We start from the raw sequence: 56,511 nt of genomic DNA, 5'->3' as shown, positions 1-56,511 counted from the left end.
AGTGCGGCGGTCGCGCTCGTTCTCCCGGTCGGACTGGCGCTCGGGGTGTCCCAGCAGCCGCTCGTCTACGCGACCAACTTCGCGCTGGCGGTCATTGCCGCCCAGTTCACGCCGGCCAGTGCCGCACTGATCCGCGAGCGAGTCGCCACCGCGCAGCTGCGTCGCTTCAACGCGCGCTACGAGATCGCCCTCCAGTGCGGCATGCTCCTGTCCGCGGCCGTCGGTGGAATCGCGCTCCAGTACTTCGGTCCGAAGCCGCTCTTCACCTTCAACGCGCTGACGTTCGCGTTGTCCGCCGTACTGGTGTTCGCGGTCGGAACGAGCCGCCGGCCAACCGAGTTGCTTGGGGAAACAACCCAGGCTGCACGCCCCACTGCCGCAAGGGTCCTCCCGCTCGGGCCGCTGGCCTTGCTCTTCGGTCAAGGTCTCGTGGTCGTGACGGTCTTCAACGCCTTGCTTCCGGTGCTGCTGATCGGAGAATGGCATCGCGGTCCAGCTGTCCTCGGTGTGGTCGACGCGCTGGGCGGAGCCGGGTTCCTGCTCGCCGCGGCCGTCTACCGTCGATCCGCGGCCCGCCTCGGTGACCTGAAGCTCGCAGTCGGCGGATTCTTGATCTGTACGACGTTGTTCGCGCTGCAACCGCTGTTCGGCGTACCCGTGCTGATGGTGCTGGTGCTGCTGGGCGCCTTCCTGTTCGGGCAGGCGCGGATCGCGACGCGGTCGTTGCTGATGACGTCGGTGGACGCGTCGCGGGTCGGGCACGCGTTCGGCCTGGCCAACGGGTACGGACTCGCCGCGACCATCGTCGTCATGCTGATCGCTTCGGTCGTCACCGGTCACTCCGACACGCGCTACGGCTTCGCGACCGTCGCCGTGATCAGCCTCCTCGCCGCCGGTCTCGCCGCTGCGTGGATCTCAACCATTTCGCGTCGGGCCGCGCATCAACCAGATGTAACAGTGCTTATATAAGTGCTGTTATGATCGCCGCATGGAGGATCCCACTGAGCAGAGTTTGTGGCGGCCGTTGCACGAGTTGCTGGCGCGGCTCGATGCCGAGATCGGGCAGATCTACCTCGATCGGGACATCAAGGGGCTGAAGCCGACGTACGTGCGGGAACTGCTCCAGCTACATCTCAAAGGGCCGATGACGATCACCGAGCTGGCCGACGCGATCGGGCGGACGCACTCGGCGCTCAGCCAGAAGGTGGCCGCGATGCGCGCCGCCGGCCTGGTCCGGACCGTGCCGGGCGCGGATGCGCGGAGCAAGCAGGTCACGCTCACCGCGAAGTCCAAGAAGCTCGTTGAGTTGCTCGCTGCCGAGTGGCGGGCGACCGAGGCCGCGATCGCCGAGCTCGAGGCCGAGCTGCCGTACCCGATGACCCAGGTCGTCCGCGACGTCGAGGAAGCACTGGCCCGGAAGAGCTTCCACGACCGGATCGCGGAGAAGCTGCAGTGAAGCACGCGTTCATCGACCTCGGGCCGCTGAAGGTCCTGACGTACCGGCGGTTGTGGATCGGGCAGGTGCTGTCGGGGTTCGGCGGACAGCTGACCTTCGTCGCGGTGATGTTCCAGGTCTGGGACCAGACCGCGAGTCCGGCCTGGACCGGCGCGGTCGGACTGGCGCAGGCGTTGCCGCTGATCGTGCTCGGCCTGTTCGCGGGCACCCTCGTCGACCGGCTCGAACGGCGCAAGATCTACCTGGTCACCACGATCGGGCAGTTGCTGACCGCAACCGTCATGGCCAGCCAGTTGGTGATCGGCCGGTTCCCGGTGGGGGTGCTGCTGGCGCTGGTCGCCGTACAGTCGGCGTTCGGCGCGACCGCCGGACCGGTCGCGCGGACCGTGCTACCGCAGCTGCTGTCGCGTGATCAGTTGGCTGCCGGGATCGCGCTCAATCGGATCGGGTTCCAAGGTGCGATGCTGCTCGGGCCGGCGCTCGGTGGCGTGATCGTCGGCACCTGGGGCGTCGGCGTCTGCTACCTCGTCGACGCGGTGAGTTTCCTCGCCGCGCTGTACGGCGTACTCGGGCTGCCGCGGATGAAGATCGAGGCCGTCGCGAAGCCGGGGCTGCGCGGGGTCTGGGACGGGTTGACGTTCGTGGTGGCGACGCCTGTGATCCGGGGTGCGTTGATCACCGACCTGGCCGCGACCGTGCTGTCGATGCCGATCAGCTTGTTCCCGGTGATCAATGCGGAGCGGTTCGGCAACAACCCGCGAACGCTCGGGTTGTTCCTGACCGCGATCGCTGTCGGCGGGGTCGCCGCGTCGTTGTTCTCCGGGTCGTTCACCAGGTTGCCGCGGCACGGGCTGGTGATGTTGTGCGGCTCCGCCGGGTGGGGGATCGCCCTGCTGCTGTTCGCGTTCTCGCCGGCCGCGTGGCTGGCGTTGGTGTGCCTCGCGTTCGCCGGTGCGGCGGATACCGTCGCGGTCGTCTCCCGCAGCACGATCGTCCAGTTGCACACGCCGCCCGAGCTGCTCGGTCGGGTCAGTGCTGCCGAGCAGATCGTTGGTCAGGCCGGTCCCGATCTCGGCAACCTCCGCGGCGGCGTGGTCGCGCAGCTCACCTCACCGGTGACCTCGCTCGCCTCCGGGGCGTTGCTGTGTGTCGCAGCCGTCGCCGCGGTCGCAGCCAGTACGCCGGGGTTGCGGCAGCCTGCGGTCACTCAGGACGCGTGAGACCGACCGTACGGAAGCCGGCGTTGCCCATCGAGGACTCAGGCGTGTTCGACGAGCGGGCGGCGTTGCGGTAGCGGTTGCAGTACGAGTCATGGCACAGGTACGAGCCGCCGCGCATCACCCGGGCTGCGCCGAGCGACGGTCCGGGCGGGTTCTCGGCGGGGGAGAACTTGTAGTAGCGCGGGCCGAACCAGTCCGCACACCACTCCCACACATTGCCGACCATCTGCCACAGCCCGTAGCCGTTCGGCTGGAAGGTGCGGACCGGCGCAGTGGTCAGGTAGCCGTCCTCCTCGGTGTTCGTCCGCGGGAACTCGCCCTGCCAGATGTTGCACCGCCACTCGCCGTCGGTCTCGTTGTCGATCAATTCGTCGCCCCACGGGTAGCGCGCGCCCTCGAGACCTCCGCGGGCGGCGTACTCCCACTCGGCCTCGGTCGGCAGCCGTCGCCCCGCCCACTTGCTGTAGGCGGCCGCGTCGTTCCAGCTGACGTGGACGACGGGATGATCGTCGAGCCCACCGAGATCGGACCGCGAGCCGCCCGGATGCCGCCAGTCGGCGCCCCGGACGCCGACCCACCACGGGGTCCCGGACGCCGGACCCATCACCTCGTCCGGTTCGGCGGCCACGACGAGATGGAATACCGCGGAGTACCCGAAGGTCTCGGCCTCGGTCCGGTAGCCGGTCGCATCGGCGAAGCGGGCGAAGTCGGCGTTCGTCACGCTGGTCGCGTCGATGCTGAACGGCGCCAGCTCGACCTGATGCACCGGCGTCTCGCCGTCGGCGGCGTTCTCGTCCCCGTTGCTGTTACCCATCGCGAACGAGCCACCACTGAGCACAACCTGCTCGACCCCATGCTCCCCGCGTACGTCCGGGACCGGCGGAGGTGCCGCCACCGCAGCACGCGCCGGCGCACAACAGGACGGACGGTCATCGCTCATGCGTGCAAGCTTAGGTCGGCTGCACTCGCGGGGTCAGCCGAGGCTCGGTGGGCCTTGTTCGATGCGGCGCAGGATCGGGTCCAGGCGGTAGAAGTCGGTGCCGGTGATGAGATGGCGTTCGTCCCACCAGGTGGCACCCGCTTCCGCGAGCGGTTCGACGAGGGCGCGGGAACGGGCGGGGTCGGCCGGGCTGATGCCGCCGACAATCACGTCGTACGGCGTGATTCCGTCTTTGCGCTCGCCGTCGATGAACGCGACCAGGTCGCGGAGCTCGTCGACCGGTGGGGCTTCGCCATGGTTGGCGCTCTCGAACAGCGGTACGGCGCCGTCCCAGCGCGCGGCTCGGCGCATCGGGGCCTTCCGCGGCCAGTAGCCGGCGATCCAGACCGGCGGCCGCGGTCGCTGCACCGTTGCCGGCAGCAACTCGACGTCATCGGCACGATAGTGCTCGCCGGCGTGGTTCACCCGCTCGCCGGACCAGTACGCCGCCAGTAGGTCCAGGCCCTCGTCCAGCCGCGACGCCAGCACCTTCGGGTCGGTCTCGTCACCGAAGCTGCCGAACTCGTCGTCGATCGGTCCACCGAGCCCGGCGCCGAAGATCACCCGGCCACCGCTCAGGCCGTCGAGGGTGGCGACCTGTCGCGCGAGTTGCTCGGGCCGCCGCCGGGCGATCGGCGTGACCAGCGGACCGAGCTTGATGCGGGACGTCGCCAGCGCGGCCGCCGTCATCAGCATCCATGGGTCGCCGAACGGCTGCCCGCGCCGCCGCTCCTTGCTGTGCACCACGTGGTCCCAGAAGAACAGCCCGTCCCAGCCGGCGTCCTCGGCAGCCTTCGCCACCCGCGTGACCGTGTGGGCGTCGGCGAAGTCTCCGAAGTTCGGAATGTTGATCGAGAAACGCATAGTCACTCACCCAGCCGTAGTTCGATGAACGGAATCGTGTCGCCCGGCAGCAGATAGGTCTCCACCTCGACGAACCCGTGCGCCTTCGCGAACCGTACGCCGTCCTCGTTGCTGCTGAGGATGTGCGTCTCGACGCCCTCGCCCAGCTCCCGCCCGCGCCGCAAGCAGTGCTCGTAGATCGCGGTACCGAAACCGCGACGCCGGTACGCCGGGAGCACGCGAGCGATCACCACCACGGCAGAGGTCTCCTCGGACGGCGGCCGGACGGTGGAGCATCCGATGAGCACCTCGCCGTCGTACGCCACCTCGAGGATGTGCCGCGCCATCCGCTCGCGGATCTCGTCGAGCGACAGCGGCGCCGTCGGGATGATCTCGTTGTGCACCCGCTGCCAGTCCAGCACCGTCTGGTCGTCCGTCACCGGCACGATCCGAAGCTCGCTCATCCAGCAACCCAACAGCCGGGTGCGGCCGGCGGTCAAACGGATTCGGCCCCGGGGGAGTAGTAGTAGCGTCCGTGTCGTGCGGATTCTCTTCGTTGGTAACAGCTTCACCTCGCGGAACAACCTGCCTGGGCTGCTCAAAGGGCTGGCCGGGGCGCGCGGCATTGAGATCGAGCACAAGCTGATCTCGGCCGGCGGCGCGTCACTGCGGCAGCATCTCAACGCGGGCAAGGCGCTCGACGAGATCGCGGGAGGCGGTTTCGACACCGTCGTACTGCAGGAGCAGAGCACGCTGCCGATCAAGAGCCCGGACCGCTTCCGGGAGAGCGCCCGGGACTTCGACGAGGCGATCACCGCGGCCGGTGCGCGGACCGCGTTCTACCTGACCTGGGCACGCCGGAACGCACCAGAGACCCAGCAGGCGCTGACCAAGGCGTACGGCGGCGCCGCGGTGGAACTCGGTGCGACGCTCGTACCAGTCGGGATGGTCTGGGAGCGCTTCCTCAGCCAGTACGACGAACCCGCGCTGCACGACGCGGACAACAGCCACCCGGCGCTCGCGGGCAGCTACCTAGCGGCATGCGTGTTCCTCATCGCCTTACTGAACGAGGACCCGGTCAGTACCGACGTACCGGTGAAGGGCCTCACCGCGGACATCGCCGCCCAGCTCCGGCAGGCGGCCTGGGACATTTGCTCCGACCTGGCCGCAGCCGAGTAACCCGCCACGATCACCGTGGTGGATCGGGGTCGGGTGGATCAGAGCCGCCGCGATCAGGCGCAGGCGTGCGGTAGCGCCGACCCGTAGGGCTGACCCAAATCGTCGTGCCATCGGGATCGGACGTGACGACCCATCCGCCTTCGTGCTTGAGGCGGTGATGGTGCCGGCACAGGCAATGGAGATTGTCCGTGGTGGTTCGGCCGCCTTCTGCGAAGGCGACGCGGTGGTCGACATCGGCGAACTCGGCGGGCTGGTTGCACCCGGGGAACTGGCAGGTTCGATCGCGCAGGCGAACGAAGCGATCGGTCGCAGCATCCGGTGTGTACCTGTCCGGTTTCCCAGCCGGTGGCTCGTCGCTGAGCCGAAGGCCGATCCGGGACCGGCCGGCTCCCCCGAGGAGACTTCGAGCCAGAGCGCGAGTGAGGTGCTTACGCAGGGATTCCTGGGGAATCGGTCCGTAGTGTTCGGCCGTCCCGCCGGTGCTGTTCTCGCCGTCGATCAGCGCGCGGACCTCGGCGCCGGTCGCATGGATGACTACGGTGGCGTCCGCACCAGCGGTCGAGTCGTCGGGTACCTCAACGACAGCGTCTTCGCCCGGTTCTCTGCCCCTGCGAGTGTCGGTCCGGGGTAGGAGCCGCTGCAGAGCGATGTCGGCGCGCAGCTGGTCCATGGAGCGGGAGTCGCCCTGACGACGCTGGTACGCCGCCGCACGGGTCAGGCTGTTCATCACCGCGCCCGCGTCCAAAGCGTCGTGGGTGTGAACCAGTTCAGCCGTGCCGTCGCTGTTCGGGAAGATCCGCACCGACCGCTCATCCATCGCCCGCGCATGCGCCTTGCTACGCGCATCCGGCGAACGCCGCGCGGCCTCCCGCTGCGCCTCCTGCTTCAGCTTCTGCAACGGATGCTTCCCGGCCCACCCCAGCAGTGCGGTCTCGGCCGCACGCAGGGCGTCCGGATCGTCCAGGACCGACAACTCCCGCACGATCGTGAACGCGGCCCGCTCGGTCAACTGACCTTCCTCCAGCGCCCGCAATGTCGCCGGAAAGTTGTGCACCAATTCGCACGACGTATGAATCCGAGCCATCGCAGCGCCCTTGTGCATCTGCCACACCAACGCGAGCTCGTCAGCAGTCGACCGGAGATCACCCGCCACCCATCGACGCTCGCCCGGTTCCGCGACCCGATCTCCAGGCGCGGGGTGGCGGTGTCCGAGATCGGCCGATACACCGTGCAACGAGGTCTCGTACCCGGCGGTCGCCTCGGCCTTCATGGCGGCCAGCCGTGCCTCCAACCGGCAGATCGCCTCGTGCCGATCCAGCCAGCCTGAGTCGCTCAACTCTGACGTGTCCTGGAACGCCACCGCCTCGAACAACCCGGCACCACGGTCGTCCGGGTCGTCATACCGGCCGAGGAGTCCGTGCCGAGCCGCGAGCCGCGCATCGGCGCGCACCCGGTCGACCAACGCCAAGAACGGAGCATCCCAGCCCCGACCCGCCTCGTCCGCAATCGCCGCTCCAGGCGCACTGGGCACGGCGGACAGCGCTCGTCCGACCGGCGCCCCCGACGGGCCGCTGGCCTCGTCGGCTGGCTGTTCGACCGGACACTCACTCATGTATTCGATCATATGTTCGAATACAGCTCAACACCAAATCGGTCCGTCACTTTGCGTCGTGGAAGACCAGTCCGAGCGTATGGCGCTGTCCTGAGCGGATCGCCGAAACGCCGTGTCGCACCGGTGCCGCCGACCAGCCGCGTGCCGATTTCACCGGGCGATCGCGCGTCGTGAACACCAACCCGTGCCCCTGCGGGATCAGCGTCGACGTACCCCGCGACTGTGCCCGCGGCCGCTGCTCGACCAGCAGGAACTCACCGCCGGTGTGATCGACACCAGGGTCGTTCAAGTTGATCACGACCTGAAGCGGGAACACCTTGTCGCCATAGAGATCACGGTGCAAGGCGTTCCAGTCGCCCGCGCCGTACCGCAGGAGGATCGGTGTCGGCCGCTCCTGCCCCGCCCGATGACACACGTCCAGCCATTCGTCGAGCGTGTCCGGCCACTCGGCTTCCCGCCCGAGCTTCGAGTACCACTCCCGCGCAATCGGCAGCAGCCGCGAATACAGCGCCTGCCGTAACGCCTCCACAGCCTCCGGGAACGGCCGATCGAAGTACCGGTACTGCCCCTCGCCGAACCGATGCCGCGCCATGTCGATCGTCGCCCGGAACCGCTGTACGTCGTCGTACATCCCAGCGATCCGTGCAGCCTCGGCCGGCGTCAGCAACTGCGGCAGTAGCGCACATCCGAGATCATCGACCGAAGCGGCCACAGCGTCCCAGTCGGCACCGGCCACGCGTCGTTCGTACTTGTTCATACCCATGGAACGGCACAGCCCACAGTTATGTGAGGACCTGTTCCAGCACCGTGATCGGCGCAAGCATCGTCGCGTCGTCAAGCGGTCGCTCACCAGTCTCGAGCATTTCAAGGAAGACCTTCAGCCCAGGTACGACGTACTCCGAATCAAGCCGTACGTCGCGACTCACCAGCCCCGTCCGCCCGACGATCTCGGCATGGAACGGCACCCGCCCGTCATCCGTTGGCTTCACCAACTGCAACGTCACCAGCACCCCATCGCACACATAGCGCACGACGACAGTGGACCCGACGCGCTCGACCGTCACCGGACCAGGCTCGCCAGGAGCCAACCGTTGCGCCAGATCGGCCGCATGGATGCCGTAGAAGAAGATCCCGCTGTACTCACTGTCCGGATCAGCCGGCCCGGTCACCGTAACCGCCTGCAGCTCACCGACCGTCGCCGCGGCGAGCGCATCCGCGTCCGCGACCCAGCGCACAGCTGAGTACGACGTCACCGGCGCACCACCGCGCCGCGACGCGTCCAGGATCGCCCGCGCATCCGCCGTACTCGCGGCCAACGGCTTGTCCACCCACACCGGGACGCCTGCCTCCAGAAACGGTACGGCGTGCTCGCGATGCAACGCGCCGTCGCGGTTGGTGGCGATCAGCGCGTCCACGCTGCCGAGCAACTCGGCCGAGGTCGGCACGAGTTCGGTGATGCCACCGGTCTTGGCGAGCTTCCGGTTGCGTTCGTCGTCCGCGCCCACGAGCGCGACGATCCGGGCGGTGTCGGCGACGGGATCGACGTTCAGGTGCTGGATGATGTGCTCGGCGTGGCTGTTCTCGGTGCCGACCAGGGCGACGCGCAAGGGCATGGGTCAGTCCTCTTTCAGTTTGACCGGTTGCCCTGAACGGGCGGACTCGTAGACAGCCAGCACAGTCGCCAACGACCGCCGCCCGGCCTCCAGGGTCACCGCCGGCGGGCGGCCTTCGCGGACCGCGCCGATGAAGTCGCGGTACTGCGCGAGATGCGCGAGCTCGACCGGCCCCCACCCGTCCGGCCCTTCCAGCACCGGCGCCTCGGGCGCGTCGGCGTTCGCCGCGGCGAAGTACGCGAGCTCATCGTCGTCGAGGACTGCTGTCCCTTGATCGCCGTGGATCGTCAGCCGCACCGGACGGCCCGGGTAGGCCGCCGTACTGGCCAGCATCAGCCCGATCGCCCCACTCTCGAAGACGATCGATGCACCGGCGAGGTCCTCGACCTCGATCCCCGAGTGGGCGAGCCGCCCGGTCTGCGCGCTCACCTGGACCGGCCGGCCGAGCATCCAGACCAGCAGGTCGAGTGCGTGGATGCCTTGGTTCATCAGGGCGCCGCCGCCGTCGATCGCGAGCGTGCCGCGCCAGTCGTCGCCGTCGTAGTAGGACTGCGGCCGGAAGAACGCCGACTCGGCGATCCCGGACGTCACACGACCGAGAGTGCCGCTGTCGATCGCGGCCCGGATCTGCGCGACCGGTGGCTGAAACCGCCGCTGGCTGATCACCGAGACGGTCAGCCCGGTGTCCCGCTGCGCCTCGATCAACCGGTCGGCGGCGGCCAGCGTGATGTCGACGGGCTTCTCGACGATCACGTGTTTGCCGGCTCGCAGCGCCTCGACGCCGACATCGGCGTGCAGTGCGCTCGGCAGGCAGATCCCGACGGCGTCGACCTCCTCCCCGGCGTACGCCTCGGCCGGTGTCGCATAGGCCCGGCCGCCGTACTGCGAGACGAGTTTGCCGGCCCGTTCGAGGTTCTGGTCGACGACGGCAGCGAGCACAGCCTCGTCACCGAGGGCTTTGATGAGGCGAGCGTGCACGGCGCCGATCATGCCGGCGCCGATGAGGGCGAAACGCATAGGACCTCTCTTCAGTCGGTCGTCCAGGAGATGGGTACGCCGCCGTTCTCGGCGGACCGTTGCGCGAGGAGTGCGAGCCGCGTCGCCAGCAGGCCGCGCTCGGTGGTGATGTCCGGTTCGTTGCCCTCAGCAAGCGCCTGCAGGACGAGCTCGGCCGGGCGATGACCAGCAGGCAGCGGTACGTCGTGCGGCGCCAGGTCGGTCGTGGTGAGGACGAGGCGGTTGCGCGCCCAGAGCAGTTCGGCGGTGCCTCCGGTGCCGACGAGTTTCATCCGGTAGTCGCCGTGCACGGGCGTGCCTGCCGGGTTCATCCAGTCCACGCCCGCGGTGATGACCGCACCGGGTCCGCTCAGCGTCGCGACGCCGTACGAGCTGTTCACGATCGAGCCACTCACGGTCCCGCTGGTCAGGCCGGTGAAGAGCAGGGCGGCGTCGATGTCGTGGACGGCGAGGTCGTTGAGGAGTCCGCCGTACCGCGGGCGTTCGAAGAACCACGCCGGACGCGTCGGGCGGTTCAGTTTGTGCGGGCCGGACGACGTCACGCCGTGGATCGTGCCGAGCTGGTCCGCGATTCCCAGTGCGGCGAGGGTGACGGGGTAGTACCGCTTCTCCAGCAGAAGGGTCACGTGGCGGCCGGTCCGCTCCGCGGCCTCGGCGATCGCGTCGAGGTCCTCGAGCGTCGTACACAGCGGCTTGTCGGCGATCACGTGGCAGCCGGCGTTCAGAGCGTCGACCACAACCTGACCGCGGTCGCCGTAGATCCCGGCGACCATGACGACATCGGGCTCGACCTTGCGCAGCATCTGCTGGTGGTCGGTGAACACCTTGGCGTCGTACGGCGTGGCCCACCGCTCGGCGGTCTCGCGGGACGGATCAGCCACCGCGACCAGCTCGTACGCCGCGACCTGATCGACCTCCGCGGTGGCATAGGCCACGTGCGGATGGGCGGCGCCGGCGATGGCGATACGCGTCATGTTCGTGATTCCAGCATGCAACCGGTTGCAGGTCAACGCATCAGGGCGTCGGCTTCGGTGCCACCGCGGTCGTCGCGCGCGTCACCAGATGGGTCGCGATCGTGATGCACTCGGCGCTCGGCTCGACGGCCTCCAGCAGGTTCACGAGCAGTTTCGCGGCCGCCGTACCCGCGGTTGCGGCACCCGCCGAGACACTGGTCAGGGCCGGCGTCGTGAGTGCCGCGAGCGTGTCGTCGCAGCCGACCAGGCTGAAGTCCTTCGGCACCGAGATGCCGCGCACCTCGAGCCCGGCCAGCACGCCCTGCGACACCACGTCGTCGAACGCGATGGCCGCGGTCGCTCCCGATCCGACGACCGCCGACACCGAGTCCCGCCCGGCTGCGTAGGTCGGCCGCCCGACCTCGACGATCTCCACCGTCAGCCCCGCCTTGGCGGACGTCTGCGTCAGCGCCTCCCGCCGCTGCTGGTCCGACCACGAGTCGCGCGGCCCGGCCAGGTACGCGAGCCGCTGGTGGCCGAGCTTCTTCAACAGCAGTACGGCCTCGGTCATCCCGCCCGACGAGTCGATCAGCACCCGCGGGATCCCGTCCAGATCGCGGTTGACCAGGACGGTGGGACGGGTCGCCGCCAGCTCGCGGATCAACTTCTCGGACAGCCTCGGCGACGCGAGCACGAACCCCTCGACCTGCGGCGCGAGCCGGGCGATCAGCTTGGCCTCCCGCTCCGCGGACTCGTCGGAGTCACCGAGGAACACCGCGAGGTCGGCGGTCTCCGCGGCCAGTTGCAGGCTTCGCACCAGCGGTGGGAAGAACGGGTTCGCGATATCCGGCACGACGACCGCGATGTTCCCGAACCGTCCCGTCGACAGCGCCCGCGCCGCCTGGTTGCCGACGTACCCGAGCCGCATCGCGACCGCGCGGACGTGCGTCACGGTCTCCTGGCTTAGCAGCTGCGGCCGGGTGAAGGCACGCGACACCGTCGACCGCGAAACCTGGGCGGCGGCCGCGACGTCCCCGATGGTGACCCCCGGCGCCCGGCCGGCACGTGATGCCATGCCCACACCACAAAGGTCCGTGCAACCGGTTGCACTATTTCAGGACCTCGAACCGATAGTTCAGGTTCTCGGCGGTCAGGAGCTTCAGTTTCGTGGGGTGTACGCCGGGGCTGTCGTAGAAGCGGACACCCTCGCCGAGAAGGACGGGGATGATGTGGAGGACGACCTCGTCCACGAGACCGGCTTCGACCGCTAGGCGGGGGACCGTGCCGCCCGTGACCACCAGGTTCTTGCCGGCGGCTGCCTCGAGGCCTTGGGCCACGACGTCCCGGATGTCGCCGGAGACGTAGGTGAATTCCGGGATCGGGTTCGTGGCCGGGTCCTTGCGGGTGTAGATGAGGATCGGGCCTTGCCAAGCCCCGCCGTACGGCCGGTTCTCGCCGACCGCCTCGACGCGTTTGCCGCCGCACAGGAATGCGCCGCACGTCGCGATCACCTCGGCGCCGAGCCGAGACGGGCCGCCGTCGGCAGCGGACATCCAGTCGACGCTGTCGTCGCGGTCCCCGATGAAGCCGTCGAGGGACATCGTCATGTGCCAGATCACTGTGCCGGTCATGGCGTCCAGCCTGCTCCGGACTGATACATGCGTCCAATGCCAATGTGGCGACCGAAGCATAGATAGGATCGATACATGCTCGATCTCGTCCGGCTGCGCGTGCTGGCCGCGGTCGCCGCGCACGGTTCGGTCACCGCGGCGGCCGCGGCGCTGCACTACACGCAGCCCACCGTCAGCCACCATCTCGCCCGGCTCGAGGCCGCGACCGGCGCGAAGCTCGTCCAGAAGGCCGGCCGCGGCATCCGGCTCACCCCGGAGGGCGAGGTGCTCGCGCGCCGCGCCGCGGAGATCGTCGGCCGCGTCGACGCCGCCGACGCCGAACTCGCCGCCCTCGTCGGCCTGCGCTCCGGCCTGGTCCGGGTCGGCGCCTTCAGCTCGGCGCTCAGCGAACTCGTCCCACCCGCGGCGGCCGAGCTCCGCCGCGAGCACCCGAACCTCCAGTTCGAACTCACCGACGTCCACCCGCGGGTTGCCGTCCAGCAGTTGCGGGCAGGTGCGATCGATCTCGCGATCGTCTTCCGGTACGACGACGAGCAGCCGGACGACGGCATCCGGTACACGTACCTGCGTGACGACCCGATCCATCTGCTCAGCCGCCGGACCGGAGAAACCCTCGCCGACCATCGGGACTCGGACTGGATCGCAGGCTGCGTGAACTGCCGCCACGAGCTGCTGCAGCAGTGCGCGGACGCCGGCTTCACGCCGCGGATCGCCTTCACCAGCGACGATGTGATCGTCAAGCAGGCCCTCGTCCGCGCCGGTCTCGGTGTCACCACCACGCCCGGTCTGGCGTTGCGGGCGCACCTCGCCGACGGGGTGCGATCGACCGAGTTGCCGGTCGTTCGCCGCATCTTGCTCGCCACGTACGGCGAACCGCCCGACCCGCCGGCCACGGCGGCCTTCATTACTGCCCTGAAACGAGTAACACTGGTCTAGGGGGAGCCACTCGACTCCGGTTGGAGGACCGGGCGATGGGCACTGGGTGAGCATGGTGGACGTCGAGCTGCGGTATCAGCGGATCTGGCGGGCAGCCGTGGGACTGCTGGCCATTCTCGGTGTGGTCAGCGCGCTGGTGTTCGTGTCACCGGGGACGAACCTGGTGGTCTTCATGATCGCCGCCTTCACCGCCGGCGCGATCTGTCTCAGCATCGGTCTCGGCCGCGATCTGCCGACCTCTGACCTACTCAACATGGTTCCCCGCGGTGCGGTGCTCGGCGGGCTGTGCGTACTCGCCATCTGCGGGTACGCCGCCGCGATCGGAGTCCGCACCGTGACGCTGCTCCTGCTGATGGTCGGCGTGTCTCCGCCGGTCATCGGCTGGTTGCGCTCGGGCCGGGCCGACCGGCCGGCGCGGGAACGGCCGCGCCGGACGATCAGGTTGCCCAAGGCATCGAACCGCCAATTGAACGCGGTCCGCGCCGAGGACGACCCGGCCGCGGGCTTACCGATGCCGAAGTACCTCGTCGCCGTGGTGCGGAGCGTCGGCGAGCTGAGCGACGAGGAGCTGTGCCTCGCCTGGCGGCGAAGCTTCACCCAGCTCCAGCGTGCGATGGGACCCGACCGAAGACAGGCGATGGTCGACGTACGCCGTGCCTACCTCGACGAACTCGAACGCCGCCACCCCGACTCGTTCGCCGTCTGGCTGGCGTCGAACCCGCGCGCCGCCGGCAACCCGGCCCGCTTCTTCACCCACCGCGCCGACCACTAGGAAAACCAGGGAAACTAGGAAACTAGGAAAACGCAGCACGAAGGTCCGCGGCGATGAGTTCGACCGCGTGGCGGCCGGCGGACAGTGCGCCCGGAAAGTTCAGGAACGCGTGCATCGTGTCCGCGTACTCGACCAGCCGCGTCGGTACGCCGTTCTGCTCCAGGCGACCCGCATACGCCAGCGCGTCGTCGCGCAACGAGTCCCGCCCGGCCGCCAGCATCAGCGTCGGCGGAAGCCCCGCGAGCGAGTCGGCCCGCAGCGGCACGGCGGTTGCCGGTACGTCGTCCGTGGGGAAGTACCACTCGTGCCACTCGGCGTCCGGGCGCAAATCCAGCGTCGGGTAGCACAGGATCTGACGATCGGGAACAGGACCACCTTGGTCCCGAGCGAGCAGACACGCCCCCGCGGCCAAGCCCGCGCCCGCACTCTGACCGCCCACCGCGACCCGCCCGTCGCCGTCGAGGTTCTCGCGGATCCACTGAAGCGTGTGGTGAACGTCGAGAAGCCCTGCTGGATAAGGATTCTCCGGCGCGAGTCGATAGTTGAGGGAGACGACAGTAACGTTGCCGTCGGCAGCTATCCCCGACGTCGCGTACTCGATGTCCCGCAGATGCCCGCCGATGAAAGAACCACCGTGCAACCAGAGCAGAACCGGTCGAGGCTCCGGCGACATGCCGTAGATCCGCGCCTCGAGGGACCGCCCCGGCAGCTCGATCACGACGTCCTCGATCCCCGGCCGCGGATCACGCTCACCCGCCAGCGCCGGATCCGGCAGCTCCTCCCGATCCAGCAGTAACGCCTGGTACGGATCGAGCTCGGGGTAGCCGGGCTGATCGGCGAGCACCTTCCGCAGCGCGTCCGTCTCCGGCCCGTACTCCGGGCTGTCGACGAGCTCGGGCGTCATGCGCTCACCGGCTGCAGGTGACGCGCCGCGTGCGCGAACAGGATCCCGTCGGGCGTCGTCGAGACGTACTCCGCCAGCGCCCCGATCCCGCCGTCGAACCCGGCACCTGTCGACGGGTCCGCCCAGGTCTCCTCGTCGTACCGCGAGATCTCGTCGACGAGCGCCTCGCCGACACTGTGGAACCGGTGCAGCACGAGTTCGGACGGGATCAGCCGGCCCGCCTCGACGCCGCCGAGGTTGAGCGCGCGCCCGATCTCGGCGGTCTCCCAGCGCGGATCGAGACTCCAGTGCAGGCGTCCCGCCCGGGCGTCCCGCAGTACGGCGAGCGTGACCTCGTCCCACATCAGCACGTGCGCGACCAGGTCGTGCAACGAGTCACAGAAGTCCCCGAGCGGTCCGGCGGCCACGTCGTACGGCGCCCGCAGCTCGTCCTCGCTCAATCCCTCGATCCGGCTCAGCAACAGGTCCTGGTCCCGCCGGATCATCCCGGCCGCCTGCGCCGGTGTTGTAGTCGGTGTACGCATGCCCACAATCAACCATCCCGACCGCGACCCCTCTGGCCGATTGCGCGAAACTCGCAATCAATCCACAGCGCGGTACGTCGCCATCTTGGCGCGCGCTCCACACGTGTTCATCGAGCACCATCGCCGCCGCCCGCCACGACTCGCGTCGACGAACAGCAGCGAACACTCGTCCGCCGCACACGTTCGGATCCGATCGCCAAGCGGACCGGTCAGCAAGTCAACCGCGTCCCGAGCCAACCCACTGAGCAGACCCGGCACATCGACCGCCGCACTCTCCGCACGAAGGTCCGACGTCAGCCGAGGCCCCGCCAACGGACGGCTGCTCCAACGATTGACCACCTCGAGATCAGCGTCGTACGTCGTCCCGGTGAAGAGCCGGTACAACGCCTCCCGCAACTCGACAGCCTGGCGATACGCACGCCCCGAAACAGCCGGCTCGTCCTGAGCGAGCCCGGCTTCGCGGAACCAGCGGCCGAGATCGGCCGGCTCCGGGATGCGCTCGAACGGCGCCTGCTGCCGCTTGCCGAGGGTCGCGGTGAAGTCGACCGACGGCCGCCCGCCGACCCAGGTGAAGCGCGTGTCCATGGCGCGTAGTCTATCATCGCTGTTACCAGTTGAACCGGTAACCGAGGGAGTGGGTTGTGAGGATCGGGATCGTCGGCGCGGGCGGTGTGGGCGGGTACTTCGGCGCGCGGCTGGCCGCTGCCGGGCAGGACGTGGCGTTCGTGGCCCGTGGCAAGCACCTGGAGGCGCTGAAGGCCGACGGCCTGGTGGTGCGGAGCCCAGCGGGTGACCTGCAGCTACCTGTGCAGGCGACCAGTGAGCCGACCGAGATCGGTCCGGTGAACTACGTGCTGATCTGCGTGAAGACGTGGCAGCTGCCCGACGCGATCGACGCGATCCGCCCGCTCGTGGGACCGGACACCGCGATCGTCACGGTGCAGAACGGAGTCGAGGCGCCCGATCAGGTCGCCGAGGTCTACGGGCGCGACGCCGTACTGCCCGGAGCCGCCGAAGTGATCGCGTACGTCGAGGGTCCCGGCGTGATCCGGCATCTCGGCAACGGGAAGCTCAACTTCGGCGAATGGGACAACACGGCCACGCCGCGAACCGGTCTGCTCCGCGACGCCTTCGTCGCGGCGGGACTCCAGGCGACCGTTCCGGACGACATCTGGGCGGCGTTGTGGACGAAGTTCCTCTCGGTCGTCCCGGGCGGCGGCCTCGGTACGGCGACCGGCGCAGGGTACGGCGTACTCCGCACCCACCCCGCCACCCGCCGGCTGCTCACCGAGGCCATCACCGAGATCCGCGACATCGCACTGGCGCGAGGCATTCGGCTCGCCGAGGACGTCGTACCGCGAACGCTCGCCTGGGTCGATCAGCTCCCCGCCGACGGAACGACATCGCTCCAGCGCGACCTGATCGCCGGCCGCCCGTCGGAGCTCGACGCCTGGACCGGCGCCGTCGTACGCCTCGGCGCCGAATCGGCCGTCCCGACCCCGGTCAACACGTTCCTCTACGAACTGGCCGGCGCCCGAGCGCTCGCTGCTGGCAATTGACGCCGACTACTCCAGGCCGAGGTCGGTGAGGACGTCGATCACCGGGCGGTTCGGTGGTGCCGCGGCGACCAGGCCGCGGATGCAGCCGGTCATCACCATGCGGAAGTACGGCTCGGAGGTGATCGTCGGGAGTTCCTGATGTGCCGCGCTCAGCACCTCGTCCGCGGCGAGGAGCGCATAGACCTTCTCGAGTTCGCGCTGGTGCGGACCTTCGAAGTACGGGCGATGCCGCTCCTCGGCCGCGGTCAGGTTGATCGCCAGCGACGCGACGGTGCCTGACATCAGCACCGCGCCGGCCGGGCTGTAGCCGCGCCGACCGAGCGCCTCGACCGCCTCCCGCTGCAGCCGTACGCCGGCTTCACCGCGCGGGAACAGCCCTTGCAGGTACGCCGCGAGCCCGGGGTGCTCGAGGACGAACGTGTGCAGCTGCCGCGCGAACGACAACAAGTGCGCCTCGACGTCGTCGTCCGGGTCGTCGACGATGTGCAGCTCCCGCAGTACCGCCTCACCGACCAGCGCCTCGAGCCCGAGCTTGCCGTCGACGTGCCGGTACAGCGCGGTCGGGGTGACGCCCAGCGCGGTCGCGACCCCGTTCACGGTCAGGTTGGTCAGGCCGATCCGCAGGCCCTCCCGCTCGATGTCCGCGATGGTGATCTGCGCCTGGCGGCCGCCGGTCTTCCGACGGGGCGGATTCGCTGTCACAACACTCCTCTGCGGGGCCTGACCCCAAAGTTATGCTACTAACTTAGATCAACACCGTCACCGACGGTGATTGTTCTGTCCCCTCATAGCTCAGGAGATCATGGTGAGCGCACCTCGCCCCACCCGGCGCACGATGCTGAAGGCCGCCGGCGGGTTGACCGTCGCCGCCGGCCTCGGCGCCGGCACCATTCTGGCCACCTCCGTCGCCGCGAGTGCGGCCGACGACGGATTCGGTCTGCACATCATCGAGCGGAACGAAGACGATCCGCGGATGTGGTACTACCGCTTCCAGACCGACGCGATCGGCTGGGCCCCGGCCGTCAACGTCCTGCTGCCGAGCGATTATCACACCAGCGGGCGCACCTACCCGGTGCTGTACCTGCTGCACGGCGGCAACCAGGACTTCATCGCGTTCGACCGCCTCGGCATCCGCGACTGGACCGCGGGCAAGCCGCTGATCGTGGTGATGCCGGACGGCGGCAAGGCCGGCTGGTACTCCAACCCGGTCAGCTCCAACACCGGCCCGCGCAACTGGGAGAGCTTCCACCTCAACCAGTTGGTGCCGTGGATCGACGCCAACTTCCGCACGTACGCCGAGTTCGCCGGCCGTGCCGTCGCCGGCTTCTCGATGGGCGGCTTCGGCGCGCTCAAGTACACGGCGAAGTACTACGGCCACTTCGCCTCCGTCAGCTCGCACTCCGGTCCGGCGAGCGTCCGCCGCGACTCGGGCCTGGTCGTGCACTGGGCGAACGTGTCCTCCGCGGCCGTCGACCTGGCCGGCGGGACGATCTACGGCGCCCCGGCCTGGGACGAGGCACGCGTCACCGCCGACAACCCGATGGAGAACCTCGAGCGCTACCGCGGCAAGCGCATCTTCCTGGTCGCCGGCACCAGCCCGAGCCCCGACCCGTTCGACTATGCCAACGAGACCCAGGTCCTGGCCGGCCAACGCGAGTTCCGCGCCGCCCTCGACAAGGCCAACATCCCCTTCACCGCCTACGAAGATCCCGGCGGCCACATGGTCCGCCCCGACCGCATGATCGAAGACCTCGACGGCATCATCGCCCACCTGAAGAAGGCCTGACCCGCCCCACCCGGATCCCCGCCGTTGGTGGGTCGACCCATCAGATACAGGGTTTGCGTCCGAGATCCCGGACGCAAACCCTGCATCTCGGACGTCAACCCACGGGAGGCGGGGCTGGGTGGGACGTCGGGGTGCGTAGAGGGTGCAACGTGTGGCGTGCGGGTTATTCCTCGGCGAGGCGCTGGAGGAGATCAGCGAGGGTTTGCTGCTCGTCCGCCGTCAGGCGGGCGAGTTGGCCGGCCATCACGTCGCGGCGTTTCTTGCGGAGGGTGGCCAGAACTTTCAGGCCGTCAGGGGTGAGATAGACGAGGGTGGCGCGGCGGTCGTGTGGGTCCGGCTGCCGTGCGACCAGCCCGGCCGCCTCCAGATCGTCCACGACCGACGTCGCCGATCGCGGCACGATGCCCAGTTGCGCTGCCAGTTCGCTCAGCCGCAGCAGCCGGTCCGCGCGATCGAGCGTCCGCAGTACCCGGAACTGCCCGTGCGTGACACTCTCGCCGAACCCCTCCCGCGAGGCCCGCCGCTGGCGGCGAACGATCCCGTCCAGCAGGCCGGCAATCTGCTCCGCAGCATCATCGGGATCACGCATGCCCAGAGCCTAATGGGAGCCCTCGCGCCCGCGGGGAACAAAACACCATCTTGTGAGGTTAGCTCATAGTGAGTTAGCCTCACTATGTTGTTGTCCCTGACTGGAAGGAACTGCATGTCGCAGATTTCCGGACTTCCGGGTGGGGGAGGGGGCGGTGGGCGCGCGATGCGCTCGCTGTTGAAGGACTCCTCCGTCCGGCACCACAAGTTGTCGGCGGGCACGCTCCGCCGGATCCTCGGGTTCGCCCGTCCGTACCGCGGGCATCTGGCCGCCTTTCTCGTCCTCGTCGCTCTCGACGCCGGCACCGGCGCGGCCACCCCGCTGCTGTTCAAGGCGATCATCGACCGCGGCATCGTGCCGGGCCACGCCCAAGTGGTCGTCTGGCTCGCGCTCGTCGTAGCACTGCTAGCGGTCGCGAACAGCGCGATCACGCTTGCCGAGCGCTGGTTCTCGTCGCGGATCGGCGAGGGTCTCGTCTACGACCTCCGCACCGCCGTGTTCGACCACGTGCAGCAGCTCCCCGTCGCGTTCTTCAGCCGGACGCAGACCGGCGCGCTCATCCAGCGCCTCAACGGCGACGTGCTCGGCGCCCAGCAGGCGTTCACCTCCACGCTCTCGAACGTGGTCAGCAACCTGCTCAGCGTCACGCTCGTACTCGCCGCGATGTTCGTGATGTCGTGGCAGATCACCCTGCTCGCGCTCGTCGTACTCCCGCTCTTCGTCATCCCCGCCCGCCTCCTCGCCGGAAAGTTGCGCACGGCAACAGCGGAGACGTACAAGCTGAACGCCACCATGGCGCAGACCATGACCGAGCGCTTCAACGTCGCCGGCGCGGTGCTCGCCAAGGTGTTCGGCCGCACCGAGGATGCCTCGCGGGACTTCGCCGGCAAGGCCGCCCGGGTCCGCGACATCGGCGTCACCACCTCGATGTACGCCGGCGTCTTCCGCGTCTCGCTCACCCTGGTAGCCGCGCTTGCGGTCGCTCTCGTGTACGGCGTCGGTGGGGTCTTCGCCGTCGAAGGAGCGCTCGGGATCGGTACGGTCGTCGCGCTGACGGCGTACCTGAACCGGCTCTACGGGCCGCTCACCGCGCTCTCGAACATGCAGGTCGACATCATGACCACGCTGGTCAGCTTCGAGCGGGTCCTCGAGGTGCTCGACCTGCCGCCGATGGTTGCCGACCGCAAGGACGCGAAGACGCTCCCGTCGGATGCGGAGCCGTCGATCGAGTTCGATCACGTGTCGTTCCACTACCCGTCCGCCAAGGAAGTGTCGCTCGCCTCGCTCGAGTCGGTCGCGACGCTGTCGGCCGAGACCGGGGAAGAGGTCCTCAAGGACGTCACGTTCATGGTCGAGCCCGGGCAGATGGTCGCCGTCGTCGGCCCGTCCGGCGCCGGGAAATCCACGCTCTCCTCGCTCGTCTCCCGGATGTACGACGCCACAGGAGGCGCGGTCCTGGTCGGCGGTCACGACGTACGCGAAGTCACCCAGGCCTCGCTCCGTGCGGCGATCGGTGTGGTCACGCAGGACTCGCACATGTACCACGACACGATCCGCGCGAATCTGCAGCTGGCCCGCCCGGACGCGACCGACGACGAACTGCACAAGGCGCTCGAAGCGGCGCAGATCGCGACCCTCGTCGACAGCCTGCCGGACGGGCTCGACACCGTGGTCGGTGATCGCGGATACCGGTTGTCCGGTGGCGAACGTCAGCGGCTCGCGATCGCGCGGCTGCTGCTCAAGTCACCGTCGATCGTGATCCTCGACGAGGCCACCGCGCACCTCGACTCCGAATCCGAGGCCGCCGTCCAGACCGCGCTTGCGAACGCATTGGTCGGCCGTACGTCGATCGTCATCGCGCACCGCCTCTCCACGATCCGCAACGCCGACGTCATCCTCGTCCTCGACGAGGGCCGCATCCAGCAACGCGGCACCCACGACGAACTGCTCGCCCAGGGCGGCCTGTACGCCGACCTCTACGCAACCCAGTTCGCCCAAGCCGCCTGAGCGCTGCGCGGACGTCCGTCACTCACCAACTCGTCCCGACGCCCTCGCTCACTGCTGCTACACGCCTGCCCCGGGGCGGCCCGCCGCGGTTGGTGAGTGGCCCAGGTCCGGCATACCTGACCAGTAGTCGGACCCCCGGTCGCGCAGCGGTGTGCGCGCGGGGGAGGATCGCGGCATGAGAGATCGGATGACTGCGGCCGCCACCGAGTTGACGTACGACGCTCCCGCGGCGGACTGGCTGGCGGCGCTCCCGCTGGGCAACGGCCGGATCGGCGCGATGTGGTTCGGCGGCACCACGCAGGACCGGATCGCCCTGAACGACGAAACCTGCTGGTCCGGCAGCCCCACGACAACCCGCCGCCTCGAGACTCCGGTCGGCGAGGTCGGGGCAGGTGCGGTTGAGCGGGTGCGAGCGGCGCTGGCGGCGGGCGACGTGCGCGCGGCCGAGGAGCTCGCGCACGTGTTTCACAGCGGTCACTCGCAGGCCTATCTCCCGCTGGGCGACCTGCTGCTGGACTTCGAGTCCGCCGGTGCGGTCTCGAACTACCGGCGCCGGCTCGACCTGGACACCGCGGTCGCCCGCGCCGAGTACGAGGTCGGCGGCGTCGCGGTCTGGCAGGAGGTCTTCGTCAGCGCGCCGGCGCAGGCATTGGTCCTACGTCTGGGCGCCTCGCAGCCGCTGACGGTGACGCTCAGCCTCACCTCGCAGCTCCGCGCGACCACGCAGACCCTCGGCGACAACGGGCTAGCACTGCTAGCCATTTGTCCGTCGTCGGTCGCCCCGCCCCACGGGAACGCCGCCGAGCCGATCCAGTACTCCGACGGGGACGACCGCGGGATGAACGCGGCCGCCGTACTGCGTGCGCACACCAACGGCACGCTCACGCCCACGAACGACCAACTGACCGTCAGCAACACCACGGAACTCCTGGTCGTCCTCTCCACAGCCACCGGCTACGAAGACCCACACACCGCCCCGACCCGCACCGCGGAGGAGTGCCAAGAGGCGGCCGACACCGCGGCCCGCACCGCACTCACCAAGGGGACCGGCGCGGACGACGCCGGCGTGTCCGCGGGTACCGTTCGCGCCCGACGAGGCGGTGGGTCACCATCCGCTTCGTCGACACCTACGGACGAGGCCGAGGTGGGGGACGGTGGGCGGCTTGGCGTGGGGTTGCGGGAGGAGCATGTTCGCGATTATCAGGAGCTCTTTCGCCGGTCGGTGCTCACTCTTCGTTCGGCAAAGGAGCTGACGACCGACCGGCGGCTCGTGGAGGCAGGGGACGACCCCGGGTTGGCCGCGCTGATCTACAACTTCGGGCGATATCTGATGATCTCCAGCTCCCGTCCAGGAGGTTTGCCGACCAACCTGCAAGGGATCTGGAACGAGCATCTGCAGCCGCCGTGGAGCAGTAACTACACGGTCAACATCAACACCGAGATGAACTACTGGCCCGCCGAGACCACGTCCCTCTCGGAGTGCCACCAACCGCTCCTCGACTACGTCAAACATCTCGCCGTAGCAGGCCGCCGTACCGCCGAACACCTGTACGGCGCCAAAGGCTGGACCGCCCACCACAACGCCGATGCCTGGTGCTGGACCGCGCCCGTCGACGGCAACCCGAAATGGTCGAACTGGCCGATGGCCGGCGTCTGGCTGTGCCGGCACCTCTGGGACCACTATGCGTTCACCGGCGACCGCGAGTACCTGAGCGACGTCTGGCCGACGCTGCGAGGCGCCGCCGAATTCGCGCGGGACTGGCTGATCGAACTCCCGGACGGCACCCTCGGCACCGCCCCCTCCACCTCACCCGAGAACGAGTACGTGGCCGAAGACGGCAAACCCGCCTCGGTCACGACCTCGTCGACGATGGACCTGTCGCTGATCGCCGACCTGTTCGATCGGTGCGCGCAGACCGCCGCCGAGCTCGGCCTCGCGGACCCACTGATCGACGACCTGACGGCAGCCCGCAAGCGGATCCCCGACCCGAAGATCGGTAGCCGAGGGCAGCTCCAGGAATGGCTGGCCGACCTGCCCGAGGCCGAGCTGCAGCACCGCCACACGTCGCACCTGATCGGCCTGCATCCCGGCGACCAGATCACCCCGGACGGTACGCCGGAACTCGCCGCGGCCGCTGCCCGCACCCTGGAGTTGCGTGGCGACAAGAGCACCGGCTGGTCGCTGGCCTGGCGAATCTCGTTGTGGGCAAGGCTCCGCGACGGCGCCGCCGCCCACCGCTTGGTCCGCGAACTGCTCACCCCCGCCGCGGACTCCGGCACCGACTACGTGGGCGACGGATCCGGCCTGTACCCGAACCTGTTCTGCGCGCACCCGCCGTTCCAGATCGACGGCAACTTCGGTGCGACCGCCGGGATCGCGGAAATGTTGCTGCAGAGCCACACCGGCGAGCTCGAGATCTTCCCCGCGCTCCCGGAAGCGTGGCCGGAGGGCTCGATCACCGGTCTCCGGGCCCGCGGCGGTGTCCGGGTCGACCTCACCTGGTCCGCGGATGCGGCCAACGCCGTACTCACGGCCGACCGGGACACCACCGTCGTACTCCGGCACCGGGAGCAGCGCGAGGAGGTGTCTCTCGCCGCCGGCGTCTCCCACACCTGGAGAGTCGCCGGAGGCCGCTAGGTCACGTCGCGGACGTGCAGCACGGTTCCGCTGGGGAGATCGCGGTCGAGCAGTGACCAGATCGTGCGTGCCACGGTCTCCGGTTTCGCGAGGTGGCCGAGGGCCTGCATTTCGCGGAAGCGGTCCGACACCGGCACCTCGTCGGGGCTGGCCGCTCGCAGTTCGGCCTGCATGTCGGTGTCGATCGAGCCGGGTGACACGGAGATCACCCGGCAGCCGGGACTTCGGTGCTGCTGCTCGAGCCCGACGGTGCGCACCCACTGGTCGATCGCGGCTTTGCCCGCGCAGTAGCTGGATTCGCCTTCATGCGGCCGGTTCGCTGCGCCGGACGACACCATGATCAGGTGCTGCTCGCAGTCCCGTCCGGACACCGCGCGGAGGAACGACTGCCCCAGCACCTGAGCGGCCGCGGAGTTCAGCAGCACGTTGCGCGTGTACTCCTCGGTGTCGACGTGATCCGCCGAGCCGAGCGGCGTCAGCGTCCCCGCGTTGTGGATGAACACCACCAGTTCCGGGTTGCCGGCCTCGATCCGTTGCCGGAAGTCCTTTTCCACCACCGCCCACGATTTCGGGTCGGCGAGATCCACCGCGACGTGTTGCACACCCGGCGCACCACCGCGCCGCGAGATGTCGATCAGTTCCGCGCCCTCGAACGGAATCGTCGCGGCCAGCGCAGCCCCCAGCCCCGCCGACGCACCAGAGATCCAGACCAGAATCCGCCGCAGCGGCGTCATCTGCTGCCCGTCCCTGAGCGCAGGCAAAAACCCAGCATCATGCAGTTCCCCCCTGCAGCCCCAACCCACCCCTTGGAGCCGATGCTACGTCGTGCAGCGCGTGAGACGTACCCCTGTGGCCGTTTCTGACCACCAGCGACCACTTGGTAGCCGCCAGCATTCATCCGAAATCTCAGCCGGCCCTCAGGAAATTCGTTGCCCGCAGCATCGACCACCTTGTTCAAGCGTTCGCGGGCGCCGGGCAGACAGGCCGCTGGGCGGCCGCGGTGCGAACCACGGCCGCCTCAGGACTGGCTCAGGACTGGTCGTCCGGGATGTCGTCGTTCTGGCCGTCGAGGTTGTCCAGCTGGTCCTTGGCCATGTCGGTGCCCTGGTCGATCTTGTCGCCGTACTTGCCGCCGGTCTTCTCGTCGGCGAAGTCACCGGCCTTGTCCATGCCCTCGTTGACCTTGTCGCCGTGCTCGTCGACCAGGTCGCCGGCCTTGTCCTTCATGTTGTCGAACATGCCCATCGTGGTTTCCCCGTTCTCTCGATGGTTGCCTTCTACTACCGAACCGTCAGTACCCGATCGATCCGATCCCACACCACGGTGCGCCGCAACCTGGTGGTGATCCCCGCGAAACGTGCGGAGTAGTTGAAGATGACATAAAAGGCTGACAGGTTGCCGCCACGACCGGGAGGGACTCGTGAGTCTCAGTCAGCCCACCGACGCCGAGCTGAACGTGATGATCAGGGCGCGTCTGGCTTCCATCGGAATCGATCTCGAACAGTTGCCGGCCGGGAGCGCGCCGGATCCGGACACCGGGAGCCCGGGCCGCGATTCCGTGCTCGCCAGTCTGCGCGGATTCATGCGTACGACGGTGCTGCCGTTGAGCTCGTACACGTTCGCCGCGGACGCCCGGCTCGCTCAGCAGGCCGCGCCGCCGAAGCTGTACCCGTCCATCGACGTCGTCCGGGAGGCCCAATGAGCGCGCCGCAGGACAGCCAGGTCGACCGGCGATCGTTCCTCCACCGCGCGAGCGCACTGGTCGCCGCCACCGCAGTCGGCTCGGTAGCGCTGCCGGCCGTCGCGCACGCAGCTCCCGAGTCAAGCGGTACGGCGTCATTGGTCGACGTACCGGCGAGATCGGTGGACGTCAGCGAGCTCACGATCGCCGAAGCCGCCACGTTGATCCGCAAGGGCAAGTTGAAGCCCGAACAGTTGGTGGAAGCCCATCTGGACAGGATCAAGGCGTTCGACTCGGCGTACCAGGCGTTCAACCTGGTGCTCGCCGATGAGGCGCTGGCCCGGGCGCGGGCGCTCGGCCGGACCCGCGGCGGCGCACTGCACGGGATCCCGCTGGCGATCAAGGACAACTACTACACGCGGGGTGTCACCACGACGGCGAACTCGTACCTGTTCGCCGACTTCGTGCCGCCCTTCGACGCGACTGCCGTACGTCGGCTGACCGCGGCCGGCGGGATCGTCCTCGGCAAGACCCAGATGGGGCCGCTGGCCACCACTCGTGCGACCACGCCCGATGGCCGCATCACCACCGTGAACGCGTGGACGCCGAACGATCCCACCACTGACCCAGGTGGTTCGTCGTCCGGATCGGCGACCGCGGTCGCAGCCCGGCTCGCGACGTCGGCGGTCGGGACGCAGACCGGCGGCTCGATCACCGCACCGTCGAACGCCCAGAACCTGACCGGCTTGAAGCCGACGATGGGCCGGGTGTCGCTGCACGGCATCGTTCCGCTGAGCTACACCCGCGACCACCCGGGCCCGCTGGCGCGCGACGCGATGGACGCCGCGATCATGCTCACCGCAATGGCCGGCGAGGACCCGGAAGACCCAAGAACACAAGGACTTCCGCCCATACCAGACCTCGTTACGGCAGCGACACCGGTGCGACCGGGACGGGCCCGTTGGCGGACCCGGATCGGCGTGATCCCCGGGTTCGCCAGCGGTACGTCGGAGACCGCCGCCGCTCGTACGACGGCACTCGACGTCCTCGCCGGGATCGAGGGACTGTCGGTTGTCGACGTGACCATGCCCGACGAGTGGGACCTGCTCACGAACGCGGCCTTCAACAACGTGCGGCTGCCGGAGCGGAGCGAGCCGTTCCTCCCGATGCTGCAGTCGAACCTCCGCGGCTTCGGCGTGTCCGTGACGGGCTGGCTGCAGGGCGCGCTGCTGGGAGCCAACGAGTTCCTGATCGGCCAGCGCGCCAAGGTGGTGCTGCTGGAGCGGGTCCTCGAGGACCTGTTCGAGCAGTGCGACGTCGTGGTGCAGACGTCACCGACACCGTTCGACGCGCTCGGACTTCCCGAGTTGGCCCTGCCGATCGGGTTCAGCGCGAACGGCGTACCGATCGGCACGATCCTCGGTGGCAAGCCGTTCGGCGAGGACCGCCTCCTCTCTGTCGCAGCCGCCTACCAGTCCGTCACCGACTGGCACCATCGCCGCCCCGCGGATCCGACCGCAGCCCGCGCCGCTCTACGGTCCGCCGAAAAGCAGGACCGCGGCCGAATCCACGCCGAGGAGGTTCCCGACCTCATGCAGTGAGTCAGAGCGCGAACGGATTGTGGTCCACGGCGATCGCGGGCAGGAGCGTGTCGGCGAACTTCGCGTACAGGTGCCGCTGGAACATCGGGCCGAAGGTGACCCGGGCGACACCGCGCGCCGCGTAGTCCGCGACCGAGTTCGCGCCCTGCCCGTAGCCGACGTTCACCGGACCGTCGAGCTGCGTGGTGAGCGTGGAGATCAGGTCCAGGTCGCCGACGCCGATCGGGTACACGCAGTCGGCGCCGGCGGCCAGATAGCGGTTCCCGCGGTCGAGGGCGGTCGCCAGTTGTTCGTCCGCCGTACCGTCCTTGCGGATGAACACGTCGATCCGGGCGTTGATCACCAGCGCGTCACCGGCCGCGGCACGGACCGCGGCCAGGAAGTCCGCCTGCTCACCGGCGTCGATCATCGACCCGGTCGCCGGGTCGGAGTCTTCCAGGTTGAGCCCGACGGCGCCGGTCGCGAGGAAGCGTTCCACGAGCTCGCCCGGAGCGAGCCGGTACCCGCGTTCGAAGTCGACCGTGACCGGGACGGACACGGACTGGGCGATCCGCGCCGCACCCGCCAGTACGTCGTCGACGGGCGCGTGCTCGCCGTCGTCGTACCCGAGGACAGCGGCCGTCGCGTTGCTGCTGGTCGCGACCGCGGCGAAGCCGGCTTTCTCGACCATCCGGGCCGAGGCGGCGTCCCACGCGTTCGGTACGACGAGGGGCGTGCCGGGAACGTGCAGTTCCCGCAGAGTGGTTGCCAAGGACATCAAGATCTCCCATGGATCAGGGGCAGCCCGAAGGCTGGGAACAAAGCAGGTTGGTGGAACGCGAGCACGGCCGAGATCGCGTCCTTCGTGTACGTCAGCACCTTGATCGAATGCGCGTGGAACAGATCGTCCGTGCCGCGGATGTAGAGCGCGAAGGCCGGCTGGCCGTTCGCCGACGTCTCGACCAGCACCCGTCGGCCCGGACCCGGGCGCAGCTTCGAGTCGAGCAACCGCAGTACGTCGGAACGCCCGCTGAACCAGGTCGGGATCGGCGGCATCTCCCACCGCGCATCCTCGCTGAACAGCCCTTCCAGTACGACGAGATCCTTGCTCTCCATCGCCGCCTGGAACTGGTCGAGCAACGCTCGCCGCAACGGTTCGTGCGGCTCGCTCAATTCGTCCTCACGCGGCCGCAACCGCGCGAGCTCGGCCCGTGCGCGCTGCAGCGAACTGTTCACCGCGGCGGTCGTGGTGTCGAGCAACGAGGCGACGTCCGCGGCCGGCCACGTGAGCACCTCGCGCAGGATCAGTACGGCGCGTTGCCGCGGCGGAAGGTGCTGCATCGCCGCGACCATCGCCAGCCGCAGGCTCGCGCGATCGCCGACCACCGTGGCCGGGTCGGCCCCGAGCAACTGATCCGGGAACGGCTCCAGCCACGGCACCTCCAGGGCCTGGGCGTGCAGCTCGTCGGGATCGTTGCCCGGGGCACCCAGCGTCGACGGGACGACCCGCCGGCTGCTGTGCTGCAGGAGGTTCAGGCACACGTTCGTGGCGATCCGGTACAACCACGTCCGGACCGACGAACGGTGCTCGAAGTCCGCGTGACCACGCCAGGCGCGCAGGTACGTCTCCTGGACCGCGTCCTCGGCGTCGTGCAGCGAGCCGAGCATCCGGTAGCAGTGCGCGACCAGCTCGCCCCGATGCTGCGCGAACTCCTCCTCGAGATTCATCCGACTCCTTCTGCCACCTTCGCCACCACGGGCTCGCCGGTACGACGGCGGGCCGCGATCGCCAGCCCCGAGAGGGCCGCGATCAACGACAGTACGCCGCAACCCGCGAGGGCCCGGCCGAAGCCGTGGCCGGTGTAGCCGCCGGCCGCCGTGAAGACCGAGCCGAGGACGGCGACCCCGGCCGCGCCGCCGATCTGCCGGTTCATGCTGTAGATCCCGGACGCGATCCCGACCGCCTCCCGGGGCAGCGCCGCCATCGCCGCACTCTGCGCCGCGGGCATCGCGAGCGAGATCCCGCACCCGGTGACGACCAGCGGCACGACCAGTTCCCAGTAGTGGTCCGCGCCGCGGCTGACCCAGAACATGCCGGCGGTCTGCAGCGCCATACCGATGACGACCAGCGGTCGCTCACCGACGCGGTCGACCAGCCGGCCGGCGATCGGGCCGACGATGAACAGCGTCGCGGTCCACGGCAGCAGTTGCAGACCCGCCTTGAACGGCGCCGATCCGAGCACGACCTGCATGTACTGCGACAGGAAGAAGACCGCGCTGAACAACGCCGCGCTGAGGAAGAACCCGGCCGAGTTCGCCGCGGTGAACGTCCGGTTCCGGAAGAACTCCAGCGGCACCATTGCATGGTCCGTCCGCCGCTCCCACCACGCGAACGCCGCCAGCATCACGACCCCGATCGCGAAAGCACCCAGTACTTCGGCACTCGCCCAGCCGGCCGACTCACCGCGCACCGTGCCCCAGACCAGGCCCAGTACGGCGAGACTGATCAACACCGCGCCGACCAGGTCCAGGCGTCGCGCCGGGCCGGTGCTCTCTTGGATCTTCGTCAGCACCAACGCGATCGCGACCGCGCCGATCGGCACGTTGATCCAGAAAATCCACTGCCACGACAGTCCCTCGGTGACTGCGCCGCCGATCAGCGGCCCACCGAGTACGGCGATCCCGGTCACGCCGCTGAACACGCCGATCGCCTGGCCGCGCCGCTCCGGCGGGAACGCCGCCCCGAGCAGGCTCATCGCCAACGGCATCACCATCGCCGCGCCGACGCCCTGCACGGCCCGGGCCGCGATCAGGAACGGCAGCGTCGTGGCCAACGCGCACCCCACCGACGCGGCGGTGAAGAGCGCCAAACCGGCGGCAAAGGTACGGCGCCGGCCCAGACGGTCGCCGATCGCGGCGGCCGTCATCAGAAGCATCGCAAAACTCAGTCCATAGGCGTTGACCGTCCATTCCAGCTGCTCGGCCGTTGCGCCGAGGTCACCGCGGATCGTCGTCAGCGCCGCCGCCACCACGAGAGCGTCCAGCGCCACCATGACCGACCCGAGGGAGGCCAAGCCCAAAACCCATCGTTGTTCTCTAGTCACACCTGTACAGACCAGCGAGACCACCCGAACTCATCGGTCCGATGAGTACGAGTTTTCAGCGCCCGGGGCGGGACTCGATCTGGATGAGCGTTTGCCGGCCGGCCACTAGGTCAGCGGTATCAGTGCCGCTGCCGGGAGCGTCGGCTTGGGGGAGCCGCCGTCGGGCTCGACAGTCAGACCGAACGCCTTCATCCCGGCGGTCGAACCGTTGATCACCTCGGTGAGATCCCCGGCCGCAAGGCCGACCGAGTGGGCGGTCTGCCCGGGGTCGATCATCCACAGCTGGTAGGTCCGGTCCGCGGGAAGCTTGGGCAGATCCCGCAGTACGACGACCGACTTGTCGGCCTTCGCCGACACGACGACCGTGGCCTGCCCGCCGCCCTGGACCGCCCCGTGAACGGTCCGCGCGTCGGGCTGCGAGAGAACGGCGGCCATCTGCCGGTTGGCCTGCTCCGCTGCGGTTCGATCCTGGTACTGGTCGATCGCGATCCCGCCACTGACGGCGACCACAGCCGCCGCGGCCGCCAGCGCCAGAACCGATCGACGGCCGAACCGCCGGCGTACGGCGGTCTGCTCGTGAACGACCGGGGGGAGTTGGCGGACGTTCTCGATCGCGGACATCACGTTCGCCTTGAGCGCGGGAGGCGGCGGAGTGGCGACCTGGGTCGCCAGCTTCACCGCGGCAGCACGCAACTCGTCGACCTCGGTAGTGCAGAAGGTGCATTCCGCGAGGTGGGCCTCGAATCGGACCCGCTCGTCGTCCGGCAGCGCGTCCAGCACGTAGGGGCCGGTGAGGGTGTGTACGTCGGGTTCCGTCATCGCGCCTGCCCCTTCGTGGATCCGAGGCAGTCGCGGAGGCGGATCAGGCCGTCGCGCATTCTCGCTTTGATGGTCGGAAGCTTGGCCCCGAGTTGCTGGGCGACCTCGGGGTAGGTGTAGCCGTTGTAGTACGCGAGCTCGATGGATTCACGTTGCAGCTCGGTCAGCGAGCCGAGGCATCGCCGTACCTGCTCTGCTTCGAGCCGGGTGGTGACGGTGTCGGCCACCTGGTCGAAAGCGACGTCCGCGGACCGTGCGCCGACCTGCTCGGTTCGGTCGGCGGCGGCCTGCTCGGAGCGCACCCGGTCGACCGCGCGGCGGTGCGCGATCGTGAGGATCCAGGAGTGCGCGGAGCCGCGGTCGGCGTCGTACCGGGTCGCGGTGCGCCAGACGTCGAGCATGACCTCCTGGGTCACCTCTTCGGACTGAGCCGGGTTGCGGAGGATCCGGCGTACCAGCCCGAACACCCACGGCGCGACCCGGTCGTAGAGGGCGCTGAACGCGGCCGTGTCACCGGTCGCGGTCAGCATCAACAGGTCGCCGTCCGCGACCGCACCGGATCGCGAGTGCGATCCGGCGGGCCAAGGCAACGCGGTTGGTTCGTTCACGGTCAGCTTGCCGGGGGCATCAGAACGGAGTCGATGAGGTACACCGTAGCGTTCGCGGTCTTCACGCCGCCGCAGATCACGTTGGCGCCGTTCACCTTCAGGCTGTCGGCCGAGCCGCTCACGGTGACGTCCTGCTTCTCGACGGTCGGGTGCTTGCCGACGACCGCCATCGGGTCGAGCTGCCCGGGTACGACGTGGTAGGTGAGGATCTTGGTCAGCAGCGCGTCGTTCGTCTTCAGCGTGTTCACGGTCGCCGCGGGGACCTTCGCGAACGCGGCGTCGACCGGCGCGAAGACGGTGAATTCGCCGCCGTTCAGCGTGGAGACCAGGTCGACCTTCGGGTTCAGCTTGCCCGAGACGGCCGCGACCAGGGTCTTGAGCAGGGGGTTACCGGACGCGGCGGTGGCCAGCGGTGCGGCCGCCATACCGTCGATCGAGCCGGCGCCCGAGGGGTTGGCCTTCGCGTAGTCGGCGCAGCCCGGTCCGACCAGTCCGCCGGCCGTGTCGCTCGTCGACGGCGTGGTGCTGGTCGCAGGTGCGCTGCTGCTCGTGCTGGTCGTCGTACTGCTGGAGGCGCTGCTGTCGTCGCCACCCCCACAAGCGGATGCGGTCATTGCGAGGGCCAGCGCGCTGAGGGCGATTCCGGCGCGGGTGAGGTGCTTGGTCATGACTCGATCTCTTCCTTGAGGAGGTTGTTGACGGGAGTACTTCGGAGCCGTTCGGCGGCCGGATGGGTCACTCGACCATCACGACCGTGTTGTGCAGGCCGCTCGAGCCGTTCGGCCGCGGCGATGCCTGCCGATCGGTCTGCAGCCCGCCGGTCGCGTCGGTCGCGCGGACGGTGAGTTTGTGGGTGCCGGGGGTGGCGTTCCAGCGGAACGTCCACTGCCGCCAGGTGTCCGGGCCGTCGACGGGTGCCAGCCGGGCCGGTTGCCACGGGCCGTCGTCGACCTGGACCTCGACCTTGCTGATGCCGCGGCGCTGCGCCCACGCGACCCCGGCGGCGACCGCGGGTCCGGCCTTCACGGTCGCGAATCCCTTCGGTACGTCGATGCGCGAGGACGTCTTGATCGGTGCCTCGACGGACCAGCCGCGGTCGGTCCAGTACGCACTGAAGTCCCGGAACCTGGTGACCTCGAAGTCGACGATCCACTTGGTCGCGGACACGTACCCGTACAGGCCGGGGAGGACCATCCGCACCGGGAAGCCGTGCTCGAACGGCAGCGGTTCGCCGTTCATCGCGAGCGCGAGGATCGCGTCCCGTCCGTCGGTGAGCGCCGCGAGTGGGGTGCCGATGGTGAGCCCGTCGACGCTGGTCGACTTCACCGCGTCAGCCCCTTGCCGTACGCCGACTTCGCGCAGGAGATCCGCGACCGGTACGCCGATCCAGCGGGCGTTGCCGGTGTAAGGACCACCGACCTCGTTGGACACGCACGTCAGGGTGATGTCGCGCTCGATCAGCCGTCGTTCGAGTAACTGGTCGAACGAGAGCCGGAGCTCTTTGTCGACAAGTCCGTGGATCCGCAACTCCCAGTCCCGCGGGTCGATCCGCGGCACCTGGAGCAGCGTGTCCACGCGGTAGAACTTGGCGTTCGGTGTCGTGAACGGGCTTATGCCGGGAACGTCGAGACTGGCCTGCAACGGTCCCGCGGCGTCGGTCGGCCGAGGCACGCGAACCCGTGCCCGCAGCTCCTGCCCGGACCCACCCGCAAACCGAGCAGCACCAGCAGCCCCGGCCCCGACTACGGCCAACGCCGAAACGGTGAGCAAGAACCTCCGCCGATCAAACCCGTCCGGCTGCTCGGCATCGCCCGGCTCCCGCGCTGGGCCGGCGTGTGTGACCAGGGCCATCGCCAGCACCGCGAGCACCAACGTGACCGTTGCCGGCAGCAACCGGTCGACCGTGCTGGCGGCGGACGACCGGCTCACGATCGCGAACACCAACCCCACCAGCCCCAGCCCGCCCGCGATCGCGGCCGCCGTCCGCCGGTGCCCGCGCGCGCCGATCCATCCGGCGACGGCGGCCACGATCACGAGCGTCACGCAGATGCCGACGCGCAGCAGCGGACGGTCGGCCGTACCGAGGCTCCGGACCGCCCAGTCCTTGACCGGGCCGGGGGACCGGTCGATGACCTGTACGCCGACCGCGTCGACCGGCCACGGTCCGCCGGTCAGGCCCGCGACGAGATATCCGGCCGCGAGCGCCGTACCGGCTGCGACCACACCACCTAATGCCCCGAGTGCCCTGTGCATGCCAGGGGTTCGGCGCCGACGAGGCTCCGGATGGTTCGACGTGCACGACCGTTGGGCGTCCGGGTGTGCAGAAGGACAGGTAGTGCACCGGTGAGACGCTGTACGCTCGGACCCGGCCACGGTCAGGTGCACTAGGGGCGGACCTAGTACCTCCTGTTCTTATGCACACGAGCGAGCCGTTGTGCTAGGCCATCTGGCGTAGGGCTGTCTCCGTCAGTTCGTACTGGAGGGGGCGGCCGGTGGCGTGGCGTTCGATTTCGTTGACCGTGATCTGGCCCATCCCGAAGTAGCACTCGACGGTGGCGGCGGCCTGGTGGGGTGTCAGGAAAACGTTCGGGAGTGCGCGGAACGGGTCGTCGGGTGGGAGCGGCTCCTCGTCGAAGACGTCCAGGGCGGCGTCGATCCGGCCGCTGCGGAGTTCGTCGAGCAACGCGTCGGTGTCGACCAGCCACGAGCGGGCAGTGTTGACGAGGGACGCGCCGTCGGGCATCAGCGCGAGTTCGCGGGCGCCGATCAGGTGGTGCGTCTCGGGCAGCGTCGGCGCGTGCAGGGCGACGACCCGGCTGGTGCGGAGCAGGTCGTCGAGCGAGGTACGACGTACGCCGAGCTCCGCAGTACGCTCGTCCGTGAGGTACGGGTCGTAGACGACAACTTCCGCGGCCCGAAGCGCGACGAGCATCCGGATGTATTCGACGCCGGTCCGCGATGCGCCCACGACACCGATCCGCGATGCCGTCAGCCCATGCTGCGCTGGTACGTCGTCCCGCCATGCTCCATCGCGCATCGCGTGATCGAAGCGCTGAATGCGATGCAGCAGGCTCAACGTGAACGCGAGCGACACCTCGGCCACCGGCTCCGCCATCGCCTGCCCCGCTTGCGTGATCCGCAAGCCGCGCCGGAACACCTCCTCGGTGACGAAGTGCTTCACCGACGACGCACTGTGCGCGATCAACCGCAACCGGTCCGCGTGATCCAACACCGCCGCGGTCAGCGGCGTCGCTCCCCACGATGTGATCAGTACGTCGGTCCCGGGCAACGCCGCCGTCAACGCCTGAGCATCGCCGGGATCATCCAGTACGACGAGGTCCCCGAGCGCCTCCAGCCGCGCCGTACTCTCCGGCGCGAACACCATCTCCCGGTACGCCGGCGTCGCCGCCAGCACCACCCGCAGCTTTTCGGCCATGACCGAATACTAGGGTCTGGAAACGATCAGATGCAGGACCAGTGTGGCCGCGAGGACGACGGCGGCGAGGCCGAGGAGGCCGGACGGCGCGGTCCCGGCGGTCAGGGCGATGCCGCCGACGGCGCTGCCGAACGCGGAACCGAGCGAGATCGCGCTGCCGTTGAGGGCCATCACGATCGCGGCGGACTCCGGGGCGATGCCGCCGAGCCGAACCTGCTGCGGTACGGCCGCGCCGCCGTTGCCGGCGCCCTGGAAGAAGAACCAGCTCACGCCGACCACCGCGAGCGCGGTGGCCGAGGTGAGCAGCAGGCCGGCCAGGCCGAGAACCGAGTTCAGCAGCAGGACGATCAGGACGACGGTGAGTACGCGCGGTGCCGGGAAGCGGTCCGCCAGCCGGCCCGTGATCGCGTTGCCCAGCGCACTGGCGACGCCGTACCCGAACATGATCGCGATGATCATCCAACCGGCCCGGAAGGACGGGCCGAGGATCAGGACGGCGTAGGTGAAGCAGGTGAAGCTGCCGGCAAGGATGCCGCTCGTGACGAGCAGGGAGCCGAGTAGCCGGGGTTGGCCGAGTGGGCGAAGCTGATCGGTGAGCCGACCGGCCGGAAGCTGCCGACGAGGGAGGCCACGCAGGATCCCGGTCAGGGCGATCGTTCCCATCACGGCGACCAGGATCATCGGGTAGCGCCAGCTCGACTGCCCGATCACGAGGCCGACCGGTACGCCGAGGGCCGTCGCGGTCAGCAACCCGCCGAGCACGAACGACAACGCCTTCCCGCGGTGCCGGACCGGCGTCACAGCGATCACGTAACCGCTGACGGCCGCGTTCAGCAGGCAGGCGCCGAGCGCCGCCAGCACCCGCCCGGCGAACGCGATCGGGTACGTCGTCGCGAGGCCGACGACCAGGTTGCCGAGCACGAAGACCGCCAGCGCCGTGGCGATCGTCGTACGGCGCTCCCACCGAGAGGTCACCGTTCCGAGGACCGGCCCGGCGAAGGCCGCGGTCAGCGCGAACGCGGACATCAACTGGCCCGCGGCCGCCACGCTGACGTGCAGGTCCGCGGCGATGGGGGGCAGCAACCCGGTCAGAACGTATCCGTCGATTCCCATCGAGAACGTTGCCACGGCCAGCCAGACCAGAGGCCGGTACGAGAACTCCTGCTCCTCAACCGTGTCAGCGGCGCAGGTGTCCGTCACTTGGCGGCGGCTTTTGCGGCGGCGGAGGAGCGCGCCACGAGGAGGTGCAGCCCGACGGTGATCGTCAGGATGACGGCCGAGACGCCGAGCAACCCGTTCGGTGCGGCGCCCGCGGTCAGTGCGACACCGCCCAGGCCACTGCCGAGGGCCGACCCCAGCGAGATCGCGCTGCCGTTCAGTGCCATCACGATCGCCGCGGAGTCCGGTGCCATCGACGCCAGTCGCGCCTGCTGCGGAACAGCTCCGCCGCCGTTGCCGACGCCGGCCGAGAAGAACCAGACCAGGCCCCAGACGGCGGCCACCACGGCCGGGGCGAACATCAGCGCGATCATGCCGAGGACCGCGTTCAGCAGCAGCCCGACCAGTACGACGGTCAGCACCCGGAGCGCGGTGAACCTGTCGACCAGGCGGCCCGTCACCGCATTGCCGGCCATGCTCGAGACGCCGTACCCGAACATGATCAGGATCATCGCCCACTCGGCGTGGAAGTGCGGTCCGAGGATCAGCGTCGCGTACGTGAAGCAGGCGTAGCTGCTGCACAGGATGCCCGTGGTGACGAGCAGCCCCGCGACCAGCCGTGGCTGGCCGAGCGGGCGGAGGCGTTCGACGAGGGTGCCGCCGGGCAGATGCAGCTGCGGAAGCCGGAGCAGGATGCCGACCAGTGCGATCGTGCCGACCACCGCGACCAGGATCATCGGGAACCGCCACGAAGACTGCCCGAGCACCAGGCCGACAGGTACGCCGAGCGCGGTCGCGGTCATCCAGCCGCCGAGCACGAACGACAACGCCTTGCCGTGGTGCTCGGACGGAGTCAGTGCGATCACGTACCCGGTGACGGCGGCGTTCAGCAGACTGCCGCCGAGCGCCGCGATGACGCGGCCGCTGAGCGCGACCGGGTAGTTGGTAGCGATCGCGACGACCACGTTGCCGAGCACGAACACACCCAGTGACAAGACGATCGTCGTACGGCGTTCCCACCGTGACGTGAGCGTGCCGAGTACGGGACCGGCCAGCGCGGCGGTGAACGCGAACACCGACATCAGCTGACCGGCGGCCGCCGGGGTGACCTCGAGGTCGCCGGCGATCTGCGGCAGCAGGCCGGCCAGCACGTACCCGTCGATACCCATCGAGAACGTGGCGACCGCAAGCCAGATGAACGGGCGGTACGAGAAGCCCGAGACGCCCTGCCCCTCCGCCGCATCGGCGGGTCGCGTTTCCGTCACACAGCTATCTCACCGCGAGCGGAGGCCTCGCGGCAAGGGCAAATTGATCACTTGTGCCAGAAGTGACGATTTCAGGTGCAACTCCGATCACATTTACGGAGAGTGATTTCCATAGTCGCCCGACGTGCATCAATTCATCGCTGTGCGTGTCACAATGCAACAGAGCCTCTGGCCCCGGACCCGTGTCGTTCGCTCCCAAAGACACCGCGGAGCTGGGGAGGACTGCTATGGGTGAGAAGGAACTGGTCAAGGAGTTCCGGACCCGGCTGACCGATCTGCTCGGCGAGCCGTTGATGGTCGAAGATCCACTGGTCACCACCGCACAGGCCGCGCTCCTGCTGGAAGTTCCGCCACAGCGCGTCGCCGGGCTGATCCGGGCGGGGCACCTGCCGGCGCGATCCCGTGCGCACCGCCGCCTGCTGCTGTCGGACGTCGTACGGTCGGGCCTCGACGACTGGATGTCGGTCGCGGAGGCCGGCGCCGTACTGGGCCTCGGCCAGACCGGCGTACGGCGGCTGATCGCGGCCGGACTGCTGACGGCGCACGGCAAAGAGCTGCCGCTGCGGCGCGACGACGTGGACGTCCTCGCCCGCCTGCGCGAGGGATGGTTGACCGTGTGGTCCGCCGCGACCGCGCTCGAGGCGGATGTCGACGAGGTCCAGCGGATGCTCCGCACCGGTCAGCTCACGCACACCTGCGACGTGGCCCGCCCGGTGTACCGCCACGAAGTCGCCGCCGTACTGGCCAGACGCCTGCCCGCGGCGCTGGAGGCCTGACGCGCTGGGTGGTCTGATGCGCTGGTTGCCGCTGACCAGGTGCATGGCCAGGTTGGGGTTGAAGGTGCCGGCCGGGATGCCTCAGTTCGCGGCGAGTTTTTCGGTGGAGGTGTGGCCGGCCTCGGCGCAGCGGTGCAGGAAGCCGGCGATCAGGTCCAGCTCGTCCTCGGAGTAGTCGGCGCAGATCTTGTCGACCGCGCCGTTCATCCCGCGGTACACCTGGTAGACCGCCGCCGTCCGCTCCTTGACGACGCTGACAGTCACGCGCCGGCGGTCGGCCTGGTCGCGGTCACGGACGATCCAGCCGCCGCGCTCGAGCCGGTCGAGGATCCCGGTCATCGTGGCCGGATGGATGCCGGCCCGCCGGGCCAGGGCGCTCGGTGTGAGCGCCCCGTCCCTGGCGAGCACGTCCAGGCAGTCCAGCTCGGCGTCCTTGAGGGACAACTGCGAGCCGACCTGGTGGTTCAGCAGCGCGAGCTGGATGCGCAGGTCACGCAGCGCGGTCCTGATCACGGCTGTGCGCTTCGGCATACTTCCGCTCTCGTATCATCCGGGTTTCAGATCATCTCGAACGGCAGCCTAACTCACCGGACGCGCGCGACCGAGCGGTGCGGGCGTGAGTACCGGGTGCGCGCGCAGGTACGCGATGAACCCCTCGTGGTCGCGGTCGTTGCGGACGGGATCGGTGAACCCGGCGAAGACCGTCGTACCGTCGCCGCCGATCAAGGTGTAGGCGAGCGCGGCGACACGGTAGTCCCGGTTCAGGTCCAGCGGCTTCCCGTCGATCTGCACGGACGCGGGATCGACGCGCTGACCGATCGGCTTGGTCGTGTCGTAGGTGTAGCTGACGTTCTGCGACACCGCGAACGGAGCAAACTTCTCGGTGCCTCCTGGCTGCGGCACCCACTGCGCCTCGAAGGCAGCGTGCAGTTGGGTGCCCGGCAGCGTGACCGTCAGGATCGGGTTGCCGTACCCGAAGGCGCCCCAGGCCTCGCCGAACAGCACGGTGCCGTCCACATCTGACGGATTGCTGCCCTTGGCAAACAACAGGTCACCGGTCACCGCGTTCGACCCGGAGACCGGCTTGACCGAGATCAGGGCCAGGTCGGCGCGCCCGTCGGGATGCTGGTTCGCGTCCCAGTAGGCGAAGTCCGCGGCCAGGTTGCCCATCGTGCTCTCGCCGGATGCGTTCGGCGTACGGGTGAAGTCGGCCGTGACCCGGGCGAGCGGCGTGGCGTACCGCTTCTTGCCCTGCGCGGCCCAGTAGTCGGCGATGTACTGGAGCTCCTCGTCGAGCGGTACGTCGCGGGTGTTGGCGTGGTTGGTCGACCGGGTGAGCTCCCGGATGACCTCGCCGGTGCGCGGGTCGAGCTTGAGGTTGATCTCGTTGATCAGCGAGCCGTGGTTGCCGGCTTCCACGACCGGCCGCGGTACGCCGTTCGGGTCCGGAACCATCATGTTGAACCGGCAGTGCCAGTGTCCGGTCACGATCGCGGCGATGTCCGGCGAGGCGTTCGCGGCCAACTGGAACACCGGCCCGGACGGGTTCGTCCCCGCGTTGTAGTCGTTTCCGGCGACGCCGCCGTCGTGGATGTTGATGACGATCGCGTTGACGCCGCGCTTCTTGAGCTGCGCGGCCAGCTTGTTCGCCTGCTCCAGGTCGGACAGGGACCGCAGTCCGGGCTGGTACGACGTGGATCCCACCTCGGAACCCACCAGCGTCAGGTGGATGAACGCGATCGGCAGCTTCCGCCCGTGGCCGGCGTCGACCCATTCGATGTTGTACGGCGGCACGATCGTCCGGCCGGTGTCCGCGTGCACGATGTTCGCGGTGTAGAAGCGGAAGTTCGCGCCCTGGAAGCGCTGCCCGGTCGAGTCGACGAAGTTGTCGTCGCGTCCGCTCACCGGGTAGGGCTTGCCGCGTTCCATGTGGTCGACGAGGAAGTCGACCGAGTGGTCGAGCTCGTGGTTGCCGACGGTGCTGAACTGCAGGCCGAGCGCGTTCAGCGCCTCGATGGTCGGCTCGTTGGCGTGGGCATCGACCTCGAACGGCCAGCCGTTGAAGTTGTCACCGGACGAGAAGAAGATCGAGTTCCGCTGCCCCTCGCGCAGCCGCTTCAGGTGTGTGGCCAGGTACCCGACGCCGCCGACGGTCACCTGAACGCCGCCCGCGCCGGTGATCACGCTGCCCTGGCTGGGCGTTGTCGGCTGCAGGTATCCGTGGAAGTCGGTGATGTTCAGCAGCTGTACGTCGACGTACTCCGAGGCCCCGGATGAGTCATTGTCGAGCGCGTGCGAAGTGGCGTAGGCGACGTCGCCGACCGCGGTCGCGGTGGCGATCGCGCCGGTGGTGGTCAGGAACGTCCGGCGGCGGATCCGACTGTTCACGGGCAACCTGCTTCCTGGCGAAGGGGTGCGCGTTAGTGCGCATTATTGCCTCTTTCCGACATTATTAGCTGCCGGACGGGACATGCGTCAACGGCCCGGTGAACAATCGGCCAACCTGAAAGTCAGAGGCTCCGGGCCGACAGCTGGGGGAGCGGGCCGCGGCTCGGGCTCAGCAGGCGCGTGTTGATCGCGTCCTGCGCGAGGCTGGCCGCGCCGAGGGCGACGCACAGGGCGCCGAGGGACGATGCGTGCAACTCCGGGACGCGCGGGCAGAGGCGGTCGAGCTCGGCCGCCAGCGGTTCGAGCAGTACGTCGGCAGCCTGGGAGAACGCCCCGCCGAGGACGAGCAGCCGCGGGTCGACGATCGCGATCGCCGTCGCGGCGGCGACTGCCATGGCGCGCGCGTACTTCCGTACGGCGGCTCGCGCCGCCCGGTCCCCGTCCCGCGCCGCCGCGAAGGCGCGTTCGGCCTTGTCCACCGTGGGAATCTCCACCGGTACGACGTCGTGCAGGTACTCGAGTGCCGCCTCCCAGGCGACACCGCGGAGCGCGGACATGTCGGCCGCCGCGCCGAACGCACCCCGCCGCAACTGCCCGTCGAGCACCAGAGCCAACCCCGTACGCCGTCCCGCGTGCAGAAACACCATGTCTGCCGAGTGATCCGCGCCTCCGCGACGCTGCTCGGCCAGAGCCGCGAGCTGACTGTCGTTGTCGACGACAACAAGTCGCGCCTTGAAATGCCCAGCCAGATCGGTGCCGCCCCAGTCCGGGATCGCATTGGCCCGTACGACGGTGCCCGCAGCATCAACCAACCCCGTCGTACCCGCGCCGACGGCCCAGACGCGTGCCTCGGGCACGCCGGCCTCCCGCGCGCAGTCGGCGATCACCCGGTCGGCCGTCGCCAGCCGCTGCTTTCGTGGTGTCTCCGGAGTCACCGAGCGCCGCGCGTTCGCGAGCATCCGCCCGTCGAGGTCGGTGAGCACTCCACGCACCGAGAACGCGCCGATGTCCAGCCCCGCGACGTACCCCGCCTCTGCGCGAAACCGGTAGCTGCGCGCCGGCCGCCCGCGCCCGCGGATCGCCGGACTCTCCTCGATCAGCCAGCGCCGCGTCACGAGGCTCGACAGCACCTCTTCGACCGCCGTCCGCCCGAGCCCGCTCTGCTCCACGATCTGGGCAACCCGCAACTCCCCGGCAGCCCGCACCGAAGCCAGCACCGCCCGCTCGTTGAGCTGCCGCAACCGCGAGTGATCGCCACCGTCCACCGCCGAGGACCCCATGATCGCCCCAGCCTAAACCGATTCCGGTCGCGCGCTCGACGTACGCCGACTGGTGTACGTCGAGTGTCGCCGGGCGGCTGATGTGCGGCCGCACAGGTGTCCCCGACTCTTGGACAGAGGAAGGGAGAATCATGAATCAGCAGGTCAGCCGTAGATTTCCGGGCACGGACATGTCGGTGTGGCTGGTGCTTGTGTTGGTTGCGCTCGGGCTCCCGCGGACGGTTCTGTCCGACCTGGATGTCGTTGCGCCGGAGAGCGGGCTGCTCTACTACTGCCTCGCGCTGCTGCCCTTCGCGGTCTGGTTGGTCGTGGCGATCGCGCGCCGGAGTCGCCGTCCGTTCCTGGACTTCCTGGTGGTCGGGGCTTCGTACGGCGTATCGCTGGTGATCGTCCACCAGTTGATGTGGACCGAAGGCCTGGCTGTCAACCACATCGGCATCGCGATGATGATCGGATTCGGCTCCGGTCTGGCCGTCGGGCTGGTCGGGTCGATCGCCAACCTGTGGCGGGCCTTCAGCGGTAGGCGACGGTTGTGATGAGGGCGGCTGCGCAGGTTGTGAAGTACAGGGCCCACGGGGCGAGGTTGTGGTCGTGGACCCGGAGGTGGGCTGTCAGCGCGATGAGGAAGTAGAGGACGAGGCCTGTGGCGGCCAGGACTCCTAGTGGCGGTACGGCGAGGCCGGCCAGGAGGCCGAGCGAACCGGCGCCGAGGAGGAGGCCGAAGGGCAGGATCCATTTGTGGTCGACGTGGACCTTGTCGGCCTGGGCCTTCGGGTAGTCGTGGCCGATGAGGTTCGCGACCGCCGCGCTGCCGGTGAGCGCGGCGGCCAGGAGGGTGGTGGCGAGGTAAGCGGCGTACACGAGGTCTCCGATCCGTGGGGCGATGGGCGCCTCACGGACGAGACAGCTACGCGGAATGTGACAGGCCGGTGAGTTTTGCCGGATTGCTGACGACTTGGAGGGCTTGTACGGCGCCGTCGACGAGATGGAGCGTGATCGCGAGGACCGGTCCGTCGTCGGACTGGATGACGATGCCGGGTGCACCGTTGAGCTCCGCGAGTTTCAGTTGCGTGCCGGCCGGCCGGCGTTCGTACAGGACGACGAACGCGCGCGCGACGTACAGCGGTCCGTAGATGGGTTTGCGCGGGGCGCCGGTGAGTCCGCCGCCGTCGCTGAGCAGGGTGACGTCCGGCGCGAGGACCGCCATCAAGGTCTCCACGTCGCCGTCCAGGCAGGCGGCGAGAAAGCGTTCGGTGACCTCGCGCTGCGTCGTACGGTCGGTGTCGTAGCGACGGCGGCGGGCCGCGACCGCCTTACGTGCGCGGTGTGCGAGCTGACGTACGTCGGCGACCTGGCGGCCGAGGATGCCGGCGATGTCCGTGTAGCTGTACCCGAACGCCTCGTTCAGTACGAAGACGGCGCGTTCGGTGGGCGAGAGGGCTTCCAGCACGAGCAGTACGGCGGTCGACACGTCGTCGGCTCGTACGACGTGATCGGCCGTGTCGGGGGTGGTGAGCATGGGTTCGGGCAGCCACGGCCCGACGTACGACTCCCGCCGTACTGCGGCGCTCCGTAGCCGATCGATCGCCAGCCGCGTCGTGACGCGAACCAGATAGCCCTCGGCGTCGTCGACGGAGTCGGCATCGACCCGACTCCACCGCAGCCAGGCATCCTGCACGACGTCCTGCGCATCAGCCACGCTCCCGAGCAACCGGTACGCAACGGCGTACAACAACCCCCGATGCTCCGTGAACCGATCCACTTCATCCATCATAGATATGTCTGAATCTGCCTGGGCCGAGTACTTGACGTGCACTTATGCGCACTGGCTAACTGGCTGCACCCGCCCATGCCCGAGGAGACTCGATGCGCCTGCTCCGGTCTGCTGTCTGTGTGTTCGCCCTGGTTGCCCCGCTCGCGCTTCTGCCGCAGTACGCCGGCGCGACCGATCCCGCGGTTGCCGCGGTCTCACCCGAGCCGCAGCAACTCGTGCAACGTGCTGACGGCTTCCCGCTCGCCCCGGTTGTCGGACTGGTTCGCACCGCGCGCACCGATGCGGATGCCGAGCGCGTCGTACGCCAGGCACTGAACCGCGCCGGCGTGACGACCATCCGGACCACGAACGGCAGCGACCCCGGTACGCCGATGACCATCTGGCTGGGCCGGGACGCGTCGACGCTCCGCGCCCTGCACGTTCCGGACAGCACGGGTTTGCCCGTCGAAGGATATGTCCTCGCCGCCGGACGTGACAGCCACGATCGCGGTCACGTGGTGCTCGACGGCGTCGACTCCGACGGCACGTACTACGCGGCGCAGTCCCTGGCCCAGCTGATCCAGGCCCGCCCCGGGCGCGACTGGATGCCCGGCGTCGCGATCCGGGACTGGCCGACGATGCGCTACCGCGGTGCGATCGAGGGCTTCTACGGCACGCCCTGGTCGCACGCGGACCGCCTGGACGAGCTCAGCTACCTCGGCGACCATCGCATGAACACCTACGAGTACGCGCCGAAGGACGACCCGTACCACCGGGAGCAGTGGCGCGACCCGTACCCGGCCGACAAACTCGCCCAACTCGCCGAGCTTGTCACCCGCGCGCGCCAGAACAAGGTGGACTTCACCTTCGCACTCTCGCCGGGCCTGTCGATCTGCTACACCTCGGACGCCGACTTCCAGGCCCTGATCGCGAAGTTCCAGGCGCTGTACGACGTGGGCGCCCGATCGTTCAACGTGCCGCTCGACGACATCGACTACAACTCCTGGCACTGCGACGCGGACAAGGCGAAGTACGGCACCGGCGGAGGCGCCGCGGGCCGGGCGCAGAGCGATCTGCTCAACCGGGTGCAGCGCGAATGGGTGGAGACCAAGGCGGATGTCGCGCCGCTGCAGATGGTGCCGACGGAGTACTACAACGTCAGCGAAACGCCGTACAAGAAGGCTTTGCGGGAGCTGCTCGACTCCGACGTGGTCGTGCACTGGACCGGGATCGGGGTGGTGCCGCGGACCATCACGGCGGCTCAGGCGGCTCAGGCGAAGGCCGTGTTCGGCCACGACATCCTGATCTGGGACAACTACCCGGTCAACGACTACGCCGCAGGCCGGCTGCTGCTCGCGCCGTACAGCGGCCGGGAGCCCGCGATCGCCGATCACGTCGCCGGCATCATCTCGAACCCGATGAACCAGGCGGCGGTGAGCAAGATCGCGCTGTACTCGTTCGCCGAGCTCGGCTGGAACCCTGCGAAGTACGACGAGCAGGCGTCCTGGCGCCGCGCCCTGGCCGAGCGGGCGGGTGGCAACCCGGCGACAGCTGCTGCCTTGCAGGTGTTCGCGGATCTGAACACGTACGACGGGACTCTGCATCCGGAGAGTGCGCCGGTGTTCGGTGCCGCGGTCGAGCAGTTCTGGCAGCTGTGGCGGTCCGGGCAACGCGCCCAGGCGATCGCCGGACTGCGGCCGCGGGTGAGCGCCATCACCGCTGCACCGGCGACGATCCGGTCGGGTGTTGTCGATCCGGCGTTCGCGGACGAGGCGGAATCGTGGCTCAAGGCAACGGAGCTGTGGGGACAGGCGATGGGTCGCGCCCTCGATCTGCTCGCGGCGCTGGACGCCGGCGACGGAGCGACGGCCTGGAACGTTCGGCAGCAGATGAGCGGTCTCGTCACCGAGGCCAAGGCGATCCGGGACGGCCGGCTGCCGCACAGCGGTACCTATCCGCGGATCGGCGAGCGGGTCGTCGACGAACTGATTGCCGAGACCGGCCGCGTCCACGACCGCTGGCTCGGCGTTCAACCGGGTCGCACCGCGACGACGAACCTGGGGACCTACCAGGACAACGTGCCGGCGCGGATGGTCGACGGAGACCCGAACACGTTCTTCTGGAGCAACGGCGCTCCCGATCAGGGCTCCGAGGTCCGGGTCGATCTCGGCGAACCGGCGTCGATCGGCGCGATCGAACTGCTGATGGGTAAGGCGTCCAGCCCGAACGACTACATCCAGTCGGGCGTGCTGGAGTACTCGCTCGACGGAACGCGCTGGACCGAACTGACCCGTGCGACCACGGCCGAGGTTCGGACCACGGCGCCGGCCGGCACGACCGCGCGTTATGTGCGGTACCGGTCGTTGTCCGCGACCGGCTTCTGGGTGGTGGTACGAGAGTTCTCGGTGGGGACGATCGGCGGACGGAAGACGACGCTGACAGCCTCTGGTACGCCGGCGCCCGCGCCCGGATCGTCGTACCAGCGTGCGGTGGACGGAAACCTGGAGACCGCCTATGTGCCGGTCGCGGCGCCCGCCGCCGGAGATGCGTTGACCGTCGGCCTGTCGGCGCCGAGGGAGCTGGCGGGACTCACGATTCTCCAGCAGTCTTCGAACGTGGGGTCGGCGGACGTGCAGGTCCAGGTCGGGGGAGCGTGGCAGCGCATCGGCTCCGTGTCATCGGCGTACGCCGAGGTGCCTGCGAACGATCTTCGCGCCGAGGCTGTGCGGCTGGTGTGGAAGAGCGGCACTCCGGCCGTGGCCGAGATCGTGCCGCTGTGGAGCGACACGCCGCTCGCCGGTCTGCACGTCGACGCGGACCGGGCCGACGTGGTCCGCGGTACGGCGTCGAGCTTCGTGCTCGACATCTCCGCCGAACGCGGCGCCGACGTCACCGGCACCCTGCGCGTCGCCCCGCCGGCCGGATGGACCGTCGACCCGGCCAGTACGACGGTCACCATCAAGCGCGGATTCACCCAGTCGATCACCGTCAAGCTCACGCCTCCCGCTAACGCTGCCCTGGCAGACGTGGACATTCCGCTGACCTTCACCTCCGGCGCGACCACCTTCGACGCCGTACTGCGAGTCGCCGTACGCCCCCGCACCGGTGCTGCCAACGTGGCGCTCGATCGCCCGGCCGTTGCCTCGAGCATCGAACCCGGTACGTCGTTCACCGCCGATCTCGCGGTCGACGGAGACACCGCCACGCGCTGGGCGTCCGGCTACGACGACGCTTCGTGGCTCCAGGTCGACCTCGGTACGTCGACGCGCCTCGGCAAGCTCGTGCTGCGGTGGGAGGCGGCGTACGGCTCGGCGTACCAGGTGCAGGTCTCGGACGACGGGAGCACCTGGACGACCGCGACTGAGGTGACCGACGGCGACGGCGGAACCGACACGCTCTGGCTCGACGCCACCGCGCGCTACGTCCGCGTCCAGGGCGTCCACCGCGCCACGAAGTACGGCTACTCCCTCTACGAACTCGAGGCCTACCCGGCAACGTGACCTCGAACGAACTGTCCACGGCTTGGTTGTGGCTGGGAGGTCGGGGTACCGGGAGGGGTGATGGAAGGAGTGACGGACATGCCTGCAGGATCGAATCGGAAGCGGGAACGGCAGTACGAGCACATCAAGGAAGGCCTGGAGAAGCGTGGCCGGAGCGAGGACGTCGCCGAGGAGATCGCGGCGCGGACCGTGAACAAGGAGCGCGCCCGCGCCGGCGAGGCGAAGGAGTCGAGCCGTTCCTCCACCCACGACATCTCGTCCGGGCGCCGCGGCGGCCTGCGCTCGCACAGCGGTTCGAAGGGCCGTACGAAGGAACAGCTCTACAACGAGGCCAAGCAGAAGAACATCAAGGGCCGCTCGACCATGACGAAGGCCCAGCTCGCGAAGGCCGTCGGTCGCTAGTCAGTACCGCCGCTCGAGGCGCTCGTATTCTTCGGCGGTCACCGGAAGTACGACGCCGTGGCAAGGGTCTTTCGGCAGCCGGTAGTCCTTCGAGGGCATCCATTCGCCGCCGGCGAGGTCGGTCGACTCGAAGGGGACGTACCGGTGCTCCGCGGTGAATTCGTCGATCCAGAGATACCACTTGTTCTCGGTGTTCGACTTGTACACCAGCGGGCCCTCGCCTCGGCCGACCGTGCCCAGGCCGATGCCTTCGGCCAGCGGCTTCCACTCCGCGGCCATCAGTGACGTCGAGGTCTCGGAGAAGATCGACTTGCCGAGCGGCGCGTCGCCGGTGCGGCTGCGTTCGTCCTTCAGGAAGCGGTAGTACACGCCGTCGTGGCCGATCACCGTGGCATCGATCGTGTGCCATCCCCGGTCGATCCAGACGCGCGGCTCGGAGAAGTCGCGGAAGTCGCGCGTGGTCGCGTACATGATGCGGTTGTAGCTCTCACCCTCGTGGGCGGCGTTGTCGTAGAGCGTGGAGGACCAGTGCACGACGTACGCCTGCTGTTCGGGGTCCCAGACCGCCTCCGGGGCCCAGGTGTTCCCGGCCTCGGGCGGTGCGACCTCGACCAGCCGGCCCGGTCCCCAGTTCACGAGATCCGCTGACTCCCAGACCATGATCGAGCGGCTGCCTTGGCGCTGGTGACGGTCCCAGTCGCGGCTGGAGTAGAGGCGCAGGTCGGTGGCGACCAGGTAGAACCGGTCGCCTTCCGGAGATCGGACGATGTGCGGATCGCGGACGCCGCCTTCACCCAGGGTGGAGCGCAGGACCGGTTCGCCACCATTGAGGTCGTTGAAGTGCAGCGGGTCGTTGCCGTCGCTCAAGGCGAAGTAGATCTGCTCACCATGGACGGACTCGCGCTTGAAATGTGCGTACAGGTAGCCCGCGTAGTGGGATGTCATGGAGGGGCGTTCAACTTTCCAGGCGGAGGACCCGGGCGGCGGGTTCGGGGGAGTTGGCGGTGATGACCAGCGCGTCGTCGGTCCAGGCGTAGGTCCAGTCCCCGACGTCGGTGGGGAAGTGCGGCGTGATCGTCGAGCGCGGTAGCGGGAGGGTGATGGTGGACGGACCGGGGGCGCGGTGCCAGAGGGTGAGGTAGGAGACCTCGGGACCGTTGAGTGCGAGGGCGATCCACTCGTCGGTCCATACCGGCAGACCCAGCGGCCAGGCGGGCACGAGCGTGTCCAGATCCTCGAGTACGGCACGATGGGCGGTGAGCGCGGACCGGACGAGGTCCAGCTCGGCCGGCGTCATCCGGTTGAGGTGACCCGAGAGATAGAGCCGGCCGGGGATGCCGTTGACGAGTGCGAGGGTGAACTCCTCGCGGGTGGTGCCGGTGATCGGGTACGCCCAGTTGCCGGCCTGCTCCGGCAGCACGGCGGCAGGGGCGGCCGCGGAGATCGGTGCGTAGAGCAACGGATGTTCCTGGTCCGAGGTCGACTGCAGATGCAGGCGGGACAGCATCGCGTAGTCCATCCGCATCGCGCCGGAGCCGCAGTTCTCGATCAGCAGGTCCGGATGGCGTTCGTGCAGACCGTCCAGCCAGTCGAGCAGCGCCCTGTTGTGTTCGAGCAGGCCCTGTCCCAGCGACGTCCCGTCCTTGTCGGTGCCGGGCCCGGTCATCGTGTTGTTGTCGAACTTGAAGAAGCCGACGCCGAACTCGTCGACGAGCCGGTCGACGGTCGTGTCGAGGTGCTTGCGGGCGGCCGGGCTCCGCAGGTCGAGCAGGTAGCGGCCGTTCTCGGCGATGCGCCGGCCGTGGCGGGTGAGGAACGCGTCGTCGGGGAGTTCGCCGGCGATCGGTGAGTTGACGCCGATCACCTCGGGCTCGAGCCAGAGGCCGGGCACCATGCCGCGCTGACGGATCCGGTCGATCACCTCGCCGAGCCCGTTCGGGAAACGGCTGGTCGAGGGCTGCCAGGCGCCGACGGTGTTCCACCAGTCGCCTTCGGCGTACCAGCCGGCGTCGATGCAGAAGTAGTCCGCGCCGACCTCGGCCGCGGAGTCGATCAGCGGCAGCAGCTTCTCGGTCGTCGGGTCGCCCAGCAACGTGTTCATGTAGTCGTTGAAGATCACCGGCATCCGGTCGTCGATCGGGCGCCGGTTCCGGATCGCGCGGCGCTGACGCGTGAGCGCCGCGAACACGCTGTCGACGTCGGTCCCGGCAACGAGTGAAACCGGCACCGTCGTGAACGGCTTGCCGGCGGCGACCTCCACGCTCCACTGGTGCTCGTGATCGGTCGGTCCGCTCAGCAGCAGGTAGCCGCCGCGTTCGGTCTCGCCGACCTCGTAGTGCCATGGACCGTTGTGCTCGATCTGCCAACCGAGCGCGTACGGCGTACTTCGGTCGACCAGAACGCCAATGGGCAGCGCTTCTCCGGAGGACCACGAGTTCGTGCTGGTCACCGCGTAGCGGCTCTTGGCGACGTGGTGGTGCGGGTCGCGGACGATGTCGGCCAGCACCTCGCGGACCGCCCGCTTCGACCACCTGTTCTCGGCCATCCAGCTGTTGGCGGCCGAGTACAGCTCGGCGTCGATCGACTCGAGGCCGACCGTGAGGGACGACAGGAAGGTGAGCTCCAAAGAGCCAGATCCGCTGATCGAGGCCTCGGTCCAGGTGCGTACGCCGGCTCGCGCTTCGAAGACGCTGGTGACGCGGAGGCCCGTGGCCGGCTCCTCCTGGACGATGCGCAGCGTGGTCGAAGTCTCGTCGTGCCGCACGTACCGCAACTGCCGCCCGAGGACCGTGCCTGCATGACGGTTGCTGGAATGACCGTGCCCAACGGCGGAGACCTCCACCAACGGCTGGCTCGGATCAGGCTCGCCGCCCTTCGGCTGCGAGGCCTCGCGGACAGCGACCAGCCGGACGGGACCTTCGTCGAGGGCGAACGTCAGTGCCAGTTCCGGCGTACTCCAGTGCAGCAGGTTGTTCACAAGACCTCAGATCCTCGTCGGGCGGTGCTCGAGGAGATAGTCCTCGACGGTGAACAGGTGTGCGGCCATCCGCGTCCGCGCGCGATCGGGGTCGTGGCTGCTGAGGGCGGCGAGGATCAAGAGGTGCTCGCGGTGCGCGGTCTCGTCGGCGCCGGGCTCGGCGATGGATCGGGTCAGCCGGTCCCGCATCGTGCGACCGCCGAGGGCGTCGATGAGTGCGGTCAGCACCGGGTTGCCGGCCGCCTCCGCGATGATGCGATGGAACGCGATGTCGTTCTCGATGAGGGTCTCGTGATCAGGATCCGGCAGCGCGAGCTCGGCCTCGTTGCGGCGCAGCAACTCCCCCGCGGTCTCGAGTTTGTCGATGGCGATGTCGTGTGCCGCGAGCGCGGCGGCCTCCGTCTCCAGGATGCGCCGTACGACATGCAGATGCTGGGTGCCGGTGCCGTGGTGCAGGTCCACGACGAAGCCCATCGGGGCGAGCAGCATGGACGGATCGAGCTTGGTGACGTAGGTGCCGTCGCCCTGCCGGGTCTCGAGGACGCCCATGATCGACAGCGCCCGAACGCCTTCGCGCAGCGGATTCCTGGAGACGCCGAGCGCCGCGGCGAGGTCTTTCTCGATCGGCAGCCGATCACCCGGCCGCAGCCTGCCGTCGATGATCATCTGCCGGATGCTCTGGACCACCACATCGGTCTGTGACGGACCGGCGACGCGGGGCTGCAGAGTGGACTTACTCTGGCTCATGGCTGCCCCCGGCCGCGTGTGACGCCCAGTAGTTGCCATCCGGAAATCTGTAGGTCTCGAGCGACTCCCTGTGCATCTCGGCACTGTAACCGGGCGCGTCCGGCAGTACGTACGCCCCGTTGCGGACGAGGCACGGATCCACGAAGTGTTCGTGCAGGTGGTCGACGTACTCGGTGACGCGGCGATCGAGACTGCCGGAAACGGCCACGTAGTCGAAGATCGCGAGGTGCTGGACGAGTTCGCACAGGCCCACGCCGCCGGCGTGCGGGCAGACCGGCACGTCGAACCAGGCAGCGAGCAGGTAGACCGCGAGTACTTCGTTGACGCTGCCGAGGCGGGCCGCGTCGAGCTGGCAGTAATCGAGCGCACCGGCCTGGAACATCTGCTTGAACAGCACCCGGTTCATGCCGTGCTCTCCGGAGGCGACCCCGATCGGAGCCACTGCCTTGCGGATCGCCGCGTGGCCGAGGATGTCGTCCGGACTGGTCGGCTCCTCGATCCAGAGCGGCTCGAACTCGGCCAGCGCCTTCACCCACTCGATCGCCTCGGGCACGTCCCAGACCTGGTTCGCGTCGATCATCAGGTTTCCGTCCGGACCGATCACCTCCCGGGCGATGCGGCAGCGCCGGATGTCGTCCTCGAGGTTGGCGCCGACCTTGAGCTTGACGTGTTTGTAGCCGGCGGCAACGGCTTCCTCGCAGAGCCTGCGGAGCTTGGCATCGGAGTACCCGAGCCAGCCGGCCGACGTGGTGTAGCAGGGATAGCCGGACGCCTCCAGCTCCTCGATCCGTTGCTTCCGGCCCGGTTCTTGCCGGGAAAGCAGTGCGATGGCCTGCTCCGGCGTCAGTACGTCGGTCAAGTACCGCAGGTCGGCCGCCCGGACGAGCTCTTCGGGTGACATTCCGGACAGCAGCCGCCACAGCGGTACGCCGGCCCGGCGGGCGGCCAGGTCCCACAGAGCGTTCATCACCGCGGCCAGCGCAAGGTGGACCACACCCTTGTCCGGTCCCAGCCATCGCAGCTGGGAGTCCGACTGGAGCTCCCGGTAGACCGCACCGAGGTCGTCGCAGAGGACGTCGACGTCACGCCCCGCCAACGGCTCGGCGCGCTGTACCGCCGCGGCGGCGCAGAGGTCGTTGCCGCGCCCGATCGTGAACGTGAAGCCGTACCCGGACAACGACGGGTCGTCGGTGTGCAGAACGACGTACGCCGCCGAATAGTCACCGTCCTTGTTCATCGCGTCCGACCCGTCGCGGGTGAGCGACGTCGGGAAGCGGACATCGACAACCTCCACCGAGGTGATGCGTGGCATGGCGACCCTCACTGGTCAAATAGATGGGACTTTTCTCCATCTTTGATGGCGTTCAGTATGGACCACGCGGAGCGTCGGCGCTACGATCCGGGAAATTCATGGGATTAATCCTCGTCTTCTCGATGGAAGGCTGTTCGATGAGCGACCTGGTGAGCTCAGACCGGTCCAGCGTCCACACGCTGTTCTACGACCGGCCGGCGGCGACCTGGCTGGAGGCGTTGCCGCTCGGTAACGGCCGGATCGGCGCGATGTGTTTCGGCGGTGCCGGAAGCGATCGCATCGGACTGAACGACGAGACGCTGTGGTCGGGAGGCCCGGAGACCGCGCGTCTGCTGTCGACTCCGCTCGGAGCGACCGGAGCGGACGCCGTAGATGCGGTGCGCGAAGCGTTGTGGGCAGGCGACATCCGCCGCGCGCACGAATTGGCCGGTGGTTTTCATTCCGGCTACTCGCAGGCGTACCTCCCGCTCGGTGATCTATTGCTCGACGTCCGCGTCGGCGGCTCCACGCCGGTCACGGGCAACCTCACGCAGTACAGCCGGACGCTCGATCTCGACGCCGCGGTGGCAATCACGCAGTACGACGCCGGCAGCGTGAGCATTCGGCAGGAGGCGTTCGTCAGCGCGCCCGACGGCGTACTCGTCGTACGGTTGACAGCTTCTGAGCCGCAGTTGGCGCTCACGTGCCGATTGACGTCGAAGTTGCAGTCGCGACCTCGGGCGGTGCAGGGCGGGCTGGGCCTGTTCCTCCAGGCGCCGGCCGATGTCGCTCCACCGCATCGAGACGTGCCGCAGCCCATCCGATACTCCGACGGCGCGGATCGCGGGATGGCCGCCGCGATCGCGCTGCGGGCCACGAGTGACGGCCGGCTCAGGTCGACCGCGTCCGAACTCGTCGTCGACGATGCGACCGAGATCATCCTCGTCCTCTCCACCGCGACGGGGTACGACGGACCGTCGACGACTCCGACCCGGACGGCTGACGAGTGCTGGGCCGCCGCCGACCAGACCGTGCTCGCGGCGCTCGACCGCGACTACGCCGTACTGCTCGACGATCATCAGCGAGATCACCGGCGACTGTTCCGTCGTTCGTCGCTGGAACTGACCGGGCTCGCGCAGGAGTCCGTGCTGCCGACCGACCAGCGGGTGGCGAGAGGCACCGACGATCCCGCGCTGGCCGCGCTGGTCTTCAACTACGGCCGCTACCTGATGATCGCGAGCTCGCGGCCGGGCGGGCTGCCGACGAACCTGCAGGGGATCTGGAACGAGATCCTGCGCCCGCCGTGGAGTTCGAACTTCACGGTGAACATCAACACCGAGATGAACTATTGGCCGGCGGAGACCGCCAACCTGTCCGAGTGCCACGAGCCGCTGCTGCGGTTTATCGATAACCTCGCCCTGGCCGGACGCAGCACCGCCCGTGAGCGTTACGGATGCGGAGGCTGGACCGCGCATCACAACGCGGACGCGTGGGCCTGGACCTTCCCGGTCGAGGGCGATCCGCGGTGGTCGAACTGGCCGATGGCAGGTGCCTGGTTGGTCCGTCATCTGTGGGACCGCTACGAGTTCACGGGTGATCTGGAGTTTCTCGGTCGGTCCTGGCAGGCATTGCGCGGAGCGGCGGAGTTCTGCCTCGACTGGCTCGTCGAGCTGCCCGACGGCAGTCTCGGTACGGCGCCTTCGACGTCACCGGAGAACGACTATCTCGCAGCCGACGGGCAACCAGCGTCGGTCACCGTGTCGTCGACGATGGACCTCGCCCTGATCTCGGACTTGTTCGACCGGGTGGAGCGGGCGGCTCGTCTGCTGGACGTCGTGGACCCGATCGTCGAAGAGCTGTCGACGGCCCGCAAACGCCTGCCGGAACCATCCATCGGCGCGCAAGGGCAGCTGCAGGAGTGGGCCGCGGACCTGCCGGAGGAAGATCCGCACCACCGGCACATGTCCCATCTGATCGGCCTGTATCCGGGTGACGCGATCACGCCTGACGGTACGCCGATCCTCGCCGCGGCGGCCGCGCGATCCCTGGACCTGCGCGGGGACGAGGCGACCGGATGGTCGCTCGCCTGGAAGATCTGCCTGCGCGCGCGTCTGCGTGATGCGGCCGCCGCGCACCGCCTGGTCCGGGCGTTCCTCCGGCCGGCGGACGACACCGCCAGTGGGCGTCCCGGAAGCGGCGCGGGGGTCTACCCGAACCTGTTCTGTGCCCACCCGCCGTTCCAGATCGACGGCAACTTCGGTGCGACGGCGGGGATCGCCGAGATGCTCCTGCAGAGCCACACCGGTCACATCGAGTTGTTGCCGGCCCTTCCGGCCGCGTGGAGCAGCGGCCGAGTGACCGGCCTCAGAGCCCGCGGCGGAGTCGTCGTCGACATCGCGTGGACGCCGCAGCGCGTCGAGGCCGTCCTGACCGCCGACCGGGACCAGGAGCGGGTCGTCTGCCGTGGCGACGTGCGGGTACCGGTCCGGTTGACCGCCGGAATCGGTCACCGGGTGAGCTCGACATGATCGCCCACCTGGACGAGGAGGTTCCATGGCAACGCTGACAACTGTCCGGCCGCCCGCGGGTGAGCTGCCGAACCGGCCGAAGAGGCGACGCCGACGGGAGCGCCCGGGAATCAAGGGGTTCCGGCGCAGCCTGCGGCGGCACTGGACGATGTACCTGTTGATGGTCGTGCCGCTGATCTGGTTCGCCGTCTTCAAGTACATCCCGATGTCGAACGCGGTCCTGGCGTTCAAGAGCTTCAACGTGATCAAGGGCATCTGGGGAAGTCCCTGGGTGGGTTGGCAGAACTTCGAACTGTTCTTCCACAACCCGGTGTTCTGGACCCTGGTGAAGAACACCTTCCTGCTCTCGGTCTACACGGTCGCGGCCAGCTTCCCGATCGCGATCATCCTCGCCCTGGCGCTGAACGAGATCCGCACCGGCCTGTTCAAGCGGACCGTTCAGCTGGTGACGTACGCGCCGTACTTCATCTCGACGGTGGTGGTCGTGTCGATGACGATCCTGGTGCTGTCACCGCGGCTCGGCCTCGTCAACGACGCGATCGGGTTCTTCGGCGTACCGTCCGTGGACTTCCTCGGGAACCCCGACTACTTCCGCCACATCTACGTGTGGTCGGACGTGTGGCAGACCACCGGGTACTCCGCGGTGATCTACCTGGCCGCGCTGTCCGGCATCGACCCGGCGCTGCACGAGTCGGCCAAGATCGACGGCGCCACGCGGTTGCAGCGGATCCGGCACGTGGACCTGCCGGGCATCATGCCGACCGCGGTGATCATCCTCGTTCTTGCCGTCGGCAACATCATGGCGATCGGGTTCGAGAAGGCGTTCCTGCTGCAGAACCCGCTCAACCTGAGCGAGTCGGAGATCATCGCGACGTACGTCTACAAGACCGGTCTGCTGAACGCCGACTTCAGCGGGGCGACCGCGGTGGGGCTGTTCAACTCGGTGATCAACCTGGTCCTGCTGCTGATGGTCAACACGATCGCCAAACGGATCACCGGG

At 68.8% G+C, this 56,511-nt stretch carries 54 protein-coding genes (2 of these 54 cut by a window edge); 18 read left to right on the top strand and 36 right to left on the bottom strand.

Translation table 11 applies throughout. The features are described 5' to 3' along the window. The 3 genes in view from EV647_RS09520 to EV647_RS09510 are tightly spaced (at most 19 nt apart) and all read left to right on the top strand, a layout consistent with a single transcriptional unit that may run on beyond the window. Positions 1 to 969, top strand: the 3' portion of a protein-coding gene (locus tag EV647_RS09520; RefSeq protein WP_134001067.1) for an MFS transporter. The gene continues 231 nt to the left of window position 1, outside the view; only the last 969 of its 1,200 coding nucleotides appear in the window; its start codon lies off the left edge, out of view; it ends in the stop codon at positions 967 to 969. Between the two features lie 19 nt (positions 970 to 988). Beyond that, entirely contained in the window at positions 989 to 1,456 is a 468-nt protein-coding gene (locus EV647_RS09515; protein WP_134001065.1) for a MarR family winged helix-turn-helix transcriptional regulator, read from the top strand. Further along, complete coding sequence (locus tag EV647_RS09510) at positions 1,453 to 2,676, top strand: MFS transporter (protein WP_134001063.1); 1,224 nt, start codon at positions 1,453 to 1,455, stop codon at positions 2,674 to 2,676. The genes EV647_RS09515 and EV647_RS09510 overlap by 4 nt, the downstream gene beginning before the upstream one ends. On the opposite strand, the gene EV647_RS09505 is transcribed toward EV647_RS09510, so the two are convergent. The 3 genes from EV647_RS09505 to EV647_RS09495 are packed head-to-tail and all read right to left on the bottom strand — an operon-like array spanning position 2,660 to position 4,962. Beyond that, positions 2,660 to 3,616 carry a formylglycine-generating enzyme family protein gene (locus EV647_RS09505; protein WP_134001061.1) on the bottom strand — a complete coding sequence of 319 codons (957 nt, stop codon included), beginning with the start codon at positions 3,614 to 3,616 and terminating at the stop codon, positions 2,660 to 2,662. The genes EV647_RS09510 and EV647_RS09505 overlap by 17 nt on opposite strands. A 33-nt stretch (positions 3,617 to 3,649) precedes the next feature. Next, the gene (locus EV647_RS09500; RefSeq protein ID WP_134001059.1) at positions 3,650 to 4,519 is read right to left on the bottom strand and encodes an LLM class flavin-dependent oxidoreductase; all 870 of its coding nucleotides are present in this window, start codon (positions 4,517 to 4,519) and stop codon (positions 3,650 to 3,652) included. Between the two features lie 2 nt (positions 4,520 to 4,521). Then, entirely contained in the window at positions 4,522 to 4,962 is a 441-nt protein-coding gene (locus EV647_RS09495) for a GNAT family N-acetyltransferase (RefSeq protein WP_134001057.1), read from the bottom strand. A 76-nt stretch (positions 4,963 to 5,038) separates the two neighbouring features. Here EV647_RS09495 and EV647_RS09490 point away from each other — a divergent pair, with 76 nt between their 5' ends. Then, a complete protein-coding gene (locus tag EV647_RS09490) occupies positions 5,039 to 5,677 on the top strand; it encodes an SGNH/GDSL hydrolase family protein (protein WP_134001055.1) in 639 nt (212 codons plus the stop codon). 10 nt (positions 5,678 to 5,687) lie between these two features. Here EV647_RS09490 and EV647_RS09485 read toward each other — a convergent pair whose 3' ends face one another. From EV647_RS09485 to EV647_RS09455, 7 genes are read right to left on the bottom strand one after another with little or no spacing between them, the layout of a single operon-like run. Then, on the bottom strand, positions 5,688 to 7,289 hold the full coding sequence (locus EV647_RS09485; RefSeq protein WP_166680260.1) for an HNH endonuclease signature motif containing protein: 1,602 nt from the start codon (positions 7,287 to 7,289) through the stop codon (positions 5,688 to 5,690). 46 nt (positions 7,290 to 7,335) lie between these two features. Beyond that, on the bottom strand, positions 7,336 to 8,052 hold the full coding sequence (locus EV647_RS09480) for a 2OG-Fe(II) oxygenase (RefSeq protein WP_238175239.1): 717 nt from the start codon (positions 8,050 to 8,052) through the stop codon (positions 7,336 to 7,338). 19 nt (positions 8,053 to 8,071) lie between these two features. Continuing rightward, positions 8,072 to 8,902, bottom strand: coding sequence for a Gfo/Idh/MocA family protein (locus EV647_RS09475; protein WP_134001051.1), 831 nt, complete (start codon positions 8,900 to 8,902; stop codon positions 8,072 to 8,074). A 3-nt stretch (positions 8,903 to 8,905) separates the two neighbouring features. Then, positions 8,906 to 9,919, bottom strand: coding sequence for a Gfo/Idh/MocA family protein (locus EV647_RS09470; protein WP_134001049.1), 1,014 nt, complete (start codon positions 9,917 to 9,919; stop codon positions 8,906 to 8,908). An 11-nt stretch (positions 9,920 to 9,930) separates the two neighbouring features. Beyond that, complete coding sequence (locus tag EV647_RS09465) at positions 9,931 to 10,893, bottom strand: Gfo/Idh/MocA family protein (RefSeq protein ID WP_134001047.1); 963 nt, start codon at positions 10,891 to 10,893, stop codon at positions 9,931 to 9,933. Positions 10,894 to 10,933: 40 nt separating this feature from the next. Then, entirely contained in the window at positions 10,934 to 11,947 is a 1,014-nt protein-coding gene (locus EV647_RS09460; protein WP_134001045.1) for a LacI family DNA-binding transcriptional regulator, read from the bottom strand. 34 nt (positions 11,948 to 11,981) lie between these two features. Then, positions 11,982 to 12,503 (bottom strand): dihydrofolate reductase family protein, encoded by a 522-nt coding sequence (locus EV647_RS09455; RefSeq protein ID WP_166680259.1) that lies wholly within the window; start codon positions 12,501 to 12,503, stop codon positions 11,982 to 11,984. Positions 12,504 to 12,578: 75 nt separating this feature from the next. On the opposite strand from EV647_RS09455, the gene EV647_RS09450 reads away from it, so the two are divergent. Further along, on the top strand, positions 12,579 to 13,439 hold the full coding sequence (locus EV647_RS09450) for a LysR family transcriptional regulator (protein WP_134001041.1): 861 nt from the start codon (positions 12,579 to 12,581) through the stop codon (positions 13,437 to 13,439). A gap of 46 nt (positions 13,440 to 13,485) precedes the next feature. Then, a complete protein-coding gene (locus tag EV647_RS09445; protein WP_134001039.1) occupies positions 13,486 to 14,211 on the top strand; it encodes a hypothetical protein in 726 nt (241 codons plus the stop codon). A 22-nt stretch (positions 14,212 to 14,233) separates the two neighbouring features. Here EV647_RS09445 and EV647_RS09440 read toward each other — a convergent pair whose 3' ends face one another. From EV647_RS09440 to EV647_RS09430, 3 genes are read right to left on the bottom strand one after another with little or no spacing between them, the layout of a single operon-like run. Beyond that, entirely contained in the window at positions 14,234 to 15,115 is an 882-nt protein-coding gene (locus EV647_RS09440; RefSeq protein ID WP_134001037.1) for an alpha/beta hydrolase, read from the bottom strand. Continuing rightward, complete coding sequence (locus EV647_RS09435; protein WP_134001035.1) at positions 15,112 to 15,639, bottom strand: DinB family protein; 528 nt, start codon at positions 15,637 to 15,639, stop codon at positions 15,112 to 15,114. Before EV647_RS09435 ends, EV647_RS09440 begins: the two co-directional genes overlap by 4 nt. Positions 15,640 to 15,696: 57 nt before the next feature. Then, positions 15,697 to 16,224 carry an ABATE domain-containing protein gene (locus EV647_RS09430; protein ID WP_134001034.1) on the bottom strand — a complete coding sequence of 176 codons (528 nt, stop codon included), beginning with the start codon at positions 16,222 to 16,224 and terminating at the stop codon, positions 15,697 to 15,699. Between the two features lie 56 nt (positions 16,225 to 16,280). Between EV647_RS09430 and EV647_RS09425 the strand changes: the two genes are divergently transcribed. Beyond that, positions 16,281 to 17,198 carry a 2-dehydropantoate 2-reductase gene (locus EV647_RS09425; RefSeq protein ID WP_134001032.1) on the top strand — a complete coding sequence of 306 codons (918 nt, stop codon included), beginning with the start codon at positions 16,281 to 16,283 and terminating at the stop codon, positions 17,196 to 17,198. Between the two features lie 6 nt (positions 17,199 to 17,204). Here the strand turns inward: EV647_RS09425 and EV647_RS09420 are convergent, their stop codons facing one another. Beyond that, entirely contained in the window at positions 17,205 to 17,900 is a 696-nt protein-coding gene (locus EV647_RS09420; protein ID WP_134001030.1) for a TetR/AcrR family transcriptional regulator, read from the bottom strand. Between the two features lie 103 nt (positions 17,901 to 18,003). Between EV647_RS09420 and EV647_RS09415 the strand changes: the two genes are divergently transcribed. Then, complete coding sequence (locus tag EV647_RS09415; RefSeq protein ID WP_305016640.1) at positions 18,004 to 18,984, top strand: alpha/beta hydrolase family protein; 981 nt, start codon at positions 18,004 to 18,006, stop codon at positions 18,982 to 18,984. A 163-nt stretch (positions 18,985 to 19,147) separates the two neighbouring features. On the opposite strand, the gene EV647_RS09410 is transcribed toward EV647_RS09415, so the two are convergent. Beyond that, positions 19,148 to 19,573, bottom strand: coding sequence for a MarR family winged helix-turn-helix transcriptional regulator (locus EV647_RS09410; protein ID WP_134001026.1), 426 nt, complete (start codon positions 19,571 to 19,573; stop codon positions 19,148 to 19,150). 165 nt (positions 19,574 to 19,738) lie between these two features. Between EV647_RS09410 and EV647_RS09405 the strand changes: the two genes are divergently transcribed. Beyond that, entirely contained in the window at positions 19,739 to 21,580 is a 1,842-nt protein-coding gene (locus EV647_RS09405) for an ABC transporter ATP-binding protein (RefSeq protein ID WP_134001024.1), read from the top strand. Between the two features lie 175 nt (positions 21,581 to 21,755). Next, the gene (locus tag EV647_RS09400) at positions 21,756 to 24,218 is read left to right on the top strand and encodes a glycoside hydrolase N-terminal domain-containing protein (RefSeq protein ID WP_134001022.1); all 2,463 of its coding nucleotides are present in this window, start codon (positions 21,756 to 21,758) and stop codon (positions 24,216 to 24,218) included. Here EV647_RS09400 and EV647_RS09395 read toward each other — a convergent pair. Next, a complete protein-coding gene (locus EV647_RS09395; protein WP_134001020.1) occupies positions 24,215 to 24,979 on the bottom strand; it encodes an SDR family NAD(P)-dependent oxidoreductase in 765 nt (254 codons plus the stop codon). The two genes, EV647_RS09400 and EV647_RS09395, sit on opposite strands and share 4 nt — an antisense overlap. Before the next feature lie 268 nt (positions 24,980 to 25,247). Continuing rightward, positions 25,248 to 25,463, bottom strand: coding sequence for an antitoxin (locus tag EV647_RS09390; RefSeq protein ID WP_134001018.1), 216 nt, complete (start codon positions 25,461 to 25,463; stop codon positions 25,248 to 25,250). Between the two features lie 175 nt (positions 25,464 to 25,638). Between EV647_RS09390 and EV647_RS09385 the strand changes: the two genes are divergently transcribed. Together EV647_RS09385 and EV647_RS09380 are read left to right on the top strand one after the other, a co-directional pair. Continuing rightward, positions 25,639 to 25,920, top strand: coding sequence for a hypothetical protein (locus EV647_RS09385; RefSeq protein WP_134001016.1), 282 nt, complete (start codon positions 25,639 to 25,641; stop codon positions 25,918 to 25,920). Continuing rightward, a complete protein-coding gene (locus tag EV647_RS09380) occupies positions 25,917 to 27,500 on the top strand; it encodes an amidase (RefSeq protein WP_134001014.1) in 1,584 nt (527 codons plus the stop codon). The genes EV647_RS09385 and EV647_RS09380 overlap by 4 nt, the downstream gene beginning before the upstream one ends. A gap of 1 nt (position 27,501) precedes the next feature. Here EV647_RS09380 and EV647_RS09375 read toward each other — a convergent pair whose 3' ends face one another. From EV647_RS09375 to EV647_RS09330, 10 genes are all read right to left on the bottom strand, one after another. After that, positions 27,502 to 28,257 (bottom strand): isocitrate lyase/phosphoenolpyruvate mutase family protein, encoded by a 756-nt coding sequence (locus tag EV647_RS09375; RefSeq protein ID WP_134001011.1) that lies wholly within the window; start codon positions 28,255 to 28,257, stop codon positions 27,502 to 27,504. Beyond that, positions 28,257 to 29,207, bottom strand: coding sequence for a sigma-70 family RNA polymerase sigma factor (locus EV647_RS09370; RefSeq protein WP_134001009.1), 951 nt, complete (start codon positions 29,205 to 29,207; stop codon positions 28,257 to 28,259). Before EV647_RS09370 ends, EV647_RS09375 begins: the two co-directional genes overlap by 1 nt. After that, positions 29,204 to 30,553 carry a DHA2 family efflux MFS transporter permease subunit gene (locus EV647_RS09365; protein WP_238177113.1) on the bottom strand — a complete coding sequence of 450 codons (1,350 nt, stop codon included), beginning with the start codon at positions 30,551 to 30,553 and terminating at the stop codon, positions 29,204 to 29,206. Before EV647_RS09365 ends, EV647_RS09370 begins: the two co-directional genes overlap by 4 nt. A gap of 135 nt (positions 30,554 to 30,688) precedes the next feature. Then, positions 30,689 to 31,402, bottom strand: coding sequence for an anti-sigma factor domain-containing protein (locus tag EV647_RS09360; RefSeq protein ID WP_134001007.1), 714 nt, complete (start codon positions 31,400 to 31,402; stop codon positions 30,689 to 30,691). Continuing rightward, a complete protein-coding gene (gene sigK / locus EV647_RS09355; protein WP_238175237.1) occupies positions 31,399 to 32,010 on the bottom strand; it encodes an ECF RNA polymerase sigma factor SigK in 612 nt (203 codons plus the stop codon). The genes EV647_RS09360 and sigK overlap by 4 nt, the downstream gene beginning before the upstream one ends. 2 nt (positions 32,011 to 32,012) lie before the next feature. After that, positions 32,013 to 32,678 carry a fasciclin domain-containing protein gene (locus EV647_RS09350; RefSeq protein ID WP_134001005.1) on the bottom strand — a complete coding sequence of 222 codons (666 nt, stop codon included), beginning with the start codon at positions 32,676 to 32,678 and terminating at the stop codon, positions 32,013 to 32,015. A gap of 67 nt (positions 32,679 to 32,745) precedes the next feature. Then, entirely contained in the window at positions 32,746 to 34,263 is a 1,518-nt protein-coding gene (locus EV647_RS09345; protein WP_134001003.1) for a molybdopterin-dependent oxidoreductase, read from the bottom strand. 184 nt (positions 34,264 to 34,447) lie between these two features. Continuing rightward, positions 34,448 to 35,446: a hydroxyacid dehydrogenase gene (locus EV647_RS09340; RefSeq protein ID WP_134001001.1), complete on the bottom strand. Its 999-nt coding sequence runs from the start codon at positions 35,444 to 35,446 to the stop codon at positions 34,448 to 34,450. A gap of 9 nt (positions 35,447 to 35,455) precedes the next feature. Further along, positions 35,456 to 36,646 (bottom strand): MFS transporter, encoded by a 1,191-nt coding sequence (locus EV647_RS09335; RefSeq protein WP_134000999.1) that lies wholly within the window; start codon positions 36,644 to 36,646, stop codon positions 35,456 to 35,458. Further along, positions 36,643 to 37,869, bottom strand: coding sequence for an MFS transporter (locus EV647_RS09330; RefSeq protein ID WP_134000997.1), 1,227 nt, complete (start codon positions 37,867 to 37,869; stop codon positions 36,643 to 36,645). Before EV647_RS09330 ends, EV647_RS09335 begins: the two co-directional genes overlap by 4 nt. 227 nt (positions 37,870 to 38,096) lie before the next feature. Between EV647_RS09330 and EV647_RS09325 the strand changes: the two genes are divergently transcribed. After that, positions 38,097 to 38,645: a helix-turn-helix domain-containing protein gene (locus EV647_RS09325; RefSeq protein ID WP_134000995.1), complete on the top strand. Its 549-nt coding sequence runs from the start codon at positions 38,097 to 38,099 to the stop codon at positions 38,643 to 38,645. 81 nt (positions 38,646 to 38,726) lie between these two features. On the opposite strand, the gene EV647_RS09320 is transcribed toward EV647_RS09325, so the two are convergent. The 3 genes from EV647_RS09320 to EV647_RS09310 all read right to left on the bottom strand — a co-directional run bounded on the left by EV647_RS09320 (position 38,727) and on the right by EV647_RS09310 (position 42,313). Continuing rightward, the gene (locus EV647_RS09320; RefSeq protein ID WP_134000993.1) at positions 38,727 to 39,176 is read right to left on the bottom strand and encodes a MarR family winged helix-turn-helix transcriptional regulator; all 450 of its coding nucleotides are present in this window, start codon (positions 39,174 to 39,176) and stop codon (positions 38,727 to 38,729) included. Positions 39,177 to 39,224: 48 nt separating this feature from the next. Further along, positions 39,225 to 41,033 (bottom strand): bifunctional UDP-sugar hydrolase/5'-nucleotidase, encoded by a 1,809-nt coding sequence (locus EV647_RS09315; protein ID WP_134000991.1) that lies wholly within the window; start codon positions 41,031 to 41,033, stop codon positions 39,225 to 39,227. 122 nt (positions 41,034 to 41,155) lie between these two features. Next, on the bottom strand, positions 41,156 to 42,313 hold the full coding sequence (locus tag EV647_RS09310) for an ROK family transcriptional regulator (protein WP_134000989.1): 1,158 nt from the start codon (positions 42,311 to 42,313) through the stop codon (positions 41,156 to 41,158). Between the two features lie 131 nt (positions 42,314 to 42,444). Between EV647_RS09310 and EV647_RS09305 the strand changes: the two genes are divergently transcribed. Further along, the gene (locus EV647_RS09305; protein WP_134000987.1) at positions 42,445 to 42,849 is read left to right on the top strand and encodes a hypothetical protein; all 405 of its coding nucleotides are present in this window, start codon (positions 42,445 to 42,447) and stop codon (positions 42,847 to 42,849) included. On the opposite strand, the gene EV647_RS09300 is transcribed toward EV647_RS09305, so the two are convergent. Together EV647_RS09300 and EV647_RS09295 are read right to left on the bottom strand one after the other, a co-directional pair. Beyond that, complete coding sequence (locus tag EV647_RS09300; RefSeq protein ID WP_134000985.1) at positions 42,827 to 43,174, bottom strand: DoxX family protein; 348 nt, start codon at positions 43,172 to 43,174, stop codon at positions 42,827 to 42,829. The genes EV647_RS09305 and EV647_RS09300 overlap by 23 nt on opposite strands. A gap of 46 nt (positions 43,175 to 43,220) precedes the next feature. Continuing rightward, positions 43,221 to 44,084 (bottom strand): RNA polymerase sigma-70 factor, encoded by an 864-nt coding sequence (locus tag EV647_RS09295; protein WP_202870897.1) that lies wholly within the window; start codon positions 44,082 to 44,084, stop codon positions 43,221 to 43,223. Between the two features lie 95 nt (positions 44,085 to 44,179). Here EV647_RS09295 and EV647_RS09290 point away from each other — a divergent pair, with 95 nt between their 5' ends. Next, the gene (locus EV647_RS09290) at positions 44,180 to 47,566 is read left to right on the top strand and encodes a beta-N-acetylglucosaminidase domain-containing protein (RefSeq protein WP_134000981.1); all 3,387 of its coding nucleotides are present in this window, start codon (positions 44,180 to 44,182) and stop codon (positions 47,564 to 47,566) included. Positions 47,567 to 47,644: 78 nt separating this feature from the next. Beyond that, entirely contained in the window at positions 47,645 to 47,968 is a 324-nt protein-coding gene (locus EV647_RS09285; protein WP_134000979.1) for a plasmid stabilization protein, read from the top strand. Here EV647_RS09285 and EV647_RS09280 read toward each other — a convergent pair whose 3' ends face one another. From EV647_RS09280 to EV647_RS09265, 4 genes are read right to left on the bottom strand one after another with little or no spacing between them, the layout of a single operon-like run. After that, positions 47,969 to 48,913 carry a glycoside hydrolase family 43 protein gene (locus tag EV647_RS09280; protein ID WP_134000977.1) on the bottom strand — a complete coding sequence of 315 codons (945 nt, stop codon included), beginning with the start codon at positions 48,911 to 48,913 and terminating at the stop codon, positions 47,969 to 47,971. Between the two features lie 10 nt (positions 48,914 to 48,923). After that, a complete protein-coding gene (locus tag EV647_RS09275) occupies positions 48,924 to 50,945 on the bottom strand; it encodes a glycoside hydrolase family 36 protein (protein ID WP_134000975.1) in 2,022 nt (673 codons plus the stop codon). Positions 50,946 to 50,951: 6 nt separating this feature from the next. Beyond that, on the bottom strand, positions 50,952 to 51,692 hold the full coding sequence (locus tag EV647_RS09270; RefSeq protein WP_134000973.1) for a FadR/GntR family transcriptional regulator: 741 nt from the start codon (positions 51,690 to 51,692) through the stop codon (positions 50,952 to 50,954). Next, positions 51,679 to 53,004: an L-fuconate dehydratase gene (locus EV647_RS09265; RefSeq protein WP_134000971.1), complete on the bottom strand. Its 1,326-nt coding sequence runs from the start codon at positions 53,002 to 53,004 to the stop codon at positions 51,679 to 51,681. The genes EV647_RS09270 and EV647_RS09265 overlap by 14 nt, the downstream gene beginning before the upstream one ends. Before the next feature lie 137 nt (positions 53,005 to 53,141). Here EV647_RS09265 and EV647_RS09260 point away from each other — a divergent pair, with 137 nt between their 5' ends. Further along, positions 53,142 to 55,511, top strand: a complete 2,370-nt coding sequence (locus tag EV647_RS09260) for a glycoside hydrolase N-terminal domain-containing protein (RefSeq protein ID WP_166680258.1) — start codon at positions 53,142 to 53,144, stop codon at positions 55,509 to 55,511. Positions 55,512 to 55,536: 25 nt separating this feature from the next. Continuing rightward, on the top strand, positions 55,537 to 56,511 hold the 5' portion of the coding sequence (locus EV647_RS09255; protein ID WP_134000967.1) for a sugar ABC transporter permease. The gene runs 18 nt beyond the window's last position; the window shows 975 of its 993 coding nt (coding positions 1-975); it begins with the start codon at positions 55,537 to 55,539; its stop codon lies off the right edge, out of view.

The sequence above is a fragment of the Kribbella sp. VKM Ac-2566 genome, from assembly GCF_004366005.1.
GTDB lineage: Bacteria > Actinomycetota > Actinomycetes > Propionibacteriales > Kribbellaceae > Kribbella > Kribbella pratensis.
Note: the sequence above shows the minus strand (reverse complement) of the source record. Positions and strands in the feature narration are given on the sequence as shown.

Bases quoted from the DNA above. Each gene is read 5' to 3' on its own strand.
- EV647_RS09495 (WP_134001057.1), bottom strand. From the start codon at position 4,962: ATGAGCGAGCTTCGGATCGTGCCGGTGACGGACGACCAGACGGTGCTG.
- EV647_RS09500 (WP_134001059.1), bottom strand. From the start codon at position 4,519: ATGCGTTTCTCGATCAACATTCCGAACTTCGGAGACTTCGCCGACGCC.
- EV647_RS09325 (WP_134000995.1), top strand. From the start codon at position 38,097: ATGGGTGAGAAGGAACTGGTCAAGGAGTTCCGGACCCGGCTGACCGAT.
- EV647_RS09280 (WP_134000977.1), bottom strand. From the start codon at position 48,913: ATGACATCCCACTACGCGGGCTACCTGTACGCACATTTCAAGCGCGAG.
- EV647_RS09485 (WP_166680260.1), bottom strand. From the start codon at position 7,289: ATGAGTGAGTGTCCGGTCGAACAGCCAGCCGACGAGGCCAGCGGCCCG.
- EV647_RS09370 (WP_134001009.1), bottom strand. From the start codon at position 29,207: ATGAATCTCGAGGAGGAGTTCGCGCAGCATCGGGGCGAGCTGGTCGCG.
- EV647_RS09340 (WP_134001001.1), bottom strand. From the start codon at position 35,446: ATGGCCGAAAAGCTGCGGGTGGTGCTGGCGGCGACGCCGGCGTACCGG.
- EV647_RS09320 (WP_134000993.1), bottom strand. From the start codon at position 39,176: ATGCCGAAGCGCACAGCCGTGATCAGGACCGCGCTGCGTGACCTGCGC.
- EV647_RS09295 (WP_202870897.1), bottom strand. From the start codon at position 44,084: ATGGATGAAGTGGATCGGTTCACGGAGCATCGGGGGTTGTTGTACGCC.
- EV647_RS09440 (WP_134001037.1), bottom strand. From the start codon at position 15,115: ATGACGCCCGAGCTCGTCGACAGCCCGGAGTACGGGCCGGAGACGGAC.
- EV647_RS09380 (WP_134001014.1), top strand. From the start codon at position 25,917: ATGAGCGCGCCGCAGGACAGCCAGGTCGACCGGCGATCGTTCCTCCAC.
- EV647_RS09410 (WP_134001026.1), bottom strand. From the start codon at position 19,573: ATGCGTGATCCCGATGATGCTGCGGAGCAGATTGCCGGCCTGCTGGAC.
- EV647_RS09480 (WP_238175239.1), bottom strand. From the start codon at position 8,052: ATGGGTATGAACAAGTACGAACGACGCGTGGCCGGTGCCGACTGGGAC.
- EV647_RS09465 (WP_134001047.1), bottom strand. From the start codon at position 10,893: ATGACGCGTATCGCCATCGCCGGCGCCGCCCATCCGCACGTGGCCTAT.
- EV647_RS09515 (WP_134001065.1), top strand. From the start codon at position 989: ATGGAGGATCCCACTGAGCAGAGTTTGTGGCGGCCGTTGCACGAGTTG.
- EV647_RS09505 (WP_134001061.1), bottom strand. From the start codon at position 3,616: ATGAGCGATGACCGTCCGTCCTGTTGTGCGCCGGCGCGTGCTGCGGTG.
- EV647_RS09360 (WP_134001007.1), bottom strand. From the start codon at position 31,402: ATGACGGAACCCGACGTACACACCCTCACCGGCCCCTACGTGCTGGAC.
- EV647_RS09270 (WP_134000973.1), bottom strand. From the start codon at position 51,692: ATGAGCCAGAGTAAGTCCACTCTGCAGCCCCGCGTCGCCGGTCCGTCA.
- EV647_RS09260 (WP_166680258.1), top strand. From the start codon at position 53,142: ATGAGCGACCTGGTGAGCTCAGACCGGTCCAGCGTCCACACGCTGTTC.
- EV647_RS09390 (WP_134001018.1), bottom strand. From the start codon at position 25,463: ATGGGCATGTTCGACAACATGAAGGACAAGGCCGGCGACCTGGTCGAC.
- EV647_RS09450 (WP_134001041.1), top strand. From the start codon at position 12,579: ATGCTCGATCTCGTCCGGCTGCGCGTGCTGGCCGCGGTCGCCGCGCAC.
- EV647_RS09305 (WP_134000987.1), top strand. From the start codon at position 42,445: ATGAATCAGCAGGTCAGCCGTAGATTTCCGGGCACGGACATGTCGGTG.
- EV647_RS09375 (WP_134001011.1), bottom strand. From the start codon at position 28,257: ATGTCCTTGGCAACCACTCTGCGGGAACTGCACGTTCCCGGCACGCCC.
- EV647_RS09400 (WP_134001022.1), top strand. From the start codon at position 21,756: ATGAGAGATCGGATGACTGCGGCCGCCACCGAGTTGACGTACGACGCT.
- EV647_RS09470 (WP_134001049.1), bottom strand. From the start codon at position 9,919: ATGCGTTTCGCCCTCATCGGCGCCGGCATGATCGGCGCCGTGCACGCT.
- EV647_RS09435 (WP_134001035.1), bottom strand. From the start codon at position 15,639: ATGCGTACACCGACTACAACACCGGCGCAGGCGGCCGGGATGATCCGG.
- EV647_RS09310 (WP_134000989.1), bottom strand. From the start codon at position 42,313: ATGGGGTCCTCGGCGGTGGACGGTGGCGATCACTCGCGGTTGCGGCAG.
- EV647_RS09455 (WP_166680259.1), bottom strand. From the start codon at position 12,503: ATGACCGGCACAGTGATCTGGCACATGACGATGTCCCTCGACGGCTTC.
- EV647_RS09405 (WP_134001024.1), top strand. From the start codon at position 19,739: ATGCGCTCGCTGTTGAAGGACTCCTCCGTCCGGCACCACAAGTTGTCG.
- EV647_RS09265 (WP_134000971.1), bottom strand. From the start codon at position 53,004: ATGCCACGCATCACCTCGGTGGAGGTTGTCGATGTCCGCTTCCCGACG.
- EV647_RS09290 (WP_134000981.1), top strand. From the start codon at position 44,180: ATGCGCCTGCTCCGGTCTGCTGTCTGTGTGTTCGCCCTGGTTGCCCCG.
- EV647_RS09430 (WP_134001034.1), bottom strand. From the start codon at position 16,224: ATGGACACGCGCTTCACCTGGGTCGGCGGGCGGCCGTCGGTCGACTTC.
- EV647_RS09475 (WP_134001051.1), bottom strand. From the start codon at position 8,902: ATGCCCTTGCGCGTCGCCCTGGTCGGCACCGAGAACAGCCACGCCGAG.
- EV647_RS09350 (WP_134001005.1), bottom strand. From the start codon at position 32,678: ATGACCAAGCACCTCACCCGCGCCGGAATCGCCCTCAGCGCGCTGGCC.
- EV647_RS09345 (WP_134001003.1), bottom strand. From the start codon at position 34,263: ATGCACAGGGCACTCGGGGCATTAGGTGGTGTGGTCGCAGCCGGTACG.
- EV647_RS09285 (WP_134000979.1), top strand. From the start codon at position 47,645: ATGCCTGCAGGATCGAATCGGAAGCGGGAACGGCAGTACGAGCACATC.
- EV647_RS09460 (WP_134001045.1), bottom strand. From the start codon at position 11,947: ATGGCATCACGTGCCGGCCGGGCGCCGGGGGTCACCATCGGGGACGTC.